This window comes from Streptococcus sp. HMSC073D05, assembly GCF_001812015.1.
Classification (GTDB): Bacteria; Bacillota; Bacilli; order Lactobacillales; family Streptococcaceae; genus Streptococcus; species Streptococcus parasanguinis_D.
In genome coordinates this window covers 300339-347451 of the sequence record NZ_KV807489.1, presented here as the reverse complement: position 1 = coordinate 347451, position 47113 = coordinate 300339, and the positions used below count along the sequence as shown (strand labels likewise).

The 47113-nt window shown below is 42.4% G+C and carries 38 protein-coding genes and 1 pseudogene; 34 read left to right on the top strand and 5 right to left on the bottom strand.

The window, feature by feature from the left end:
- Positions 1 to 152: 152 nt before the first annotated feature.
- Positions 153 to 623, bottom strand: a complete 471-nt coding sequence (locus HMPREF2832_RS05105; RefSeq protein WP_009732532.1) for an arginine repressor — start codon at positions 621 to 623, stop codon at positions 153 to 155.
- Between the two features lie 11 nt (positions 624 to 634).
- Positions 635 to 1663, bottom strand: a complete 1029-nt coding sequence (gene queA / locus HMPREF2832_RS05100; protein WP_061455370.1) for a tRNA preQ1(34) S-adenosylmethionine ribosyltransferase-isomerase QueA — start codon at positions 1661 to 1663, stop codon at positions 635 to 637.
- Positions 1664 to 1970: 307 nt separating this feature from the next.
- Between queA and HMPREF2832_RS05090 the strand changes: the two genes are divergently transcribed.
- The 10 genes from HMPREF2832_RS05090 to alaS all read left to right on the top strand — a co-directional run bounded on the left by HMPREF2832_RS05090 (position 1971) and on the right by alaS (position 14223).
- Complete coding sequence (locus tag HMPREF2832_RS05090; RefSeq protein WP_061455372.1) at positions 1971 to 2678, top strand: glucosamine-6-phosphate deaminase; 708 nt, start codon at positions 1971 to 1973, stop codon at positions 2676 to 2678.
- A gap of 188 nt (positions 2679 to 2866) precedes the next feature.
- A complete protein-coding gene (locus HMPREF2832_RS05085) occupies positions 2867 to 4213 on the top strand; it encodes a DUF1958 domain-containing protein (RefSeq protein WP_070505795.1) in 1347 nt (448 codons plus the stop codon).
- A 70-nt stretch (positions 4214 to 4283) separates the two neighbouring features.
- Positions 4284 to 5456 (top strand): MFS transporter, encoded by a 1173-nt coding sequence (locus HMPREF2832_RS05080; protein ID WP_042766070.1) that lies wholly within the window; start codon positions 4284 to 4286, stop codon positions 5454 to 5456.
- Between the two features lie 167 nt (positions 5457 to 5623).
- On the top strand, positions 5624 to 6205 hold the full coding sequence (locus HMPREF2832_RS05075; protein WP_070505793.1) for an LptM family lipoprotein: 582 nt from the start codon (positions 5624 to 5626) through the stop codon (positions 6203 to 6205).
- Between the two features lie 73 nt (positions 6206 to 6278).
- Entirely contained in the window at positions 6279 to 7229 is a 951-nt protein-coding gene (locus HMPREF2832_RS05070; RefSeq protein WP_070505791.1) for a competence protein CoiA family protein, read from the top strand.
- A 72-nt stretch (positions 7230 to 7301) separates the two neighbouring features.
- A complete protein-coding gene (gene pepF, locus HMPREF2832_RS05065; protein ID WP_070505789.1) occupies positions 7302 to 9104 on the top strand; it encodes an oligoendopeptidase F in 1803 nt (600 codons plus the stop codon).
- Between the two features lies 1 nt (position 9105).
- The gene (locus HMPREF2832_RS05060; RefSeq protein ID WP_003006390.1) at positions 9106 to 9825 is read left to right on the top strand and encodes an O-methyltransferase; all 720 of its coding nucleotides are present in this window, start codon (positions 9106 to 9108) and stop codon (positions 9823 to 9825) included.
- A 72-nt stretch (positions 9826 to 9897) separates the two neighbouring features.
- Complete coding sequence (prsA, locus tag HMPREF2832_RS05055) at positions 9898 to 10842, top strand: peptidylprolyl isomerase PrsA (protein ID WP_070505787.1); 945 nt, start codon at positions 9898 to 9900, stop codon at positions 10840 to 10842.
- Between the two features lie 253 nt (positions 10843 to 11095).
- Complete coding sequence (locus tag HMPREF2832_RS05050; protein ID WP_070505785.1) at positions 11096 to 11581, top strand: LURP-one-related/scramblase family protein; 486 nt, start codon at positions 11096 to 11098, stop codon at positions 11579 to 11581.
- A gap of 23 nt (positions 11582 to 11604) precedes the next feature.
- Positions 11605 to 14223 (top strand): alanine--tRNA ligase, encoded by a 2619-nt coding sequence (alaS, locus tag HMPREF2832_RS05045; protein WP_049496746.1) that lies wholly within the window; start codon positions 11605 to 11607, stop codon positions 14221 to 14223.
- Positions 14224 to 14332: 109 nt separating this feature from the next.
- Here alaS and nrdF read toward each other — a convergent pair whose 3' ends face one another.
- From nrdF to nrdH, 3 genes are all read right to left on the bottom strand, one after another.
- On the bottom strand, positions 14333 to 15292 hold the full coding sequence (gene nrdF, locus HMPREF2832_RS05040) for a class 1b ribonucleoside-diphosphate reductase subunit beta (RefSeq protein WP_037617283.1): 960 nt from the start codon (positions 15290 to 15292) through the stop codon (positions 14333 to 14335).
- A gap of 113 nt (positions 15293 to 15405) precedes the next feature.
- Positions 15406 to 17565 (bottom strand): class 1b ribonucleoside-diphosphate reductase subunit alpha, encoded by a 2160-nt coding sequence (gene nrdE, locus HMPREF2832_RS05035; protein WP_070505783.1) that lies wholly within the window; start codon positions 17563 to 17565, stop codon positions 15406 to 15408.
- 114 nt (positions 17566 to 17679) lie between these two features.
- Positions 17680 to 17898 (bottom strand): glutaredoxin-like protein NrdH, encoded by a 219-nt coding sequence (nrdH, locus tag HMPREF2832_RS05030; protein ID WP_003006408.1) that lies wholly within the window; start codon positions 17896 to 17898, stop codon positions 17680 to 17682.
- A gap of 475 nt (positions 17899 to 18373) precedes the next feature.
- Between nrdH and HMPREF2832_RS05025 the strand changes: the two genes are divergently transcribed.
- From HMPREF2832_RS05025 to HMPREF2832_RS04910, 24 genes and pseudogenes are all read left to right on the top strand, one after another.
- Positions 18374 to 18637: a phosphocarrier protein HPr gene (locus tag HMPREF2832_RS05025; RefSeq protein WP_003006411.1), complete on the top strand. Its 264-nt coding sequence runs from the start codon at positions 18374 to 18376 to the stop codon at positions 18635 to 18637.
- Between the two features lie 3 nt (positions 18638 to 18640).
- Positions 18641 to 20374 (top strand): phosphoenolpyruvate--protein phosphotransferase, encoded by a 1734-nt coding sequence (gene ptsP, locus HMPREF2832_RS05020; RefSeq protein WP_003006414.1) that lies wholly within the window; start codon positions 18641 to 18643, stop codon positions 20372 to 20374.
- 328 nt (positions 20375 to 20702) lie between these two features.
- Complete coding sequence (gene glgB / locus HMPREF2832_RS05015; protein ID WP_049490528.1) at positions 20703 to 22610, top strand: 1,4-alpha-glucan branching protein GlgB; 1908 nt, start codon at positions 20703 to 20705, stop codon at positions 22608 to 22610.
- A 50-nt stretch (positions 22611 to 22660) separates the two neighbouring features.
- A complete protein-coding gene (locus HMPREF2832_RS05010) occupies positions 22661 to 23803 on the top strand; it encodes a glucose-1-phosphate adenylyltransferase (protein ID WP_021152896.1) in 1143 nt (380 codons plus the stop codon).
- Entirely contained in the window at positions 23793 to 24929 is a 1137-nt protein-coding gene (glgD, locus tag HMPREF2832_RS05005) for a glucose-1-phosphate adenylyltransferase subunit GlgD (RefSeq protein ID WP_070505781.1), read from the top strand. Before HMPREF2832_RS05010 ends, glgD begins: the two co-directional genes overlap by 11 nt.
- Positions 24929 to 26356: a glycogen synthase GlgA gene (glgA, locus tag HMPREF2832_RS05000; RefSeq protein ID WP_049490532.1), complete on the top strand. Its 1428-nt coding sequence runs from the start codon at positions 24929 to 24931 to the stop codon at positions 26354 to 26356. The genes glgD and glgA overlap by 1 nt, the downstream gene beginning before the upstream one ends.
- A gap of 231 nt (positions 26357 to 26587) precedes the next feature.
- Positions 26588 to 32542 carry a ZmpA/ZmpB/ZmpC family metallo-endopeptidase gene (locus HMPREF2832_RS04995; RefSeq protein ID WP_070505779.1) on the top strand — a complete coding sequence of 1985 codons (5955 nt, stop codon included), beginning with the start codon at positions 26588 to 26590 and terminating at the stop codon, positions 32540 to 32542.
- Positions 32543 to 32770: 228 nt separating this feature from the next.
- Positions 32771 to 32971, top strand: a complete 201-nt coding sequence (locus HMPREF2832_RS04990; protein ID WP_003006433.1) for a F0F1 ATP synthase subunit C — start codon at positions 32771 to 32773, stop codon at positions 32969 to 32971.
- A gap of 33 nt (positions 32972 to 33004) precedes the next feature.
- Positions 33005 to 33718, top strand: coding sequence for a F0F1 ATP synthase subunit A (gene atpB, locus HMPREF2832_RS04985; RefSeq protein ID WP_024055550.1), 714 nt, complete (start codon positions 33005 to 33007; stop codon positions 33716 to 33718).
- Positions 33719 to 33737: 19 nt separating this feature from the next.
- Positions 33738 to 34232 (top strand): F0F1 ATP synthase subunit B, encoded by a 495-nt coding sequence (gene atpF, locus HMPREF2832_RS04980; protein ID WP_004219970.1) that lies wholly within the window; start codon positions 33738 to 33740, stop codon positions 34230 to 34232.
- Positions 34232 to 34768, top strand: a complete 537-nt coding sequence (locus HMPREF2832_RS04975) for a F0F1 ATP synthase subunit delta (RefSeq protein ID WP_013903319.1) — start codon at positions 34232 to 34234, stop codon at positions 34766 to 34768. The genes atpF and HMPREF2832_RS04975 overlap by 1 nt, the downstream gene beginning before the upstream one ends.
- A 15-nt stretch (positions 34769 to 34783) precedes the next feature.
- Positions 34784 to 36289, top strand: a complete 1506-nt coding sequence (gene atpA / locus HMPREF2832_RS04970) for a F0F1 ATP synthase subunit alpha (protein ID WP_049496722.1) — start codon at positions 34784 to 34786, stop codon at positions 36287 to 36289.
- A gap of 15 nt (positions 36290 to 36304) precedes the next feature.
- Positions 36305 to 37186 (top strand): F0F1 ATP synthase subunit gamma, encoded by an 882-nt coding sequence (locus HMPREF2832_RS04965; RefSeq protein WP_013903320.1) that lies wholly within the window; start codon positions 36305 to 36307, stop codon positions 37184 to 37186.
- Between the two features lie 85 nt (positions 37187 to 37271).
- On the top strand, positions 37272 to 38678 hold the full coding sequence (atpD, locus tag HMPREF2832_RS04960; protein WP_070505777.1) for a F0F1 ATP synthase subunit beta: 1407 nt from the start codon (positions 37272 to 37274) through the stop codon (positions 38676 to 38678).
- A gap of 13 nt (positions 38679 to 38691) precedes the next feature.
- Complete coding sequence (locus tag HMPREF2832_RS04955; protein WP_049496717.1) at positions 38692 to 39111, top strand: F0F1 ATP synthase subunit epsilon; 420 nt, start codon at positions 38692 to 38694, stop codon at positions 39109 to 39111.
- Positions 39112 to 39209: 98 nt separating this feature from the next.
- Positions 39210 to 39440 (top strand): DUF1146 family protein, encoded by a 231-nt coding sequence (locus HMPREF2832_RS04950; RefSeq protein WP_013903322.1) that lies wholly within the window; start codon positions 39210 to 39212, stop codon positions 39438 to 39440.
- A gap of 66 nt (positions 39441 to 39506) precedes the next feature.
- A complete protein-coding gene (murA, locus tag HMPREF2832_RS04945; RefSeq protein WP_014713091.1) occupies positions 39507 to 40790 on the top strand; it encodes a UDP-N-acetylglucosamine 1-carboxyvinyltransferase in 1284 nt (427 codons plus the stop codon).
- On the top strand, positions 40780 to 40968 hold the full coding sequence (locus HMPREF2832_RS04940) for a DNA-directed RNA polymerase subunit beta (RefSeq protein WP_049486327.1): 189 nt from the start codon (positions 40780 to 40782) through the stop codon (positions 40966 to 40968). The genes murA and HMPREF2832_RS04940 overlap by 11 nt, the downstream gene beginning before the upstream one ends.
- An 82-nt stretch (positions 40969 to 41050) precedes the next feature.
- The gene (locus tag HMPREF2832_RS04935; protein WP_049496714.1) at positions 41051 to 41890 is read left to right on the top strand and encodes a DNA/RNA non-specific endonuclease; all 840 of its coding nucleotides are present in this window, start codon (positions 41051 to 41053) and stop codon (positions 41888 to 41890) included.
- Between the two features lie 81 nt (positions 41891 to 41971).
- Positions 41972 to 42691: a M57 family metalloprotease gene (locus HMPREF2832_RS04930; RefSeq protein WP_049496711.1), complete on the top strand. Its 720-nt coding sequence runs from the start codon at positions 41972 to 41974 to the stop codon at positions 42689 to 42691.
- Positions 42692 to 42798: 107 nt separating this feature from the next.
- Positions 42799 to 44706, top strand: coding sequence for an ABC-F family ATP-binding cassette domain-containing protein (locus tag HMPREF2832_RS04925; protein WP_070505775.1), 1908 nt, complete (start codon positions 42799 to 42801; stop codon positions 44704 to 44706).
- Positions 44707 to 45579, top strand: a complete 873-nt coding sequence (locus HMPREF2832_RS04920) for an XRE/MutR family transcriptional regulator (RefSeq protein ID WP_049496702.1) — start codon at positions 44707 to 44709, stop codon at positions 45577 to 45579.
- A 25-nt stretch (positions 45580 to 45604) separates the two neighbouring features.
- Positions 45605 to 46783: an MFS transporter gene (locus HMPREF2832_RS04915; protein ID WP_070505772.1), complete on the top strand. Its 1179-nt coding sequence runs from the start codon at positions 45605 to 45607 to the stop codon at positions 46781 to 46783.
- 110 nt (positions 46784 to 46893) lie between these two features.
- A pseudogene (locus tag HMPREF2832_RS04910) lies at positions 46894 to 47113 on the top strand (MFS transporter); the annotation flags it as partial.

Sequence of the window (47113 nt, the reverse complement as noted above, 5' to 3'; positions counted from 1 at the left end):
CAGGCACTTTTCTCACGGCGGAAAGTTTCAGTGTTTTCTTAATTCATCCAAAAAATTAGAACACATTTTAATTTTTTTGCAGAATCGCTCACCTTATTTTAAGATAGTTTGTCTACATTTTAAAAAGTTTGGAAACTTGGTTTCCAAACTTTTTATTTACTAAAGAAGAAGGGTGGGGTGAATTCTTTTAATTTTTCAAAACAATCCAAAGCTCCTTGGTTGTCTTCGCAGATGACCAAGCAGACATCGTCTCCGCAAATGGTAGCTACGATTTGATCCAGTTCCAGTGCATCTAAGATCGCTCCAAAGGATTGAGCGAGGCCTGGAAGAGTTTTTACAACGACCTGGTTTTGAACGGGCCGCAACATGACTAAGGCATCTTCCATATACATCCGCAGGCGCTTTTCCCAACGGGAAGGAGCGATGGTGTTCATGGCATAGTAGGAACTATCCCCCTCGTTAATTTTTACTAGATTCAAGGATTTGACATCCCGTGAAAGGGTGGACTGGGTAACGAGAACGCCATTAGCTTCTAAAGCTTCTTGAAGTTCTTGTTGGGTATGAATCCTACGCTCAGAAATGATCGAGCGGATCAAGCGGTGGCGACTTTCAATTTTATTCATGAGAGACTCCTTTACTTGATGAACATAGCATCCCCAAAGCTGAAGAAGCGGTAGCGTTCTTGAATCGCATGGTGGTATGCTTCGAGGGTTAATTCACGGCCAGCAAAGGCAGAAACCAACATGACCAGAGTTGATTTTGGAAGGTGGAAGTTGGTTGAAAAGGCATCGACGACTTTCCATTCATAACCTGGTTTGATAAAAATATTGGTCCAGCCTGAATCAGCTTGGATGTCTCCATCAAATTTGTTGCCAATCGTTTCAAGGGTTCGAATAGAAGTCGTTCCGACGGCCACGATGCGTTTTCCTGCAGCTTTTACCTGACGAAGGGTTGCGGCAGCTTCTTCAGAAAGTTGGTAAAATTCAGAGTGCATCTCATGGTCTTCAAGATTGTCCACAGATACTGGACGGAAGGTTCCCAGGCCCACATGAAGGGTCAAATAGACCAGGTGAACCCCTTTTGCTTCAATTTTTTGGAGCAATTCTTGGGTGAAATGAAGACCTGCCGTCGGAGCTGCAGCAGAACCATTTTCTTTGGCGTAAACAGTTTGGTAGCGTTCGCGATCAGCAAGCTTTTCGTGAATATAGGGAGGAAGTGGCATTTCACCAAGGCTTTCCAAGACTTCTAAAAAGATCCCTTGGTAGTGGAAGCGAACGATGCGCCCACCATGCTCCAATTCTTCCTCAACGGTTGCGGTCAAACGACCATCTCCAAAGCTGACTGTGGCACCTACCTTTAAGCGTTTTGCAGGTTTTGCCAAGACTTCCCAACAGTCATTTTGGGTATTTTTAAGGAGAAGGAATTCGACGTGACCACCTGTTTCTGGTTTGACTCCATGAAGACGGGCAGGCAGTACGCGCGTATTGTTCATGACAAGAGCATCTCCTGGCTCCAATTCATCTAAAATTTCATCAAAATGACGGTCTTGGAATTGCCCTGTTTTTCGATCCAGGATCAAGAGTTTAGAGGCATCTCGTTTTTCAAGAGGGGTTTGGGCAATCAGTTCTTCAGGCAAATCAAAGTCAAAGTCGTTGGTATTCATTTGCGCTCCTTTTATAATAAATTTGTGAGTAGATAGATGGCTGTACCGATAGCTAAAAGCATCAGGACAGTTCCCATCAAAAAGATCAGGACCTTGAGAATCTTTCTTTGATGAATCAAGAAAGATAAGAGAAAGACAAGGAGTCCGATCAAAAAAATGATGAATAATAGTGATACAATCATACCTTTCATTATATCACGAATCGACTTGAAAATGAAAAAAATGCCAGAAAAAGATAGCGGTTTCACTTGACAAAAATTGGTCTATACCATATAATAAAAGCATAGAGAAATAGGAGGTCTATCCAATGAACATTATTGAAGTAAAGGACCAAATTGAGGGTGGAAAAGTTGCCTTTGATATATTAAAAGAAACCTTAAAGGAAGGTGCTCAAACCTTAGGTCTTGCGACTGGAAGCAGTCCCCTTGAGTTTTATAAACAAATTCGTGAAAGTGATTTGGACTTATCTAATCTAATCAGTGTGAACTTAGATGAATACGTAGGCTTGACGGGAGATGATCCTCAATCTTATCGATATTTCATGGAGAAAAATCTCTTTGATGCCAAACCATTCAAAGAAAGCTATCTCCCATCTGGTGTAGAAGAATCTGCCGATCAAGAAGTGATCCGTTATAACAAAATACTCGAAGACCATCCAGTGGACCTTCAAATATTGGGAATCGGACGCAATGGGCATATTGGTTTTAATGAGCCAGGAACATCCTTTGATAGTCAGACCCACTTAGTTCAGTTGGATGATTCTACCATTGAGGCTAATTCTCGTTTCTTTGATAAGATCGAAGATGTACCAACCCAAGCCATTTCGATGGGGATTGCCAATATCTTGGCTGCGAAATCAATTGTCTTGTTTGCTTATGGGGAATCGAAAGCCCAAGCAATTAAAGGTACGGTAGAGGGGAAAAGGACAGAAAAAGTGCCAGCTAGTGCCCTTCAAGGACATCCAAATGTGATCATTATTGCGGATAAGGAAGCTTTGAGCTTGTTAAGTCGATAAAAAACAGGACCTATCGCCGATTTATTCGGGCCAGATAGGTTTTTTTCTGCTTCAAAGTATGGTACAATACAAGTAATTATCTGCTGTGATTAGCTCTTTTCATCTACTGGGAGACAAAAGAAAAGGGCATGAGGGCTAGAAGCTTGTTTTAGCCTCCAGCTGATTAGTCTGTTTTAAAGGAAAAGTTTATGATAAAAAAATATTTGATCCATATTTGCCTCCTTCTGAGTCTCTTATGCCAGCCAATTCTAGCTAGTGCGGATGAATTGGTGGATATGGCGCAAAAGATGTATCCAAATGACAATGTCCAAGCCATTAACCGTCCGCATTCTTCGCTCATTATTGACGGCAATACGGGAAATGTTCTCTGGAAAGACAATATCGATGAAGTCAGAGATCCAGCTAGCATGAGTAAACTCATGACGCTCTATCTCTTGTTTGAAGATATGGCAAATGGTAAGATCAGTAAGGATACAGTGATCAAGGCGACCGCTTCAGACCAAGCGATCGGAAAGATCTATGAGATCTCCAACAATAATATTGTTGCTGGAGTAGACTACACCATTCCTGAGTTGATTACCATGACAGTGGTTCCATCCTCAAATGTATCGACCCTCATGTTGGCCAATCTTATGTCCAACAATGATCCAGATGCCTTTATCGAGCGCATGAATGCCAAGGCTAAGGAATTAGGGATGACCAACACGGTCTGGAATAACCCGAGTGGGGCGGCCATCTCCACCTTGCAAGGCTACTATCAGGTAAACAATTATCCAAACGATGCGGCCAACCAGACAACTGCGCGTGATTTAGGGATTTTGGTCTATCATTTTATCAATCAATACCCAGATATTTTAAACTATACCAATCAAGCACAAGTCACGGTCAAAAAAGGGACTCCGTATGAGGAAACCTTTGATACCTACAATTATTCATTGCCAGGAGCCAAGTATGCTTTGAAAGGTGTGGATGGTTTGAAAACTGGTTCAAGCCCTCGTGGAGCTTTCAACTATATCGCGACCATCAAACGGGGCAATCAGCGCTTAATTGCTGTCATTATGGGCGTAGGAGATTGGGCAGACCAAGATGGGGAATATTACCGTCACCCATTTGGCAATGCTTTGATCGAAAAAGCCTATAAAGATTTTGGCTATAAAAAATTGTTGGATGCAGGTGTCCAGAAGATTGACGGCAAGACCTATACACTTGAAAAACCCTTCTATGCAACGGTCAAAAAAGGTGCTAAAGAACCGACCCTTGCGGTAAAAGATGGCTATCTGACAGTAGATAATGACCTCTACACGTTGTCTGAAGGTATCCGAGATGATATGAAGGTGGAAGAAGGATCCAAGCCAGAGCTTGTCAAAGAAACAGCAAGTGGGAAAAAGACAACGGCTAAGCACAGTAAATGGATTTCGCTGGATCACTTCCTGATTTTGATTCCGATTCTCATTCTTGTCATCATTCTCTCGATTGAAAAACAAAGTCGTGAGAGACGCAAAAAAGAGGCTCAAAAGCGCTATAATAAAGAATAAAATAAAACCTAACTGATTGTCAGTTGGGTTTTGTCATTGTCCCATTCCGATATTTTTAGAAAGGATTTATATGAAAAAATTTCGAAATTCTTATGCGGCTTATATGCTACTCTATAGTTTTTATTTTATGTCCACATCTCTCTTTACGACCCTCATTTCCGTCTATTTGATGGGAAAGCACTATAGTGCAACTCAAGTGTCGACCTTGGTATCGGTTGCCTTTTTCTTATCCATGGTAGCCCAACCCTTCTTTGGGTATATCAATGAGCGATTTGGAATCGTAAAAATGACGACTCTCAGTCTGAGTGTTATCATTGGTGGTGTCTTCGGTTTTCTTTGGGCACCTAATCTCTTTTGGCTGACCGTTTTTTATGGGATTGTTCTAGTCTGTTTGAATGGGACAGCTCCCATGATGGAAGTATTTGCAACGCAAAGTCCATACGCTTTTGGGAAGATTCGCGTTTGGGGAACCATTGGCTACTCGGTCGGTGTTCAAATAGCCGGCTGGGTCTATCATCAGTTTAGCCCCCAAGCAGTCTATTATACGGTTTTGATCACCATTGTACTCAGCATTTTCTGTCTAAGTGCCGTTCGGATGAAGACAAGAGAGAAAAAAGAAGAAAAGGTTAAAGAACCAGTCTCTATTCGCCCCCTTCTTCACAATGGACCTTATCTCTTCTTTATCATTTTGATTGGCTTGGCTTCAGGGGTTGGAAATATTGGTCATACCTATATTCCTGAGCTACTCATGGATAGTGGTCTACCAGTGCATATTGCCTCAACAGTTGTGGCTATTTCGGTTGTAGTGGAAGCCCCCTTGATCTTTTTCTCTGATCGATTCATGGATCACTGGCCTTTACGGGTTTTGATCGCTCTTCCAATTGGGATTATTTTCGCTCAATATGCTGTCTATGCTCTTCCAAGTCCTGTCTTCTTAAAAGTGCTTCTAACTCTTTTAGCCAAGCATACAACAGGGATGGTTTTGATTATGGTCTCCTTACGGTTTATTGCCCAACAGGTGAATGGCAAAGACTTGGTTCTTGCCATGGCCATTGTCCAAGGAGCTCGTTATTTAGGAACCATTCTCTTACAACCCCTCGCAGCCCTCTGTATTGAAAGAGGCGGTTACCAAGTCATGAGTTTCTTTTTAGCAGGGGTAGTAGGGATCGTCTTTTTGCTGAGCTTTGCCTTAAAAATGCCCCAAGGGAAAGCTCACGGACTTTTTGGTGGCAAAGTAGACTAATGAAATTGTTACAATTGTATGACTAATCATCGAGGAGTTGGACAGAAACACTGATTTCACAGTGTTTTGTCCAACTTTTTTGCTATTATTAAGAACTAGTGGTTAATTTGACAATCAAAGTATTCGATGGTAGAATGAGGTAAAATAAATATAAAGGAGACCATTTTATGAAAAAAATGATCTTATCGACAGCTGCTCTTTTGACGATTGTTTCCCTAGCTGCTTGTTCAAACAAACAAGACACAAAGAAGGAAACTTCAAATAGTCAATCAACTACTAAAGTGACGAGCAAATCTGCCAACACTTCAAAAAGCAAGGATACTTCAACAGATTCAGAAGAGACTTCATCTTCTAGCCTCTTAACAGACGCTGAAATCAGCAAGGCTAAAACAGTTGGAGACTTTAAAAAGTTGTTTGCAAAATTAATGGATCAATCTGTTTCTATTACTGAAGAAGCAGGTACTTCTGTGACAGGTTCTGCAAAAGAACAATACGATGAAATGATTAGTACCTTAAAGCAAGGATTAGAAAACCAAAAAGATATCTTTAATGAAGGCTTGGAAAGCATCGGTTCAGATAGTACAGTCGTTCCTAAAGAAGACCGTGAAACTTTGATCGAAATCTTGAAAGATGCTCGTGAAGAGTTGGAAAGTACTCGTAAAGAAATGAAAGATATGCAGAAAGAATTGAGTAAATCTCCTGTTGCAGATGACGACAGTGATGATTCAGATTCAGATTCTGAAGAATAAAAAGAAGAAAAGGTTGGAATTTCCAGCCTTTTTCCTATTTTTTTTCGAATGATATAGATGAGGAGGTGGGCCTATGTTTATTGCCATGGATAACAATCAAAAGCGGTGGAACTGTATGGAAGAGATCCCAGCTGTGACAGAAGGTCCCTTCTATTGCTTGGCTTGTCACAGTCCAGTCCGTCTAAAAAATGGCTCGGTTCTACGGGCTCATTTTGCTCATGTAAAATTGCAGCATTGTCCCAACCATCACGAAGCTGAGAGTTTTGAACATCTGGAATTGAAAGCTTGTCTTTATGACTGGGCTTCCAAGGAGTCTAAAACAGAGGTAGAAAGTTATTTAGCAGATTTTCAACAAATTGCTGATCTTTTGGTAGTAGACAAGAATTTAGCTTTGGAAGTGCAGTGCAGCTCCTTATCTTTAGAGCGCTTGAAGGAGAGAAGCGGTGCTTATCGATCCCATGGTTACCAGGTCTATTGGTTGCTTGGTAAAAAGTTGTGGCTCAAGGAAAGACTAACAAAGCTACAGGCTGGCTTTCTTTATTTTAGTCAGAATCGCGGGTTCCATCTTTGGGAATTGGATCTAACAAAGAAAGAGCTACGTTTGCAATACCTCATCCATGAGGATTTACGAGGGCGGTTGCATTATCAAACAGAAATTTTCCCTTTTGGTCAAAGGTCTTTACTGGAAGTCTTGCGGACCCCTTATCTCTCGCAACCAATGCAGCATATGGCAGTCGAGCTCGATCGGACATTTTTAACCTATATACAGCAGCAACTCTTTTATCGTCACCCAAAGTGGCTGAAGCTTCAGGAAGAACTCTATTTGCAGGGACACCATCTGATGGAACTGGGGCTGGCTTTCTTTTATCCTCTTTGTCGTCCGATCCTTTCACAGAATTTGCTTCAAATTGAAGAGGATGTAGAAGATTACTACCAGCAATTTATGAGCTATTATCAGTCGCAAGGGATCCAACCTGTTCAGATCCTTTATCCCCCACGTTTTTATGCTCAACAGAAAAGCTAACTTTCTAAGATAGAAATCCTCCCGAAATGTTCATTTTTATGCTAAAATAGTACCATTGGAGGATTAATTGAAATGGTAAAACAACGTAATGAAATTGATGAAAAATACCAGTGGGATTTGTCGACAATTTTTGCGACAGATCAAGCTTGGGAAGAAGAAGCAGCTAGCTTAGCTGCAGATATTAAAGCAGCAAGCCACTATGCTGGTCACTTGTTGGATTCAGCGCAAACACTTTTGGATACAACCAATGCTTATTTGGAATTGAGCCGTCGTTTGGAAAAGGTCTACGTCTATGCTCATATGAAAAATGACCAAGATACACGTGTGGCTAAATACCAAGAGTACCAATCAAAAGGGATGTCTCTTTATAGCTTGTTAGGCGAAACCTTTGCCTTCTATGAGCCTGAATTCATGGCCATTACGGATGAGCAGTACAAGGCCTTTGTGAGTGAGGTTCCAGCCTTGGAACAATATGGTCATTATTTTGATCGTTTGCTAGAGAAAAAAGAACATGTCTTGTCTCAAAAAGAAGAGGAATTACTTGCAGGAGCTGGTGAGATCTTTGCAGCTGGTGGTGAAACTTTTGAAATCTTGGACAATGCAGATATTGTTTTCCCAACTGTGCATGATGACAAGGGCGAAGAGGTTCAATTAACCCATGGAAACTATATTTCTTTGGTAGAATCAAAAGATCGTGCCGTTCGTAAAGAAGCTTACGAAGGTCTCTATAAGGTTTATGAACAGTATCAACATACCTATGCTAAAACCTTGCAAACCAATGTGAAAGTTCACAACTTTAATGCCAAAGTTCGCAAATTCTCGTCTGCCCGTGAAGCGGCCCTTTCTGAAAACTTTGTACCAGAAAGTGTTTATGATAGCTTGGTAGCAGCTGTGAACAAACACTTGCCACTCTTGCAACGCTATGTGCAATTGCGCTCAAAAATTCTAGGAATCTCAGACTTGAAGATGTACGATATGTATACGCCATTATCCGATACAGACTACAAGTTTACCTATGAAGAATCGTTGGCCAAAGCAGAAGAAGTCTTGGCTGTTTTGGGTGAGGACTACCTTTCTCGTGTGAAACGTGCCTTTAGCGAACGGTGGATTGATGTGCATGTCAACCAAGGGAAACGCTCGGGTGCCTATTCAGGTGGTTCTTATGATACCAATGCCTTCATGTTGTTGAACTGGCAAGATACATTGGATAATCTCTTCACCTTGGTGCATGAAACTGGTCATAGTATGCATTCTAGCTATACCCGTGAAACCCAGCCTTATGTCTATGGGGACTATTCCATCTTCCTTGCTGAAATTGCCTCTACAACCAATGAAAATATCCTAACCGAACGTCTGTTAGAAGAAGTAGAAGACGATGCGACACGCTTTGCTATTTTGAATCACTTCTTGGATGGCTTCCGTGGAACGGTCTTCCGTCAAACCCAGTTTGCCGAATTTGAGCATGCCATTCATAAAGCAGACCAAGAAGGTACGGTATTGACTAGTGAGTTCTTGAACAACCTCTATGCAGAGCTCAATGAAAAATACTATGGTCTCTCAAAAGATGATAACCCTGAGATCCAATATGAATGGGCTCGAATTCCTCACTTCTACTATAACTACTACGTCTTCCAATATTCAACTGGTTTTGCTGCAGCTTCGGCTTTAGCTGAAAAAATCGTTCATGGAACTCAGGAAGATCGTGATAAATATATCGACTACTTGAAGGCTGGAAACTCTGACTATCCACTCAACGTCATCCGTAAAGCAGGTGTGGATATGGAAAAAGAAGACTACTTGGACGCAGCCTTTGCGGTCTTTGAACGTCGGTTGAATGAATTTGAAGCCCTAGTAGAAAAATTAGGACTCGCATAAGATGGTAGAGTCTTATAGTAAAAATGCCAACCACAATATGCGCCGGCCAGTGGTTAAAGACGAGATCGTTGACTTTATGCGCACGCGTCAAAAACCGGTAGCAGGTGCCTTGGAGGAGTTAGAAGCATTCGCCCGCAAGGAAAATATTCCGATTATTCCGCATGAAACGGTAGCTTACTTTAGACTACTCCTGCAAGCCCTACAACCAAAGAAAATCCTGGAAATTGGGACAGCAATTGGATTTTCAGCGCTCTTAATGGCTGAAAATGCTCCCGATGCACAAATTACCACTATTGATCGGAATGAAGAGATGATTGGCTTTGCTAAGGAAAATCTGGCTAAATACGATCAGAGAAAACAAATCACCTTGCTTGAAGGAGATGCAGTAGATGTTTTGCAGGATTTGACAGAGACCTATGACTTTGTCTTTATGGACTCTGCTAAGTCTAAGTACATCGTCTTTTTACCACGAATTCTCGAACTCTTGGAGGTTGGGGGAGTCGTGGTATTGGATGATATTTTCCAAGGAGGAGATGTTGCCAAGGACATCATGGAAGTGCGTCGTGGGCAACGAACCATTTACCGGGGGCTTCAAAATCTCTTTCATGCGACTCTCAATCATCCAGATTTGACCGCTAGTTTGGTGCCACTTGGAGATGGTATTTTGATGATTCGGAAAAATGCAGAGACGGTAACCTTGCCAGATCCTAGCTCTTTTTAGGTAAATTTAAGGTATTCTCTCTAATTTGTGGTAAAATAGAATAAGTTTAAAAAGGAACGGAGAATAATTTTCATGAAGAAAAAACTTGTAGCAGGTGCTGTGACCTTGCTATCAGTCGTAACACTAGCAGCGTGTGCCAATGGCACAAACAAAGATATCGTGACCATGAAAGGGGACACGATTACAGTTTCTGATTTCTATGATGAAATCAAAACCAACCAAGGTGCTCAACAAGTTCTTTTCCAAATGACCATCAATAAAGTCTTTGAAAAAGAATATGGATCAAAGGTTTCTGATAAAGAAGTCGATAAAGAATTGGCTAAACAAAAGAAACAATTAGGCAAACAATTCGATGCATACTTGGCGCAACAAGGCTTGACGGAAGAAACAGCGAAGAAACAAATCCGTAGCAATATGTTGTTGGAATATGCAGTCAACCAAGCTGCTAAGAAAGATATCAAAGAGTCTGACTACAAGTCGGCTTTTGAATCTTACACACCAGAAGTGACAGCACAAATTATCAAGTTGGATTCAGAAGATAAAGCAAAAGAAGTGTTGGAAGCAGCTAAAGCGGAAGGTGCAGACTTTGCCCAAATCGCCAAAGACAATTCAACAGATACTGCTACAAAAGACAAAGGTGGCGAAGTCAAGTTCGATTCAGGAACAGCAGATATTCCATCTCAAGTCAAAGAAGCTGCCTTTAAGTTGGATGAGAACGGCATTTCAGATGTGATCACAGTTTCAGCAGGTCAAAACTATTCTGCTAGCTACTATATTGTCAAATTGAATAAGAAGACAGAAAAAGGTTCTGACTGGAAGAAATACGAAAAACGTTTGAAAGAGATCATTGTTAACGGTCGTAAGCAAGATACCAACTACATCCGTAGCATTATTGCAAAAGCGATGACCAATGCCAATATCAAGGTCAAAGATGATGCCTTCAAATCAACCTTCAACCAATATTTGCAAAATATCGGTGTTCAAACGAGCGATAGCAGTTCATCATCTAAAAAATAGTTGACGGTTCCTTTTGGAACTTGTATAATGAAATAGTTGAGAATAAATCATTGTTACTCGGAATCAGAGAAGTGGCGGGGGTGCGAGCCATGGAAGAGAAATGATTTTGCTACTCGGCTGAGACAATTGCATACAAAATGAAGAATGACAAGTTCATTGAATGAAGGTGGTACCGCGGTTTTTCGCCCTTCGTTTAGTGGCTTGTCTTTTGTTTATGGGCAGTTGTCTGGAGCTTTTTAAAGGAGATCAAAAGATGCGAACCTATCAAGTGAAACAAAAATTTCGATTGGGTGGCGAGCGGTTCGATATCAAAGATGAGTTGGGAAATGTTGAGTACCAGGTTGAGGGATCTTTTCTTAAGATTCCCAAGACTTTTACCATCTATGATAAGAATGGACAAGAAGTGAGCCACATTACTAAAAAAACAATCAGCCTTCTTCCCAAATTTGTGGTTGAGTTGAAGGATGGGGACCGCTTTTTTATCAATAAAAAACTGACGCTCTTTAGAGACAAATACGATATCGAAGATTTGGGGCTTCGGGTGCAGGGAAATATCTGGGACCTGGAATTCAAATTGTTCGATGATCGGGATCAAATCGTCGCTGAGATTAGCAAAGAACTCTTTCATCTAACCTCTACCTATCAAGTATCGGTTTATGAGGATGAATACGCTGATTTAGTCATCTCACTGTGTGTCGCCATCGATTATGTCGAAATGTTAGAAGCTAGCGCAAATTAATCTTAAAAAATTAGGAGACAAATATGAAACAATTATCTAGTGCACAAGTCCGTCAAATGTGGCTTGATTTCTGGGCAAGCAAAGGCCACTCTGTAGAACCATCTGTTAGCTTGGTTCCTGTAAATGACCCAACGCTTTTATGGATCAACTCAGGGGTTGCCACTCTTAAGAAATACTTCGATGGAACCATCAAACCTGAAAATCCACGGATTACCAATGCTCAAAAGGCTATTCGTACCAACGATATCGAAAACGTAGGGAAGACTGCCCGTCACCATACCATGTTTGAAATGTTGGGGAACTTCTCCATCGGGGATTACTTCCGTGACGAAGCCATCACATGGGCTTATGAGCTTTTGACAAGTCCGGAATGGTTTGACTTCCCCAAAGACAAACTTTACATGACCTATTACCCTGACGACAAAGATTCATACAACCGCTGGATCGCTGTTGGTGTGGATCCAAGTCACTTGATCCCAATTGAAGACAACTTCTGGGAAATCGGTGCAGGGCCTTCTGGACCAGATACAGAAATCTTCTTTGACCGTGGAGAAGCCTTTGACCCTGAAAATATCGGTCTTCGTCTGCTTGCAGAAGATATCGAAAACGACCGTTACATCGAAATCTGGAACATTGTCTTGTCACAATTTAACGCTGACCCTGCTGTTCCTCGTAGCGAATACAAGGAATTGCCACACAAGAACATTGATACGGGCGCAGGTTTAGAACGTTTGGTAGCCGTTATCCAAGGGGCGAAGACTAACTTTGAAACAGACCTCTTCATGCCGATCATCCGTGAAGTTGAAAAGATGTCTGGTAAAACCTACGATCCAGATGGCGACAATATGAGCTTCAAGGTGATTGCTGACCACATCCGTTCGCTTTCATTTGCGATTGGAGATGGGGCTCTTCCAGGTAATGAAGGACGCGGTTACGTTCTTCGTCGTCTCCTCCGTCGTGCTTCCATGCATGGTCAAAAATTGGGGATTGAAGGAACCTTCTTGTATAAATTGGTTCCAACTGTTGGGAAGATCATGGAAAGCTACTACCCAGAAGTACTTGAAAAACAAGACTTTATCGAAAAAATTATCAAGAGTGAAGAAGAATCATTTGCTCGTACCTTGAACTCTGGTCAACACTTTGCCCAAACCATCGTTGAAGACTTGAAAGCTAAAGGTCAAACAGTGATTGCTGGTCAAGATGTCTTCAAACTTTATGATACATACGGATTCCCTGTAGAATTGACAGAAGAAATCGCCGAAGAAGCTGGAATGACAGTCGATCGTGAAGGTTTTGAAGCAGCTATGAAGGAACAACAAGAGCGTGCGCGTGCATCAGCTGTCAAAGGCGGATCTATGGGGATGCAAAATGAAACCCTTCAAAACATTACAGTTGAAAGTAGCTTCAACTACAATGCCAGCCAATTGCCTTCTAAGTTGGTGGCTATCGTAGCGGACAATGCTGAAGTAGAGGCTGTATCAGAAGGGACTGCATCATTGATCTTTGCAGAAACTCCATTCTACGCTGAAATGGGTGGACAAGTTGCGGACCATGGTCAAATCTTGGATGCTGCAGGAAACGTCGTAGCGACGGTGACAGATGTTCAAAAAGCACCAAATGGACAGCCACTCCATACTGTTGAAGTTCTTGCTCCTCTTGCCTTGAACCAAGAATACACTTTGGCGATCGATACCAATCGTCGTCATCGTGTCATGAAGAACCACACAGCAACTCACTTGCTCCATGCGGCTCTTCACAATATCCTTGGTAACCACGCAACCCAAGCGGGATCTCTCAATGAAGTAGAATTCCTTCGCTTTGACTTTACTCACTTCCAAGCCGTGACTCCAGAAGAATTGCGCGCTATTGAACAACAAGTCAATGAAAAGATTTGGGAAGCGATCGCAGTCGAAACGATTGAAACAGATATCGATACTGCTAAAGAAATGGGAGCCATGGCCCTCTTTGGTGAAAAATACGGTAAAGAAGTTCGTGTTGTCACTATTGGTGATTACTCTGTTGAGCTCTGTGGTGGTACTCACGTAGGCAATACTTCTGAAATTGGTCTCTTCAAGATTGTCAAAGAAGAAGGAATCGGATCAGGAACTCGTCGTATCTTAGCAGTAACTGGTAAGGAAGCCTTCGAAGCATACCGTGAACAAGAAGACGCACTGAAAGCAGTCGCAGCAACCTTGAAAGCACCTCAACTCAAGGAAGTCCCTCATAAGGTGGAAGGTCTTCAAGAACAACTCCGTCAATTGCAAAAAGAAAATGCAGAATTGAAGGAAAAAGCGGCAGCAGCTGCAGCAGGCGATGTCTTCAAGAATGTTCAAGAAGCAAACGGCCACCGTTACATTGCCAGCCAAGTTTCTGTATCAGATGCAGGTGCCCTTCGTACCTTTGCGGATAACTGGAAACAAAAAGATTACTCTGATGTGCTTGTTCTTGTCGCAGCCATCGGTGACAAGGTCAATGTCCTTGTAGCCAGCAAGACAAAAGAAGTCCATGCAGGTAATGTCATTAAAGAATTGGCTCCAATCGTCGATGGACGTGGTGGTGGTAAACCAGACATGGCCATGGCAGGAGGAAGCAACCAAGCGAAAATCCAAGAATTGTTGGATGCTGTAGCAGGTAAATTGTAATTATCGAAGAGGTTGGATGTTTGTTCAACCTCTTTTTTCAACAAAGAAGCAGAGCCAATTAGAAAAAGAATGCAACAAAAAAACCTTTCCGTTTGGAAAGGTTTTTGTCTTATAGTCCGTAATTGTAATCGTCATCCTGCATGGCTTCTACTTCACCGAGAAGGTAACCATTTCCGACTTGAGAGAAGAAGTCGTGGTTAGAGGTACCGGTTGAGATTCCGTTCATGACGATTGGGTTAACGTCATCTGCTGAGTCTGGGAAAAGCGGATCTTGTCCCAAGTTCATGAGGGCTTTATTGGCGTTGTATCGAAGGAAGGTCTTGACTTCCTCAGTCCAGCCCACACCATCATAGAGGCTCTCTGTGTAACCTTCTTCATTCTCATAGAGAGTGTAGAGCAGATCATACATCCACTCTTTGAGTTTTTCTTGTTCTTCTTCTGATAATTCGTTAAATCCAAGTTGGAACTTGTAGCCGATATAGGTTCCGTGAACTGATTCATCACGAATGATCAACTTGATGATTTCAGCTACGTTGGCCAATTTGTTGTTTCCAAGATAGTAGAGAGGTGTGAAGAAACCAGAGTAGAAGAGGAAGGTTTCAAGGAAGACGCTGGCAACTTTCTTTTCAAGAGGGGTCCCATTGAGGTAGATTTCGTTGATGATTTCTGCCTTCTTTTGAAGGAAAGGATTGGTGTTGGTCCATTCGAAAATCTCTTCGATTTCTGACTTGGTATTCAAAGTAGAAAAGATAGAAGAGTATGACTTAGCATGGACTGATTCCATAAATTGGATGTTGTTAAAGACAGCTTCTTCATGGGGAGTACGAATATCCGCACGAAGAGCCTGAACACCTGTTTCAGATTGCATGGTATCTAGAAGGGTTAATCCCCCAAAGACTTTACCAACTAGGTCTTTTTCTTTATTAGACAACTTTCTCCAGTCATCCAAGTCGTTTGACAAAGGGATACGTGTATCCAACCAGAATTGCTCTGTCAGTTTTTCCCAGGTCGATTTATCGATGACATCTTCGATTGCATTCCAGTTAATGGCTTTGTAGTATGTTTCCATTTGCATCACTTTCTTTTTCTATTCATTCAATCGTTACTATTCTACCATAAATTGATAGAATACCGCACAAAAAGTCGGCGAACCGACTTTTGATAGCTATCTAGGATAGCGGATTAGATGACACAGCTTTCACATTGGTTGGCGCCAACTTCTCCACCATCATCTGTAAAGGTACGGACGTAGTAGATAGACTTGATACCCTTGTTAAAGGCGTAGTTCCGAAGGATAGACAAGTCACGAGTGGTTTGTTTGTTTTCAGTTTTCCATTCGTAAAGACCCTTTGGAATATCGCTACGCATAAAGAGAGTCAGTGAAAGACCTTGGTCTACGTGTTCAGTTGCGGCAGCATAGACATCGATGACTTTTCGCATATCCATGTCGTAGGCAGAAGTGTAGTAAGGAATCGTTTCCGTTGACAATCCTGCTGCAGGGTAGTAGATCTTACCGATTTTTTTCTCTTGGCGTTCTTCAATCCGTTGTGTGATTGGGTGGATAGAAGCAGATACGTCATTGATGTAGCTGATAGATCCATTTGGTGCGACAGCCAAGCGGTTTTGGTGGTAAAGACCATCTGCTTGAACTTTAGCACGCAGTTCTGCCCAATCCTCTGCACTTGGGATAAAGATATCTTTAAAGAGTTCTTTGACGCGATCAGATTTTGGTACAAATTCTCCAGTCATGTACTTATCAAAGTATCTACCGTTGGCATAATCAGATTTTTCAAAATTGTGGAAGGTGACACCACGTTCGCGTGCAATGTTATTTGATTCTACGAGAGTCCAGTAGTTCATGAGCATGAAGTAGATACTTGTGAACTCAACAGACTCAGGGGATCCGTATTCAATCAATTGTTGCGCAAGGTAGCTGTGAAGTCCCATAGCTCCAAGTCCGAACGAATGCGCCAGTTTATTTCCGTGGTCGATAGTTGGAACGGCCACGATATGAGAGCTATCTGTAACGAAGGTCAAAGCACGGACCATGGCACGAATCGAACGTCCAAAATCAGGTGAAGTCATCATGTTAACCACGTTGGTTGAACCAAGGTTACATGAGACGTCAGTTCCCATTTTAATGAATTCTTGAGCATCGTTAATCAAGCTTGGCTCTTGAACCTGGAGGATCTCTGAACACAAGTTACTCATGATGATTTTCCCATCAACAGGGTTTGCCCGGTTAGCAGTATCGATGTTGACTACATATGGATAGCCAGATTCTTGTTGCAATTTAGAAATTTCAGTTTCCAAATCACGTGCTTTAATTTTTGTCTTGCGGATGTTTGGATTAGCAACCAACTCATCGTATTTTTCAGTGATGTCGATGTAATTGAATGGTACTCCGTATTCACGTTCCACAGAGTATGGGCTGAAGAGGTACATTTCTTCATTTTTACGAGCCAACTCATAGAACTTGTCTGGTACGACGACGCCAAGTGAGAGAGTCTTAACCCGAACTTTTTCATCAGCATTTTCTTTCTTAGTAGAAAGAAAGGCGATGATGTCTGGGTGAAAGACATTGAGGTAAACCACCCCAGCCCCTTGGCGTTGTCCCAATTGGTTAGAGTAAGAGAAGCTATCTTCAAAGAGTTTCATAACAGGTACGACCCCAGAAGCGGCTCCTTCATACCCCTTGATCGGTGCTCCAGCTTCACGAAGGTTGCTGAGGGAAATCCCAACCCCACCACCGATACGTGAAAGTTGAAGGGCAGAGTTGATGGAACGTCCGATCGCGTTCATATCATCGGTTACCTGGATCAAGAAACATGAAACCAATTCTCCACGGCGGGCACGTCCAGCGTTTAAGAAAGAAGGAGTCGCTGGTTGGTAGCGTTGGTGGATAATTTCGTTTGCGATGTCTCGCGCGATAGCTTCATTTCCATCTGCAAAATAGAGAGCATTGAAGAAGACACGGTCTTCCATGCTTTCAAGATAGTATTCTCCATCATTTGTTTTCAAAGCGTATTGGTTATAGAATTTGTAGGCCGCCATGAAGGACTTGAATTGGAAGTTTTGGTCTTTGATAAATTGGGCCAATTCCTCTAAAAATTCAGGACGGTATTTCTCGATAAAAGCTCTCTCAATGTAATTGTGCTCGAGAAGGTACTGAATCTTGTCTGTAATCGAGTCAAAGGCTTTAGTATTTGGTACAACATTTTCTTTAAAGAACGCATCCAAAGCTTCTTTATCCTTATGAAGCATGATTTGGCCGTTTACTGGACGGTTGATTTCATTGTTAAGACGAAAATACGTCACATCTTCAAGAGATTTTAATCCCATAATAATCCTTTTCTAGTTCAAAAAAATGAAGAGGAGAAGTCCTCTCTTTACAAGTAAAAAGTCTAGTGTTAGGTTGCTAACGCTAGACCCTATTTAAGCAAAATACTGTGTTTATTATGAAAGTTTCTTCAACTTAGCTGGTTGAAAACCAGAAAATACTTCATCCGGTGTTTGAATAACTGGAGCAGCATTGAAGCCAAGGTTCTTAACATGCTCTACAAATTCTGGCTGTTCATCTAAGTTAATTTCGCGATATTCCACGTGATTGCTATCGAGGAATCGCTTGGTCATTTTGCATTGAACACAATTATTTTTTGAATAAATGGTTACCATTTCTTTTCCGTTCTCCTATCGAAATATAAATCTGTAAACAGTATAAACAAAATCCAGCAACTTGTCAACAAAATAAAACTAAATATTGTGCAAAGAGATGAAATGGAGTTTTCAAAGCACAATATATTGTGGTGAGTGAAAAGTGTGAAAATCGAAGAAATGGGATAGGAATAGGCTTTAAAGCATCTTTAATTAGTTATAATTTTTTGGTGAATCAATATCCTGTGGTTAAAGAGCTTCTTTTCATTGAAAGCGGAGGAAAATGTTACTTATAATATAGTAGAAAATTGAAAAGATATTTCCTCTGTTCTTCAAGTGCTTCTTAAAATGTATCTAAATTGGGATTTTTCGCAGTCTTTTTCTGTAAGTCAGTGATAAAAATCTTGAAAAAAATTTCAAAAGATGATATAATACCAAATTGTAAGGGTTATCAAAAGGTAACTCAAAAACTATTTTTAAAAAGGAGAGTCAAACTATGGCTTCTAAAGATTTCCACATCGTGGCAGAAACAGGTATCCACGCACGTCCAGCAACTTTGTTGGTTCAAACTGCTAGCAAATTTGCTTCAGATATTACTCTTGAATACAAAGGTAAATCAGTTAACTTGAAATCAATCATGGGTGTTATGAGCCTTGGTGTTGGTCAAGGAGCAGACGTTGTAATCTCTGCAGAAGGTGCTGACGCTGATGATGCTATCGCAGCTATCTCAGAAACAATGACTAAAGAAGGATTGGCTTAAAATATGACAAAAATGCTAAAAGGAATTGCAGCATCTGACGGTGTTGCCGTTGCTAAGGCATATTTGCTCATTCAACCAGACTTATCATTTGAGACTGTTTCAGTCGAAGATACAAGTGCAGAAGAAGCTCGTTTGGATGCAGCTCTTGAAGCTTCACAAAACGAGCTTTCTCTTATCCGGGAGAATGCAGTAGCAAGCCTTGGTGAAGAAGCAGCGCAAGTTTTTGATGCGCATATGATGGTTCTTGCTGACCCTGAAATGATTGGTCAGATCAAAGAAACAATTCGTACGAAAAAAATCAATGCAGAAGCAGGCTTGAAAGAAGTCACTGACATGTTCATTGCGATCTTTGAAGGAATGGAAGACAATCCTTACATGCAAGAACGTGCGGCAGATATTCGTGACGTTACCAAACGTGTCCTTGCCAACTTGCTTGGTAAGAAATTGCCAAACCCTGCTTCTATCAATGAAGAAGCAATCGTGGTTGCGCATGACTTGACTCCATCTGATACAGCGCAGTTGAACAAAAAGTATGTAAAAGCTTTTGTTACGAATATCGGTGGACGTACCAGTCACTCAGCTATCATGGCTCGTACACTTGAAATCGCAGCTGTTCTTGGTACAAATAACATCACAGAACTTGTCAAAGATGGTGATGTTTTGGCTGTTTCAGGGATCACTGGTGAAGTGGTGATCAACCCTACTGAAGAACAAATTGCAGAGTTCAAAGCAGCTGGTGAAGCTTATGCTAAACAAAAAGCTGAATGGGCTCTCCTTAAAGATGCGAAAACAGTGACTGCTGATGGAAAACACTTCGAGTTGGCTGCCAACATCGGTACACCTAAAGACGTTGAAGGTGTAAACGATAATGGTGCAGAAGCTGTTGGTCTTTACCGTACAGAATTCTTGTACATGGATTCTCAAGACTTCCCAACGGAAGATGACCAATACGAAGCCTACAAAGCAGTTCTTGAAGGTATGAATGGTAAACCTGTGGTTGTTCGTACAATGGATATCGGTGGGGATAAAGAACTTCCTTACTTCGACCTTCCTAAAGAAATGAACCCATTCTTAGGTTTCCGTGCTTTGCGTATTTCTATCTCTGAAACTGGTAATCAAATGTTCCGTACCCAATTGCGTGCCTTGCTTCGTGCATCTGTTCACGGTAAATTGCGGATCATGTTCCCAATGGTTGCTTTGTTGACGGAGTTCCGTACTGCTAAAGGTATTCTTGAAGAAGAAAAAGCTAAATTGCTTGCTGAAGGTGTTGCTGTGGCAGATGATATCCAAGTAGGTATCATGATTGAAATCCCAGCTGCAGCAATGCTTGCGGACCAATTTGCTAAAGAAGTTGATTTCTTCTCAATCGGTACAAATGACTTGATCCAATACACAATGGCTGCTGACCGTATGAACGAACAAGTTTCATACCTTTACCAACCATATAACCCATCAATCCTTCGTTTGATCAATAACGTGATCAAAGCAGCTCACGCTGAAGGCAAATGGGCAGGTATGTGTGGTGAAATGGCCGGTGACCAAACTGCTGTTCCACTTCTTGTCGGAATGGGCTTGGATGAGTTCTCTATGTCAGCGACATCTGTCCTTCGTACACGTAGCTTGATGAAGAAACTCGACACAGCTAAAATGCAAGAATACGCTAACCGTGCTCTGACTGAATGTTCAACAATGGAAGAAGTTCTTGAACTTTCAAAAGAATACGTGAACGTAGACTAAGAGTCGATCAAGACTAAGACAAATTTGTCTTAGTCTTTTTTTACATTGTACATAAAAATGTTCATTTTATTCGTAATAAACTAGTTAGTAATAAAAATAGTGATTTAAATGTTCGGTTTTTGTTTGATTTTCCTCGTATATATAGTATAATCGTAAGTAAGATAAGGAGGATGACCAAGGAAGGATCGAAAAGGTTCGGGAAAGAAAATGGAAAAACTTTTCCTGATAATTTTACATGATTTTACAGGAATCAACTTGAAAATTAAGTGATTTTATAGTAGAATAATACCAAATAGAAAACGCTTTCAAAAAACAAAGAGGTGAGTATATGGATAGAAGCACAGACTTATGGACATTTGGAAGAGGGGATAATTTCCATCTTCAAGAGTACTTAGGAGCTCACAAGGAAACAAGGGGAGAACAAGAAGGCTTTACCTTCCGTGTTTGGGCTCCCAATGCTCAGGCGGTGGATCTGATTGGTGATTTCACTGATTGGGAAGCTCGTAAAATTCCAATGGTTCGTAATGAAGGAGGCGTCTGGGAAGTCTTCTGTTCCGATGCAAAAGAGGGAGATATATACAAGTATTTGGTGACTCGACAAAATGGTCATCAGGTGCAAAAAATCGATCCTCTAGCATTATGGATGGAAAAGAGACCCAATACAGGATCTATTATTAAGACCATTCCAGAGAAAAACTGGAAAGATGGTCTCTGGAGAGCACGCCGCAAAAAACTTGGTTTTAAGGAACGACCTGTTAATATTTATGAGGTTCACGCAGGATCGTGGAAACGTAATGAGGATCACAGTTCCTATACCTTCAAACAACTAAAAGAAGAATTGATTCCATATTTGGTGGAGATGAACTACACCCACGTGGAATTTATGCCAGTGATGGCCCATCCATTGGGCTTGAGTTGGGGCTATCAGCTCATGGGATATTTTGCACTCGAGCAGACTTATGGTAGCCCAGAAGAGTTTCAAGACTTCGTGGAAGAATGCCACCTCAACAATATCGGAGTGATCGTGGATTGGGTACCAGGACATTTCATTATCAATGATGATGCCTTGGCTTATTATGATGGAACACCAACCTTTGAATACCAGGATGAACATCGTGCTCATAACTACGGATGGGGAGCCTTGAACTTCGATTTAGGGAAGAATCAAGTCCAGTCATTCTTGATTTCTAGTTTGAAGTTTTGGATTGATACCTATCATTTAGATGGGATTCGGGTCGATGCTGTGAGCAATATGCTCTATCTTGACTACGATAGCGGTCCATGGACACCAAATATTGATGGTGGAAACCTCAACTACGAAGGCGTTCATTTCCTTAGACGGTTGAATGCGATTATCAAGAACGAACACCCAGATGTCATGATGATTGCAGAAGAAAGTTCTGCTGGTCAAAAGATCACGGGTCCTGAAGAAGAAGGTGGTCTAGGCTTTGACTATAAATGGAATATGGGTTGGATGAATGATATTCTCCGATTCTATGAGGAAGACCCGGTCTACAGGAAATTTGACTTTAATCTGGTGACCTTTAGTTACATGTATGCATTTTCTGAGAATTTCTTACTACCATTTTCACATGATGAAGTGGTGCACGGTAAGAAGAGTTTGATGCACAAGATGTGGGGAGATCGTTACAATCAATTTGCTGGACTCCGTAATCTCTTAACCTATCAGATCTGCCATCCAGGTAAGAAATTGCTCTTTATGGGTTCAGAATTTGGTCAATTTTTGGAATGGAAGTCAGAGGAGCAACTGGAATGGGGGAATCTAGAGGATGAAATGAATGCTAAGATGCGTCGTTTCACTTCTCAGCTCAATCATTTCTACAAAGAACACAAAGAATTGTGGGAGATTGATGATAGCTTTGATGGCTTAGAGATTATTGATGCAGATAACCGGGATCAGAGCGTCTTGTCTATGGTCCGGAAGAATCGTAAAGGCGAGCTTCTAGTATGTGTCTTCAATATGGCACCAGTAGAACGCAAGGACTTTACGATTGGTGTGCCTGTATCAGCGGTCTATGAAGAAATTTGGAATACAGAATTAGAAGAATGGGGAGGTGTCTGGAAAGAGCACAATCCGACAGTTCAGTCTCAAGAGGGACTGTGGAAGGATTATGAACAAACCTTGACCTTTACCTTGCCGGCTTTAGGAGCTAGCATTTGGAAGGTAAAACGTAAGGTGCGTAAGACAAAATCTAAAACATCAGATAAGAAATGACGATCGGTTGACTCTATGGGAGTCCAAGCTTTAAAAAGAGGAAGTAGTCAATGAAGAATGAAATGCTCGCTTTAATTCTTGCCGGTGGGCAAGGAACACGTCTTGGAAAATTAACCAAAAACATCGCAAAACCTGCGGTTCAATTTGGTGGGCGCTATCGGATTATCGATTTTGCGCTATCAAACTGCGCCAACTCAGGAATTCACAATGTTGGTGTGATTACACAGTACCAGCCACTGGCCCTCAATAGTCATATTGGAAATGGTTCAAGCTGGGGATTGGATGGAATCAATACAGGTGTTTCTATTTTGCAACCTTATTCAGCTAGTGAAGGAAATCGTTGGTTCGAAGGTACTAGTCATGCCATCCTCCAAAACATCGACTATATCGACAGCATCAATCCTGAATATGTCTTGATTCTTTCTGGTGACCATATCTACAAGATGGATTATGATGATATGCTTCAAGCGCACAAGGATAATAATGCGAGCTTGACTGTTGCCGTCCTAGATGTACCTTTGAAGGAAGCGAGTCGTTTTGGAATCATGAATACCGATGCTAATAATCGGATTGTTGAATTTGAAGAAAAACCAGCTGAACCAAAATCTACCAAGGCTTCCATGGGGATTTACATCTTTGACTGGGCTCGTCTGCGCAATATGTTGGTTGCTGCTGAAAAGAGCGATATCGATATGTCAGACTTCGGTAAAAATGTCATTCCAACTTATCTAGAATCAGGCGAAAGTGTTTATGCTTATGAATTCAATGGTTATTGGAAAGACGTTGGTACGATTGAGTCTCTTTGGGAAGCCAATATGGAATATATCGATCCGAATAATGCTTTGGATAGTCGCGATCGTCACTGGAAAATCTATTCACGCAACCTCATTTCTCCACCGAACTTCTTTGGGGAACATGGCCACATCGAAGATTCTCTTGTCGTCGACGGTTGTTCGGTAGACGGTACAGTCAAACACTCCATCTTATCAACAGAAGCTCAAGTTCGTGAAGGAGCAGTTGTCGAAGATGCTGTCGTGATGAGCAATGCCATTATCGGTAAAGGAGCTGTCGTGAAACGCGCGATTATCGGAGAAGGCGCAGTCATTGCAGAAGGTGTCGTGATTGATGGAACAGAGGAAGTACAAGTTGTCGGTTACAATGAAAAAGTGGGGGTAGCAACAGATGAAGATTGATAAATATTCAGCCATTTTAGGAAATACAGTTGGGTATCATGATATGTCCACTTTGACCAGCCATCGTCCGGTAGCATCCCTACCGTTTGATGGGAAATACCGCTTAATCGACTTCCCATTGTCTAGTCTTGCAAATGCTGGTATTCGTAGTGTTTTTGGGATTTTCCAACAAGAAAATATTAGTTCGGTCTTTGACCATATTCGTTCAGGTCGTGAGTGGGGCTTGTCTACTTTATTGAGCCACTATTACCTCGGAATCTATAATACTCCAGTTGAAAATACAACGGTAGGACCAGAATACTACCAACAATTATTAACCTATTTGAAACGGTCTGGTTCTAATCAAACAGTTGCTTTGAACTGTGATGTATTAATGAATATTGACCTCAATCAGATTTTCCACCTTCATAATACCATTGATCGTCCGATTACAGTGGTTTATAAAAAGTTGCATCTGCAAAACATTTCTGAAGTGAATGCTGTCTTGGAAATTGATGAAACAGACCATGTTACAGAGCAAAAACTTTTTGATGGTCAGAATCCTGATGAAGTCTACAATATGTCAACAGATGTCTTTATTGTAGATACTCCTTGGTTGATTGAAAAAATTGAAGAAGAAGCCAAAAAAGAATACCCACAAAAACTGCGCTATATCTTACGTGAATTGGCGGTGGAATACAATGCCTTTGCCTTTGAATATACAGGTTACTTAGCCAATATTCATTCAGTTGAATCATACTACCATGCAAACTTGGATATGTTGGAAAACCAAAAATTCATGAAGCTCTTTTCACCAAACCAAAAGGTGTATACGAAAGTGAAGAATGAAGAACCAACGTATTATTCCAAGACATCACATATTAAAACGTCTCAATTTGCTTCGGGTAGTATTGTAGAAGGAACCGTTGAACGTTCCATTGTTTCACGTCGGGTACGCCTTCATGAAGGTTCAGAGGTCCGCAGTAGTCTTCTCTTCCCTGGTGTTGTGATTCATGAAAATGCAATCGTCGAACATGCCATCCTGGATAAGGGTGTCGAAGTGGCTGCTGGTGTGACGATTCGTGGGACAGAAGAAGCACCTGTCGTGGTTAAAAAAGGAACGATTGTTACAGAGGATATTGTCTAATGAAACTATTATTTGTTGCAGCTGAAGGAGCACCGTTTTCTAAAACAGGTGGTTTGGGAGACGTCATTGGCGCTCTTCCTAAATCCTTAGCTAAAAGTGGTCATGATGTGCGCGTGATCCTCCCATACTATGATATGGTAGAAGCAAAATTTGGGGATCAAATTGAAGACGTCTTGCATTTTGAGACCAAGGTTGGCTGGAGAAGTCAATATGTGGGTGTGAAACGCATTGTACGAGATGGAGTCACCTTTTACTTTATTGATAACCAACACTATTTCTTTAGAGGCCATGTGTATGGTGACTTTGATGATGGCGAACGGTTTGCCTTTTTCCAGCTCGCGGCCTTAGAAACGATGGAACGGGTTGACTTCATTCCAGATGTTCTTCATGCACATGATTACCATACGGCGATGATTCCTTTCTTGCTTAAGGAAAAATACCGTTGGATTCAAGCTTATCATGGGATTAAGACAGTATTGACCATCCATAATTTGGAATTCCAAGGTCAGTTTGACCCAGGAATGTTGTGGGATTTATTCGGAGTGGGATTTGAACGCTATGCAGACGGAACACTTCGGTGGAATGATTGCCTGAATTGGATGAAAGCCGGCATTCTATATGCTGACCGTGTGACAACCGTATCTCCTAGTTATGCACATGAGATTATGACTTCTGAATACGGTTGTGGCTTGGATCAGATCCTTCGGATGGAATCTGGCAAGGTGACCGGTATTGTTAACGGGATTGATGCGGATTTATATAATCCTGAAACGGATCCGCTCCTGACATATCACTTCAGTCTCTCAGATCTTTCAGGTAAAGCAGCTAGTAAACGAGCTCTTCAAGAACGTGTCGGTCTACCCGTTCGCGATGATGTACCTTTGTTTGGGATCGTCTCTCGTTTGACACGCCAAAAAGGTTTTGATGTTGTGGTAGAAGAGTTGCATCAACTCTTGCAAAAGGATATTCAGATTGTCTTGCTCGGTACAGGAGATCCTGGATTTGAAAATGCCTTTGCTTGGTTCGGTCATGCTTTTCCGGATAAACTGTCGGCTAATATCACATTTGATGTCCAATTGGCCCAAGAAATCTATGCAGCGTCAGATGTCTTCTTGATGCCAAGCCGCTTTGAACCATGTGGCCTTTCTCAAATGATGGCCATGCGTTATGGAACCCTTCCTTTGGTGCATGAAGTTGGCGGACTTCGAGATACGGTCCAACCGTATAATGTTGTTGATGGAAGTGGAACAGGCTTTAGCTTCAATAATTTATCTGGCTACTGGTTTAACTGGGCAGTTGATGAGGCTTTAGCTGTTTACTACAATGACAAACAGGCTTGGTATGGCCTGCAAGAACAAGCCATGACTCGTGATTTCTCATGGGATACGGCTAGTCAACGATACAACGATTTGTACCAATCCTTATAAATAGATCTATGATACAAACGCCTTTCGAGGCGTTTTTTTGTTTTGCTTTCTTCCTATAAAGAAAACGGTTTATTTTTTTGAGTTTTAGAGCTTGCTAAAATAGAAGAAAAAAGATAAGATAGGTAAAGGTAAAAAATCCCGGGAAGGTCCTTGTTTTTGGAGATGGTCCCATCCTCTTTAATCAATAAGGGCCTACATGTGGTTCAAATATTACTATATAGGAATTTTAGGATGAAAAAAGCTAAACAAACTTTTGAAAAAATGACCAAATATTCGATTCGGAAATTATCTGTCGGGGTTGGTCCTGTTGCCATTGGAGCCTTTTTATTAGGGGGAACTCTCTTAGGAGCTCGTCCTGTACAAGCAGATCAGGTGACCTTACCTGCTAATGTGCACTTAGGTTATGTGACAGAAGAAGAGCTAACCGCTGAAGAAAAAGCACAGGTGATTCATGCAATTCCTGAAGACTATCAAAATGAAGATACGTTCTTTCTAGTCTATAAGAAGAAGGAGGCAACTCAGCCAGTGCTTCCCCAAACTGGAAGTCAGGAAGTGGCCCTCTTTGGCCTAAGTCTAGCCACAGCTTCCTTTGCTGTCCTCTTACTCTCTAAAAAGCACCGGAAGAAGGTCATGGGCGTCCTTTTGATTGGAGCCATGGGACAAAGTCTTCTACTTCCAGTTGAAGTCGCAGCCCTACAAAATCAAGTCTTGCGCGCTTATAATCAGGATCTTGCGATCGCATCGAGCGAAGATCTTGCAAATGGAGTGATTCAAATTGACGGCTACGACTATGTGGGCTATCTGCGTTACCCGTCAGTCCAAAAGACGAACTTACAAGAGCCGAAGGCTATTCAGAGAATCCAACCATCTGTAGAGAGTTCGATCAAAACAAGTGCAGGGATTGCACAAATGGAACCACAAGCGCGTGTGACGCCAGAAGTCGCTCCAGCCTTTCCTCAAATTGAAAAACCAAGCCTGGAAGTCACTACTGAGCCTGTGCCATTTGAAACCGTCAACCAAGCTGATCCTACATTAGCCAAAGGGCAAACCAAGGTGCTGACAGCTGGCCAAAATGGAGAGCGGACTATCTTGACGGAAGTCAGCGTGGTAGATGGACAAGAAGTTCGCAGAGTAGTTGAAAGCAAAGTCACCAAAGAACCAGTTTCACAAATTCTTGCCGTTGGGACAAAAGAAGATGCCCAACCAATCCCTCAACCAAGTCCTTCTCCAGTTGTAACAGCTAAGGGGACGCAGGAAGAAGGTCACGTCGGTGAAGCTCCTGTTCAACCAGAGAATCCAGTCTATACAGGTGTGGTAGAAGCTAAGGGAACGCAGGAAGAAGGCCATGTAGGGGAAGCCCCTGTTCAACCAGAGACTCCAGCCTATACAGGAGTAGTGGAAGCCAAGGGAACACAGGAAGAAGGTCATGTAGGGGAAGCCCCTGTTCAACCGGAGAACCCAGAATATACCGGTGTAGTAGAAGCTAAGGGAACACAGGAAGAAGGCTATGTCGGCGAATCCCCTGTTCAACCGGAGAACCCAGCCTATACAGGTGTGGTGGAAGCCAAAGGGACACAAGAAGAAGGCCATGTCGGCGAAGCTCCTGTTCAACCGGAGAACCCAGCCTATCAAGTTACAGAAGGGACGGTAACAGAGACAGAAACGGTAATCCTTCCATATGAAACAGAGTATGTAACGGATGCCAATCGTTACACCGATGAAGAAAGCCTTCTTCAGAAAGGCGAGGCTGGAAGCCAGGAGATTCATCGTGTTTATAAGACGGTCAATGGCGAGAAGATTGGCGATCCCGTGAGCACGACAACTGAAACAGTAAAAGCTCCTGTGACAGAAAAAATTAGTCGTGGGACTAAGGCGATTGAAGGCCAAAAAGATGAAGTTGCTTTTGAAGAAATTCCATTTAAGACGGTAACCGAACAAGATGCCACCTTGCTAAAAGGAACCGAAAGGGTTTCTCAAACCGGTAAGAATGGGAAGAAGAAAATCACCAAGGTCTATAAGACCATTAAGGGAGTTAAGACAACGGATGCTCCTACGATTTCTGAGGAAGTAGTTGAACAGGCGCAAGATCAGATCATTCACCAAGGGACTAAAGAACTTGAAAAGCCAACCTTGACCTTGACCAACATTGATCAGGAAGAATTGAAGCGCAGTGTCAAAGCTACTTATCATTTGGATAAACCAGACGGTGTGACCATCAAGTCCATCCAGGCTGTATTGAAGAAGGGTGATCAAGTGGTGAAAACCCTGACCCTTTCAGAGACGGACTTGGCAGCTGCTTTAGCGGACTTGGACTACTACAAGGATTATACGCTCGCAACGACCATGGTCTATGACCGTGGAAATGGGGATGAAGAAGAAGTTCTCAAGGAAGAACCACTGAGAATTGATCTTAAAAAAGTTGAAATCAAAAACATCAAGGAAACCAGTCTGATTAGCGTGGATGACCAAGGTCTTGAGACTGATAGCAGCCTCTTGACTGAAACACCGTCTGATGTGAAGCCTTACTACTTAAAGGTTACCACCCATGATAATAAGGTCACGAAACTAGCCGTTGATAAAATCGAAGAAGTGACGGTAGATGGCACGACCCTCTACAAAGTAACAGCCAAAGCTCCTGATCTCATCCAACGGACTGCGGACAACCAGTTCAGTGAGGACTATGTCCACTATATTGCGAAACCAAAAGCACATGAAGGTGATGTCTACTACAATTTCAACGAACTTGTAAAAGCCATGCAAGCCAATCCGACTGGTACCTTTAAGATTGGTAGCAATATGAATGCGGCTAATGTCCAGCCAGCAGGGAAATCCTATGTGACCAATGCCTTCAAGGGAATTTTGGAAAGTACGGATGGAAATACATTTGCCATCCATAATATCACGCGACCACTGTTTGGGAACATCGAAGGTGGCTCGGTTAAGAATCTCTTGCTTGAAAATGTTGCGATTGACCTACCTGGGACTGATCGAGTAGCTCCAATCGCAGGTGTCATCAAAAATAATGCAACTGTTGAAAATGTTAAAGTAACAGGAAGTGTTGTTGGGAACAATGACGTAGCTGGTATTATCAATAAAATTGATGGCAGTGGGAAAGTAAGTAATGTCGCCTTTATCGGGAAACTGCACGCTGCTGGGAACAAAGGTGGCTATCTAGCGGGTGTTGTTGGTGAGAACTGGAAGGGTGTCGTAGAAAAAGCTTACGTTGATGCTGAAATCACTGGGAACAAAGCCAAAGCTGCAGGTCTCGTTTATTCCTCTCAAAATGGTGGAAATAACCACACAGTAGGTAAAGAAGGGGTTCTCAGAAATTCAGTTGCTAAAGGTTCAATTGAACTCAAAGAAGCGGTTCAATCTGGTGGATTACTGGGGACCAACTGGGCCTTGGGGACTATTGAAGACAACATCACCATGATGAAAGTCAAAACGGGTGAGATGGTCTTCGGACACTCGGATATCGACGCTGATGATTACTTCACCTATTCAAGAACCAAGCGCAATTACAGCGTGGAAGGCGTGAGTGAAGGGAAGAAATCCTTTAACAACTCCCGTAAAATCCCTAGCGTCTCGCTGGCAGAAGCTGAGCAGAAAATCGAAGCAATGGGAATTACAGCTGATACATTCACCAGCAGCAAACCGATTGAAGACACGCTCAATCACCTTGTTAGCAAAGACGATCAATACAAGGCCATCACTGCTTACGATGCGACTCGTGAGCTGGCTTACCGTAATATTGCTAAATTGCAACCATTCTACAATAAAGAGTGGATTGTCGACCAAGGGAATAAATTGGCTGCGACGAGCCCTCTTTTGACCAAGGAAGTCTTGTCTGTGACCGCTATGAAGGGCAATGATTTTGTCACGGAACTAGCAGATGCTGATCACATCCTGATCCATTATGCCGATAAGACCAAAGATGTCTTTAGCATGACACCGAAAGATTCTAAAGTCAAACAAGTCAAAGAGTACAGTGTGGCGGAGCTCGGTGAAGTAGTCTACACGCCAAATATGGTGGACAAGGACCGTAGCGATCTCATCAGTGCCATCGTAGAGAAATTAAGTCCTGTAGAATTGCAATCAGATCCAATCTACACTCACTTAGGTCGAACAGGACCTAACAAAGTCAATGCCATTAAGAACCTTTACCTCGAAGAAAGTTTCCAAGAAGTCAAGGATAATCTGACTCACTTTGTCAAACAACTGGTTGAAAACCAAGACCATCAATTAAACACAGATGAGGCTGCTAAACGTGCCCTTATCAAGAAAGTTGATGACAACAAGGCGGCCGTTCTTTTAGGGCTTTCTTACCTCAATCGCTATTACGGAGTGAAGTTCGATGATGTCAATCTTAAGCAGCTCATGTTGTTCAAGCCAGACTTCTATGGGAAGAATGTTGATGTCTTAGACCGTTTGATTGAAATTGGTTCAAAAGAAGACTACATCAAAGGAACTCGTACCCATGATGCCTTCCGAGAAGTCGTTGCGAAGTCTACTCTTTCTAGCAACCTAAATGACTTCCTGAAGTACAATATGGACCTCTTTACAACTGATACAGACTTGAATGATTGGTTCATCAAAGCAACCAAAGACAATGTCTATATTGTGGAGCCTGAGACGACCAATCCAGCTTTCGCATCTGCTAAGCATAGAGCCTATGAGGGCTTAAACAATGATATTCACGGTAAAATGATCTTGCCACTCTTGAATCTTAAAGATGCGCACATGTTCTTGATTTCAACATACAATACCTTGGCCTATAGTTCCTTCGAGAAATACGGTAAAAACACTGAGGCAGAACGAAATGCCTTCAAGGCGGAAATTGATAAAGTAGCAAAAGCCCAACAGGACTACTTGGATTTCTGGTCGCGATTAGCAGCTGATAATGTTCGCAACCAGCTCCTAAAGAGCAATAATATGGTGCCGACCCCTGTCCTTGATAATCAAAACTATAAAGGCATTAGTACAGACCGTTATGGCCATACGAATAGTGGAAAAGATGTCGCTCCAATTCGTGAATTATATGGACCAACTGATCGTTACCATGCGACAGATTGGCGCATGGGAGCAACCGCTCGTGTCTATGGAAATCCTTATAAAGATGATTCGGTCTTCTTTATGGTGACGGATATGATCAGTGACTTTGGGATTTCTGCTTTTACCCATGAAACGACGCACGTCAATGACCGTATGGTATACTTGGGTGGCTGGAGACACCGTGAAGGAACGGATCTAGAAGCCTATGCTCAAGGCATGCTCCAAACGCCATCCGTATCCAATCCAAATGGGGAATACAAAGCTCTAGGTCTCAACATGGCCTATGAACGTCCAAACGACGGCAACCAATGGTACAATACCAATCCAAATGATTTGAAGTCACGTGACGAAATTGATCGGTATATGAAAGGCTATAATGACACTCTCATGCTTCTGGATTACCTAGAAGGAGAAGCCGTCCTCAATAAAGGCAGTCAAGACTTGAACAATGCATGGTTCAAGAAGGTTGATAAACAATACCGAGGGGCTAATACCAAGAATCAATTTGATAAGGTGCGTCCTTTGAGTGATGAGGAAAAAGCCATCACCTTACATTCAGTAGATGATCTCATCACCAACAACTTCATGACCAATCGTGGTCCTGGAAATGGTGTCTATAATCCATCGGACTTTGGTTCAGCCTATGTGACGGTACCGATGATGACAGGGATCTATGGTGGAAACACCAGTGAAGGGGCTCCTGGAGCCATGTCCTTCAAACACAATACCTTCAGACTCTGGGGTTACTATGGCTATGAAAAAGGCTTCTTAGGCTATGCTTCAAACAAGTATAAACAAGAATCCAAACAAGCAGGTCATGCGACTCTAGGGGATGATTACATCATTCAAAAGATTTCTGATGGGAAATTCAGTACCCTTGAAGACTGGAAGAAAGCCTACTTCAATGAAGTGGTAACCAGTGCCAAAAATGGACTTCAGGCTATTGAAGTGGATGGGACTACTTATAGCTCTTATGAGGACTTAAAACAAGCCTTTGCAACTGCGGTTGAAAAAGATCAGGCCAGTTTGAAGAATGGTTCTGTCAAATTTGACAATACCCTTGCCTTGAAAGAAAAAATCTTTAAGAAATTACTGCAACAAACAGACAGTTTCAAAACGTCTATCTTTAAATAATCGAATTCTCTCATCTGCTGAGCAGGTGAGAGGTTTTTAGAAGAAAAAATGAATAGAGGTGGACAAAGCGTCTAAAAATTAAAAGAAATCAATCGTAGATAGGAAAAATTATCATATTAAAAAAATAACGTAATTTCACTAAAACGCTTACTTTTATAGGAAATATTTGACTATTATATCTTTTAGGAGTAAACTAAGGAGGTAAAATTTATAAAAGGAGAATTCATCATGAATTTAACATTTTTAGGTCTTTGTTTAGCCTGTTTTGGTGTATCACTGGCAGAAGGTTTGATGATGAGTAGCTTATTGAAATCTGCGTCTCGTCAACCAGAAATTATCGGTCAATTGCGTAGCCTCTTGATTCTTGGTGTTGCCTTTGTCGAAGGTACTTTCTTCGTAACCTTGGTTATGGCCTTTATTATCAAATAGACGCTTCTATTTTAGAAAAGGAGGTGTCAAACCTTGGAAGAAAGTATCAATCCAACGATTACTCTTGGACCTGTATCTTTTAATTTGACCCTACTTGCTATGACCCTGATTTCTGTTTTCGCCGTTTTTGGCTTCATTTATTGGGCCAGTCGAAAAATGTCGATCCGACCAAAAGGCAAACAAAATGTGCTGGAATACGCATATGACTTTGTCGTAGGCTTTACAAAAGGAAATATTGGGGAACATTACATAAAGGACTATTCCTTGTTCTTGTTTGTTCTTTTCCTCTTTCTTTTAGTAGCCAATAACATTGGATTGATGGCTAAAATCGAAACGACCAATGGTTACAATTTGTGGACATCACCAACCGCTAACCTGGGTTATGACTTTGCCTTTTCATTTTTGATCACCTTAATCGCCCATGTAGAAGGAATTCGCAGACGTGGTGTGAAGGAATATTTAAAGGCTTTTGTGACACCCGGATTTATGACCCCCATGAATATTTTGGAAGAATTAACGAACTTTGCCTCCTTGGCACTTCGGATCTTCGGAAATATCTTTGCGGGTGAGGTACTAGCAAGCTTGCTTGTGACTTTGTCGCATCAAGCTGTTTATTGGTATCCATTTGCCTTTATTGGAAGCATGGCGTGGACAGCGTTTTCGATTTTCATTTCATGTATCCAAGCCTATGTGTTTACCATGTTGTCATCAATTTATATTGGTAAGAAAATTAATGGTGAAGAGTAAGTAGAGGAGGAGTAGAAGAATGCATGTATCAATGAGTGAAATTATTGGTAACTTTATTCTCATTGCTGGTTCCTTCCTATTATTAATCTTTTTAATAAAGAAATTTGCATGGAACAATATCAATGGAATTTTAGAAGCGCGTGCCAAAAAGATTACAGATGATATTGATGGAGCAGAATCAGCTCGTCAAAAAGCTGAGGAACTAGCAAGTAAACGTGAAGAAGAGTTGGCAGGTAGCCGCAAAGAAGCTGCGTCTATCGTCGAAAATGCAAAGGAAACTGCAGAAAAGAATAAATCTCAGATCCTTTCAGAAGCCACTCAAGAAGCAGTACGTTTGAAAGAAAAAGCGCAACAAGAAATTGCGCATAACAAAGAAGAAGCATTGAACAGTATCAAAGGTGATGTGGCAGATCTCACTGTCAATCTTGCCAGCAAATTGTTGAGCCAACAGCTGGATGCTGAAGGTCAACGCCAACTGATCGATCGCTATCTTGATGAATTAGGAGAAGCCTAATGGACAAAAAGCAACTGATGGTGATTGAGAAATATACCCAGCCTTTTGTTCAATTGGTCTTTGAAAAAGGAGAACAAGACCTAGTCTTTGAAAAATTGACTCAAATCAAGGGTATTTTTGAAGAGACTGGACTTGCTAACTTCTTAGCTCATATCGGTGTAGAGGATGAAGAGAAAGCAAAAAGTCTCAGACTTTTTCAACCCTCGGATTCACAATTACTCGACCATTTGATTGAAGTGGTTATTCTCAATCATCGTGAAGCCTTATTTTATGACATTGTAACGATTTGTTTGGATCAGATTCAACTGTTGAGCAACGCTTTTGTCGTCACTGTTACGACGGTTGCTGGTTTGGATCCTGTTCAAGAGCAAAAGCTAGTACCCATTATCGAAAGAAAATTTGGGATTCAAGTTCGCTCGATCCAACAAAAGATCGATCCAGATTTAATTGGTGGCTTTGTCGTGACAGCCAATCATAAAACGTTGGATACCAGTCTCAAACACCAATTGCAAGTTATAAAATCTAAATTGAAATAGAAAGTGGTGTGAATTTTGGCGATTAACGCACAAGAAATCAGCGCTTTAATTAAGCAACAAATTGAAAATTTCAAGCCAAACTTTGACGTCACTGAGACAGGTGTTGTAACCTACATTGGTGACGGGATTGCCCGTGCTCATGGGCTTGAAAATGCCATGAGTGGTGAGTTGTTGATCTTTGAAAATGGCTCATACGGGATGGCCCAAAACTTAGAAACAACGGATGTCGGTATCATCATCTTGGGTGATTTCACGGATATTCGTGAAGGAGACTCTGTCCGTCGTACAGGTAAAATCATGGAAGTCCCTGCAGGGGATGCCTTGATTGGTCGGGTTGTCAACCCGCTTGGCCAACCAGTAGATGGTTTGGGCGAGATTGTGACAGATAAATTCCGTCCAGTTGAAACACCAGCTCCTGGTGTTATGCAACGGAAATCTGTCTCAGAACCCTTACAAACTGGTTTGAAAGCCATTGATGCCCTTGTTCCAATCGGACGTGGTCAACGGGAATTGATCATCGGAGACCGTCAAACAGGGAAAACTTCGATTGCCATCGATACCATCTTGAACCAAAAGGGTCAAGACATGATCTGTATCTATGTGGCGATTGGTCAAAAAGAATCAACAGTTCGTACGCAAGTAGAAACTCTTCGTAAATACGGAGCTATGGATTATACGATTGTAGTAACCGCTTCGGCTTCTCAACCGTCTCCATTGCTTTATTTGGCACCTTATGCTGGGGTTGCTATGGCAGAAGAGTTCATGTATAACGGTAAACACGTTTTGATCGTCTATGATGATTTGTCAAAACAAGCCGTAGCCTACCGTGAATTGTCCCTTCTTCTCCGTCGTCCACCAGGACGTGAAGCCTTCCCAGGGGATGTCTTCTATCTCCACAGCCGTTTGTTGGAACGTTCTGCGAAAGTTTCAGATGAATTGGGTGGGGGTTCTATTACAGCTCTTCCAATCATTGAAACCCAAGCAGGAGATATTTCTGCTTATATCGCAACCAACGTGATTTCGATCACAGACGGACAAATCTTCTTGCAAGATAGTTTGTTCAATGCTGGTATTCGTCCAGCCATTGATGCAGGTTCTTCTGTATCTCGTGTAGGGGGAGCTGCCCAAATCAAGGCTATGAAGAAAGTTGCGGGTACCCTTCGTATCGACCTCGCTTCCTACCGTGAATTGGAAGCCTTCACGAAATTTGGTAGTGACTTGGATGCTGCGACTCAAGCGAAATTGAACCGTGGTCGCCGAACAGTTGAAGTCTTGAAACAACCTGTTCATGAACCATTGACGGTTGAAAAACAAGTCGTGATCTTGTATGCCTTGACTCATGGTTTCTTAGATAGTGTTCCAGTAGACGACATTCTTCGTTTCCAAGAAGAGTTGTTTGATTACTTCGAAGCACATTATCATCAAATCTTTGAGACGATTCGTTCGACACATGATCTTCCAGCAGAAGAAGAACTGGATGCAGCCCTTACTGAATTTGTCAACCAGTCAAATTTCAAATAGAAATAGGAGTGGAAGATGGCAGTTTCATTAAATGATATTAAAAATAAAATTGCATCCACAAAAAACACCAGTCAAATCACCAATGCCATGCAGATGGTGTCTGCTGCCAAACTTGGTAAATCTGAGCAGGCAGCCAAGGATTTTCAGGTTTATGCTGCTAAGGTTCGTAAGCTCTTAACAGACTTGCTCCATGGACATGAAACAGAAAATACCAAGTCCCATCCGATGTTGGTGAGTCGCCCGGTAAAAAAGACAGCTTATATCGTGATTACATCCGATCGTGGTTTGGTTGGAGGTTACAATGCCTCCATCCTTAAAACCATGATGGAAATGAAGGCAGAATACCATCCAACTGGAGATGACTTTGAAGTGATCTGTATTGGAAGCGTCGGTGCGGATTTCTTCCGTGCCCGTGGGATTCAGCCGGTTTATGAATTGCGTGGTTTGCCTGATCAGCCTAGCTTTAAGGAAGTTCGCAAGATCATTTCGAAAACAGTCCAAATGTATCAGGAAGGCTTGTTTGATGAGTTGTACGTCTGTTACAACCACCACGTCAACAGTTTGACGAGTCAAATGCGGGTGGAACAAATGCTTCCAATTATTGATTTGGACCCAAATGAAGCGGATGAGGACTATGTATTGAATCTAGAATTGGAATCTAGTCGAGATGCCATTTTGGATCAATTGCTTCCTCAATTTGCTGAAAGCATGATCTATGGTGCCATTATTGATGCTAAAACAGCTGAAAATGCTGCTGGGATGATGGCCATGCAAACTGCAACAGACAATGCCAAGAAAGTCATTGATGAATTAACGATTCAATACAACCGTGCTCGTCAAGCAGCGATTACACAAGAAATTACCGAAATCGTTGCGGGTGCTAGCGCCCTTGAATAGTTGTCGGATACAATTTTAAATACAAAAACAGATGCTTGAAAGAGAACTTTTGAGCAGTAGAAATTACTTAGAATAGGAGAATGACATGAGTTTAGGCAAAATTTCTCAGGTCGTAGGTCCCGTCGTAGACGTTGCCTTTTCCGTTGGAGATAAACTTCCTGAGATCAATAATGCGCTTGTAGTCTATAAAAATGACCAACAAAAATCAAAAGTCGTTCTTGAAGTAGCTTTGGAACTTGGTGATGGGGTCGTACGGACCATCGCCATGGAATCAACCGATGGTTTAACCCGTGGAATGGAAGTCTTGGACACAGGTCGTCCAATCTCTGTTCCTGTCGGAAAAGAAACCTTGGGACGTGTCTTCAATGTTCTTGGAGATATCATTGACTTGGATCAACCTTTTGCTGAGGATGCTCCTCGTGACTCCATCCACAAAAAAGCTCCATCCTTTGACGAGCTCTCTACTTCAGAAGAAATTCTTGAAACAGGGATCAAGGTCATTGACCTCTTAGCCCCTTATTTGAAAGGTGGGAAGGTCGGACTCTTCGGTGGTGCCGGAGTTGGGAAGACTGTCTTGATTCAAGAATTAATCCATAATATTGCCCAAGAACACGGTGGTATTTCTGTATTTACCGGTGTTGGGGAACGGACACGTGAAGGGAATGACCTTTACTGGGAAATGAAAGAATCTGGCGTTATTGAAAAAACAGCCATGGTCTTTGGACAAATGAATGAGCCACCTGGAGCACGGATGCGTGTTGCTTTGACTGGTTTGACCATTGCGGAATACTTCCGTGATGTCGAAGGTCAGGACGTTCTCTTGTTTATCGACAATATCTTCCGTTTCACCCAAGCCGGATCTGAAGTATCAGCCCTTTTGGGACGGATGCCTTCAGCCGTTGGTTACCAACCTACTTTGGCAACTGAAATGGGGCAATTGCAAGAACGGATTACGTCAACCAAGAAAGGTTCTGTTACATCCATCCAAGCCATCTATGTGCCAGCCGATGACTATACAGACCCAGCGCCAGCAACCGCCTTTGCCCACTTGGATTCAACAACCAACTTGGAACGTAAATTGGTACAATTGGGGATCTACCCTGCGGTGGACCCATTGGCATCAAGCTCACGTGCCCTTTCTCCAGAAATCGTAGGAGAAGAACACTATGCAGTAGCATCTGAGGTCAAACGTGTCCTTCAGCGTTACCATGAATTGCAAGATATCATTGCTATCTTGGGGATGGATGAATTGTCTGACGAAGAAAAGACCTTGGTTGCTCGTGCTCGCCGGATCCAATTCTTCTTGTCACAAAACTTCAACGTTGCGGAACAATTTACCGGTCAACCTGGTTCATACGTACCTGTTGCAGAAACTGTTCGTGGTTTTAAAGAAATCTTGGACGGAAAATATGACCATCTTCCTGAAGATGCCTTCCGTGGTGTTGGATCGATCGAAGATGTGATTGCCAAAGCTGAAAAAATGGGATTCTAAGAAGAGGTGAAAGATGAGTCAAATGAACGTCCAAATCGTTACACCGGATGGACTGGTTTATGATCATCATGCCGCATTTGTATCTGTCAAGACAATTGATGGTGAATTAGGGATTTTACCTCATCATATCAATACCATTGCGGTTTTGGCTGTAGACCAAGTAAAGGTTCGTCGGATAGACGATGACAAACATATTGATTGGATTGCAGTCAATGGGGGGATTATCGAAGTAGCAGGTAATGTCATTACCATTGTTGCCGATTCTGCCGAACGTGCTCGAGATATCGACATTAGTCGTGCAGAACGTGCCAAACTCCGAGCTGAAAAAGCGATTGAAGAAGCCAAAGATCAGCATTCGGTTGATATGGAACGTCGTGCTAAAATTGCTCTTCAACGCGCCATTAACCGGATTAATGTCGGAAATCGTTTATAACATATTAAAAAATAAGGTAGAGGTCTTGTCCTCGCCTTATTTTTGTTGAGTGAGAATCAAAAGAAGAAAGTGAGAATCAAATATGGTATAATAGCTGTATGATCCAAATGATTTTTAACTTTTCAAGCCATTTATTGTTTATCTTTTTTGCCTATTACCTATTGTTGAACCTAGTTCAATGGGAAAAGTTTTTAAAAGTAAGTACTGAAAATGCTGTTAAAATCCGTTTTTTGATCTTGATGCTCAGCATTGGAATCGGCTATCTAGCCAGCTCATTTTTTATCAGCGTGTATGAGATGAGTCGGCAGATTTTTATTGGCCAATTCTAGCCACATTTTATCAAAAATATGGTATGATAGAAGTCGTGACTTTAAGAAATTGGAGAACAATCCCGTATGGAAAAAATAATCGTTAATGGTGGAAATAATCGACTAGTTGGAACTGTCAAAATCGAAGGAGCAAAAAACGCTGTCCTTCCGCTTCTTGCTGCAACAGTCCTTGCAAGTGAGGGCGTGACAACCTTAAAAAACGTCCCTGTTTTATCAGATGTCTTCACAATGAACAATGTCGTTCGTGGTTTGAATGCACAAGTGACCTTCAATGAAGAAGAAAATACGGTTGTCGTAGATGCGCAAGAAAAATTATCAGAGGAAGCGCCTTATAAGTATGTGAGCAAGATGCGGGCCTCTATCGTTGTCTTGGGTCCTGTCTTGGCACGCAATGGCCATGCTAAAGTTTCCATGCCTGGAGGCTGTACGATCGGTAGTCGTCCAATAGACCTCCATCTCAAAGGTCTGGAAGCCATGGGGGCTGAAATTACACAAACGGCCGGCTATATTGAAGCGAAAGCAGATCGTCTCAAGGGAGCACATATCTATATGGACTTCCCATCAGTAGGGGCGACACAAAATATTATGATGGCTGCAACCTTGGCTGATGGAGTCACCGTGATTGAAAATGCTGCGCGGGAACCTGAGATTGTTGACCTAGCTCTTTTGCTCAACAAAATGGGAGCTAATGTCAAGGGGGCAGGAACTGAGACCTTAACCATCGTCGGTGTGGAGAGCTTGCACGGGGCAGACCACAATGTTGTACAAGACCGCATCGAAGCTGGAACCTTTATGATTGGGGCAGCCATGACCGGTGGAGATGTCTTGATCGAAGATGCCATTTGGGAACACAATCGTCCTCTGCTGTCTAAGATGCAGGAGATGGGCGTGACGGTAACCGAAGAAGAAAATGGAATTCGGATTCAATCGGATATCAGTAAGCTCCGTCCAGTGACCGTTAAAACTCTTCCCTACCCAGGATTCCCAACTGATATGCAGGCTCAATTTACAGCCTTGATGGCCATGGCTAAGGGTGAGTCCACCATGATTGAAACCGTCTTTGAGAATCGTTTCCAACATTTGGAAGAAATGCGTCGAATGGGCGTTCACTCAGATATTATGCGGGATACAGCTCGTATCGTAGGAGGTGAAAGCTTCCAAGGTGCAGAGGTCATGTCGACCGATTTGCGCGCGAGTGCAACGCTTGTCTTGATGGGCTTAGTGGCAGAAGGAGAAACAAAGGTCAGCAAATTAAGTCACTTAGACCGTGGTTATTATCAATTCCATGAGAAATTGGTGGCACTTGGTGCAGACGTGAAACGTGTAGAGGAAGCAGACGATGAAAACTAATCTTCGCTATGTTGGAAAACAGCTAGGAATTGTCCTCCTGTTGGCTGTGATTGGCATCATCATTTTTGCAATTGGTTTGGTCATTGGCTATGGAGTGATTGGCGATGGAAAAAATCCATGGTCCATTCTCTCTCCGGATACCTGGTCAGAAATCATTGGAAAGCTAACCGGCAAATAAGATTTAAATAACATTGAGTAAAAAGGAGAGCAGCGAATTGAGTCAGTGACCCATCTAGCGCTGCTCTTTTTTGGAGAGAGGTATGACAAAACAAACAGTAAGCAAACGAACCAAACAAACCTTAGCAGGTTTTGTGGTGGCAACAGCCCTAGCAATCGGGGGCTATTATTTTAATCAACCGACAATAAAAGAAGCGACGGATCAGGTTGTTTCCGTGGTGACCAGTAGCCAAGAGGAAACACCCAGTAAAGAGTTAGCTAGCTCTGTACTAACGAAATCTGCTCGTTCACAATTAGGAAATGACATAGAATGGAACGGAGCTGGAGCCTTTGTCGTTAAGGGCAATCGAACAGATTTGGATGCCAGTGTGGCTAGTCAACCCTATGCGGATAACAAGACAAAAGAAGTCAATGGAAAGACCGTACCGACAGTTGCCAATGCCATCATGACTAAGGCGACTCGTCAGTACAGAGATCGCGATGCAACAGGAAGTGGCCTAACCGATTGGAAACCTGCAGGTTGGCATCAGGTTCATAATCTGTCAGGCGAGTACGACCATGCTGTGGATAGAGGTCATCTATTGGGTTACGCCTTGATCGGCAATCTCAAAGGCTTTGACGCCTCTACTAGCAATCCCAAAAATATCGCCGTGCAAACGGCTTGGTCCAATCAAGCCAATGATCCTCATTCCACTGGTCAAAACTACTATGAGACCCTGGTTCGAAAAGCCCTAGATAAGAACAAGCGGGTCCGCTATCGGGTCACTTTGATCTACAATCAGCCGGAAGATCTGATTCCTTTAGGTTCTCAGATCGAAGCCAAATCGAGTGACGGGACTCTTGAGTTCAATGTCTTTGTTCCTAATGTTCAAAGTGGAATGAGCCTGGATTACCAGACAGGAAAAGTAACCATCCATCAATAAGCAAAAAAGCAGGTTTATTTAAGTTATTTTTAAGAATGGAGTGTTACAATTGCATACCTTCTTTAAGAGAAAGGAGAATGTATGAGAACTATTTTTCGGTTTTTCAGAGGAATCCTTCGCATGGCTTGGAGTCTCTTTTGGGGATTTTTCTGGACCATTGCGATCAGTTTTCTCATCCTTGTGGGGATCATCTATTTCACAGATTCTCCTAGTTCTGGTATGGATGGGGTTGGGCGAGCTGCCCAAAAGGTTGTCTATCAAGTTGGAAATTTATTTGGTGATCAGGGCTTTGCATCGCGCTTTGGGATGGCGCCTAGCTCACAGACGACGCAGACGGATAATCATGAGCATAGTGGTGCTCGCTGGGAAAAAGCAGAGGCCACGGTTTATCTAGATCCCAATATCAGTCAAACTTTTATAAAAGCCTATCAGGATGCCATTGAGGCTTGGAACCAAACAGGTACCTTTACTTTCAAGCTGGTCACAAATGAAAAAGAGGCCAATGTGGTCTTGACCGAAATGGACAACGCATCCGTTTCTGCAGCAGGAGAGACTGCCTCTCAAACTAACCTCTTAACCAATCGGTTCACCCACATCACAGTTCGCCTCAATCGCCATTATCTGTTAAATTATATCTATAACTATAGTTATGATCGGATTGTCAATACAGCTGAGCATGAGCTAGGCCATGCGATTGGGTTGGACCACACAGATGGAGAATCGGTCATGCAACCAGCTGGCTCTTTCTACAGTATTCAGGATTCAGATGTAGAAGCAGTCCGGCAATTATACAAGGAATAATGAGTTTTAAAATACTTGCTAAAAGTTCTGGGCCTCAAGGGGCTCGGGATTTTTTTGATGCTTCGTCTTCCCTTGTTTAATCCGTAAAAAGATAGTAAAATAGGGACATGATTATTTTACAAGCTAACAAAATTGAACGCTCTTTTGCAGGGGAGGTTCTTTTTGATAATATCAGCCTGCAAGTGGATGAACGGGACCGGATTGCCCTGGTCGGAAAGAACGGAGCTGGCAAGTCCACGCTCTTGAAAATCTTGGTCGGAGAAGAAGAGCCGACTTCTGGGGAAATCAATAAAAAGCGGGACCTTTCCCTCTCCTATCTAGCTCAGGATAGCCGCTTTGAGTCGTCCAATACCATCTACGATGAGATGCTTCATGTCTTTGACGATCTCCGTAAGACGGAGAAAAGTTTGCGGCAGATGGAGCTTGAGATGGGGGAAAAAACTGGGGCTGACTTGGACAAACTTATGCAGGATTATGACCGTCTATCTGAAGAATTCCGTCAAGCTGGTGGCTTCACCTATGAGGCAGATATCCGTGCTATTCTAAACGGCTTCAAGTTTGATGAGTCCATGTGGCAGATGAAGATTGAAGAGTTATCTGGTGGGCAAAATACCCGTCTAGCCCTGGCCAAGATGCTCTTGGAAAAGCCAAATCTCTTGGTACTGGACGAGCCGACCAACCACTTGGATATTGAGACCATTGCCTGGTTGGAAAACTATCTGGTCAATTATAGTGGGGCCCTTCTCATTGTCAGTCACGACCGCTATTTCCTAGATAAGGTCGCAACCATTACTTTGGACTTGACCAAGCATTCTTTAGATCGCTATGTCGGCAATTACTCCAGTTTTGTGGAGCAAAAAGAACAAAAATTGCTGACCGAAGCCAAGAACTACGAGAAGCAACAAAAAGAAATTGCAGCGCTCGAAGACTTTGTTAATCGCAATTTGGTGCGGGCCTCAACCACCAAGCGGGCCCAGTCTCGTCGCAAGCAGTTGGAAAAAATGGAGCGCCTAGACAAGCCCGAAGCTGGGACCAAGTCTGCCCATATGACCTTCCATTCTGATAAGATCTCTGGCAATGTCGTTTTGACAGTAGAAGAGGCGGCCGTTGGCTATGATGATCAAATCCTGTCCGAGCCGATCAATCTGGATATCCGTAAGATGAATGCGGTCGCTATTGTCGGACCAAATGGGATCGGGAAATCTACTCTTATCAAGTCTATTGTCGGGCAGATTCCTTTCATCAAGGGGGAAGCCCGTTTTGGGGCCAATGTCGAGGTGGGCTACTATGACCAGACCCAAAGTAAACTAACCCCTCACAATAGTGTCTTGGATGAGCTCTGGAATGACTTTAAACTGACACCAGAAGTAGAAATTCGCAATCGACTAGGAGCCTTCCTTTTCTCAGGGGACGATGTCAAGAAAACCGTCGGCATGCTGTCGGGAGGAGAGCGGGCGCGCCTACTCTTGGCCAAGCTGTCCATGGAAAACAACAATTTCTTGATTCTCGATGAACCGACCAACCACTTGGACATCGATAGCAAGGAAGTACTGGAAAATGCCTTGATTGATTTTGATGGGACCCTGCTCTTTGTCAGCCACGACCGCTACTTTATCAATCGGGTAGCGACCCAAGTCTTAGAACTCTCAGAAGAGGGCTCGACCCTTTATCTGGGAGACTATGATTATTATTTGGAGAAAAAAGCAGAGTTAGAGGCCCTTGCTGCAGCGCAAGCAGAAGCTGAGCCCGCTTCTTCAACGGAAGAAGTCACTAGCAATGACTATCACTTGCAAAAACAAAATCAAAAGGAACTCCGTAAAATCACCCGTCGCATTGAGCAATTGGAAGCAGAGATGGAAGAGCTAGATCAGAAAATCCAAGACATCACCGAAACCATGCATAGCACCAATGATGCAGCCGACTTAGTTCAACTCCAGAGTGACCTGGACCAACTGACTGTCCAGCAGGAAGCGGTCATGGAAGAGTGGGCAGAACTGTCAGAGCAGGTGGAATAGATGGAAGATTTAGGCAAAGTTTTTCGTGAATTTCGAATCAGTAAAAATTATTCGTTAAAAGAAGCTGCAGGAGAAGCCTGCTCGACCTCCCAGTTATCCCGCTTTGAATTGGGGGAGTCGGATCTGGCTACGTCGCGCTTCTTTGAAATTTTGGACAATATCCATGTGACGATTGAGAATTTTATGGATAAGGCTAGGAATTTTCAACACCATGAGCATGTCGCCTTGATGGCTCAGATTATTCCGCTTTACTATGCAAATGATATTGCTGGTTTTCAAAGGCTTCAAGGAGAACAACTGGAAAAGGCTACAAGTTCGACCAATCCCCTCTATTTTGAATTGAACTGGATTTTGTTACAAGGGCTGATTTGCCAGAGAGATGCCAGCTACACGATGAAGCAACGTGATCTGGAAAAGGTGGCGGATTATCTCTTTCAAACGGAAGAATGGACCATGTATGAGTTGATCCTTTTTGGCAATCTTTATAGCTTTTATGATGTGGATTATGTCACTCGGCTTGGTAGAGAAGTGATGGAGCGGGAAGATTTCTACAAGGAAATTGGTCGCCATCGAAAACTGGTCTTGATTCTAGCTCTGAATTGTTACCAGCATTGTTTAGAACACCGTTCTTTTGAAAGTGCTAGTTATTTTGAAGCCTCTGTGGAAAAGATTATCGGCAAGAGCATCAAACTCTACGAGCGCAATGTCTTTCATTACCTCAAGGGATTTGCCCTCTATCAGAAGGGGCTAGAGAAAGAAGGGAATCAGCAAATGCAAGAGGCTATGCATATTTTTGATGTGCTAGGTCTCCCAGAGCAGGTAGCTTACTATCAAGAACACTTTGATAAATTTGTAATAGATGAATGTTCCTAAATAGGAGAGAGATAAAGGAGATTTTATGAACCGACATGCGGTCCAATTAATTAGTCGTGGAGCGATTACCAAAATTGGAAATATGCTCTATGATTATGGGAATAGTGTCTGGCTGGCCTCAATGGGAACTATAGGAAAGACGGTATTAGGAATCTATCAGATTTCTGAGTTAGTGACAGGGATCCTCGTGAATCCTTTTGGAGGGGTGATTTCAGACCGTTTTTCTCGTCGCAAGATTTTGATGACGACCGACTTGGTGTGTGGTCTCCTGTGTTTGGCGATTTCTTTTATCAGAAATGATCGTTGGATGATTGGGGCTCTGATTGTTACCAATATTGTTCAGGCCATTGCCTTTGGTTTTTCTCGACCTGCCAATAAAGCCATTATTACAGAAGTTGTAGAGAAAGAAGAGATTGTAACCTATAATGCGCACTTGGAGCTGGTCTTACAAGTTGTTAGTGTCAGTTCTCCCGTGTTTTCTTTCCTAGTTCTACAATTTGCCAGTCTCTATGCGACCCTCTTACTAGATGCCCTGACCTTTTTCATTGCCTTTGTCCTAGTGGCATTCCTTCCGAAAGAAGCAGCAAAGGTTCAAGAAAAGAAACAGTTTACGGGGAAAGATATTTTTTCTGATATCAAGGAGGGGTTAGACTATATCTGGCATCAGAAAGAGATTTTCTTTCTCTTGTTGGTGGCTTCCGGCGTTAATTTCTTTTTTGCGGCTTTTGAGTTTTTACTTCCATTTTCCAATCGACTCTACGGGGGCAAGGGGGCTTATGCGACCATCTTAACATTGGGAGCTATTGGATCTATTCTAGGAGCACTTGTTGCCAATAAAATTACATCAAGTATGAAAATTCTCCTGTTTTTACTTATCATGGCAGGTGTAGGAGTGTTCATAATGGGCTTGCCTCTTCCGACTTATCTTTCCTTTTCGGGAAATCTGGTCTGTGAATTTTTTGTGACCATTTTCGACATCCACGTTTTTACTCAAGTGCAAACCAAGGTGGAAGATGATTATCTAGGTAGAGCCTTGAGTACGATTTATACTTTGGCTGTTCTCTTTATGCCCATCGCCAAAGGTTTGATGACTTGGTTGCCAAGTGTCCGAGTAGAATCCTTTCTCCTGATTGGAGCTGGAGTTATTCTCTTTTCACTCTTGGCTCAGCTACTAGCTAAGCAGCTTCAATCAAAAGAACAGTAGATATCCTTTTATAAAATTGTAACTTATTGTTTTTCCCAAATAAGGGACAAAATAAAAACCTCTTTCATGAACTGATACAATAGTTTCAGAAAATGAAGGAGGTTTTTTTGATGAATCGATATGCAGTCCAATTAATTGCTCGTGGGGCGATCAATAGAATGGGAAATATGCTCTATGATTATGGGAACAGTGTCTGGCTGGCCTCGATGGGGACGGTGGGAAAGACGGTATTGGGGATCTATCAGATTTCTGAACTCGTCACCTCCATTCTAGTCAATCCATTTGGTGGCGTGATCTCAGACCGTTTTTCTCGTCGCAAGATTTTGATGA

What these genes read in the sequence shown, in the direction of transcription:
- atpF (WP_004219970.1), top strand. Translation starts at nt 33,738, where the DNA reads ATGCATGTATCAATGAGTGAAATTATTGGTAACTTTATTCTCATTGCT.
- HMPREF2832_RS05050 (WP_070505785.1), top strand. Translation starts at nt 11,096, where the DNA reads ATGCGAACCTATCAAGTGAAACAAAAATTTCGATTGGGTGGCGAGCGG.
- HMPREF2832_RS05060 (WP_003006390.1), top strand. Translation starts at nt 9,106, where the DNA reads ATGGTAGAGTCTTATAGTAAAAATGCCAACCACAATATGCGCCGGCCA.
- HMPREF2832_RS05070 (WP_070505791.1), top strand. Translation starts at nt 6,279, where the DNA reads ATGTTTATTGCCATGGATAACAATCAAAAGCGGTGGAACTGTATGGAA.
- nrdE (WP_070505783.1), bottom strand. Translation starts at nt 17,565, where the DNA reads ATGGGATTAAAATCTCTTGAAGATGTGACGTATTTTCGTCTTAACAAT.
- HMPREF2832_RS05090 (WP_061455372.1), top strand. Translation starts at nt 1,971, where the DNA reads ATGAACATTATTGAAGTAAAGGACCAAATTGAGGGTGGAAAAGTTGCC.
- HMPREF2832_RS05010 (WP_021152896.1), top strand. Translation starts at nt 22,661, where the DNA reads ATGAAGAATGAAATGCTCGCTTTAATTCTTGCCGGTGGGCAAGGAACA.
- HMPREF2832_RS04975 (WP_013903319.1), top strand. Translation starts at nt 34,232, where the DNA reads ATGGACAAAAAGCAACTGATGGTGATTGAGAAATATACCCAGCCTTTT.
- nrdF (WP_037617283.1), bottom strand. Translation starts at nt 15,292, where the DNA reads ATGGAAACATACTACAAAGCCATTAACTGGAATGCAATCGAAGATGTC.
- HMPREF2832_RS04940 (WP_049486327.1), top strand. Translation starts at nt 40,780, where the DNA reads ATGAAAACTAATCTTCGCTATGTTGGAAAACAGCTAGGAATTGTCCTC.
- HMPREF2832_RS04965 (WP_013903320.1), top strand. Translation starts at nt 36,305, where the DNA reads ATGGCAGTTTCATTAAATGATATTAAAAATAAAATTGCATCCACAAAA.
- nrdH (WP_003006408.1), bottom strand. Translation starts at nt 17,898, where the DNA reads ATGGTAACCATTTATTCAAAAAATAATTGTGTTCAATGCAAAATGACC.
- murA (WP_014713091.1), top strand. Translation starts at nt 39,507, where the DNA reads ATGGAAAAAATAATCGTTAATGGTGGAAATAATCGACTAGTTGGAACT.
- HMPREF2832_RS04930 (WP_049496711.1), top strand. Translation starts at nt 41,972, where the DNA reads ATGAGAACTATTTTTCGGTTTTTCAGAGGAATCCTTCGCATGGCTTGG.
- pepF (WP_070505789.1), top strand. Translation starts at nt 7,302, where the DNA reads ATGGTAAAACAACGTAATGAAATTGATGAAAAATACCAGTGGGATTTG.
- atpD (WP_070505777.1), top strand. Translation starts at nt 37,272, where the DNA reads ATGAGTTTAGGCAAAATTTCTCAGGTCGTAGGTCCCGTCGTAGACGTT.
- glgA (WP_049490532.1), top strand. Translation starts at nt 24,929, where the DNA reads ATGAAACTATTATTTGTTGCAGCTGAAGGAGCACCGTTTTCTAAAACA.
- ptsP (WP_003006414.1), top strand. Translation starts at nt 18,641, where the DNA reads ATGACAAAAATGCTAAAAGGAATTGCAGCATCTGACGGTGTTGCCGTT.
- glgD (WP_070505781.1), top strand. Translation starts at nt 23,793, where the DNA reads ATGAAGATTGATAAATATTCAGCCATTTTAGGAAATACAGTTGGGTAT.
- HMPREF2832_RS05105 (WP_009732532.1), bottom strand. Translation starts at nt 623, where the DNA reads ATGAATAAAATTGAAAGTCGCCACCGCTTGATCCGCTCGATCATTTCT.
- prsA (WP_070505787.1), top strand. Translation starts at nt 9,898, where the DNA reads ATGAAGAAAAAACTTGTAGCAGGTGCTGTGACCTTGCTATCAGTCGTA.
- HMPREF2832_RS05080 (WP_042766070.1), top strand. Translation starts at nt 4,284, where the DNA reads ATGAAAAAATTTCGAAATTCTTATGCGGCTTATATGCTACTCTATAGT.
- HMPREF2832_RS04935 (WP_049496714.1), top strand. Translation starts at nt 41,051, where the DNA reads ATGACAAAACAAACAGTAAGCAAACGAACCAAACAAACCTTAGCAGGT.
- HMPREF2832_RS04925 (WP_070505775.1), top strand. Translation starts at nt 42,799, where the DNA reads ATGATTATTTTACAAGCTAACAAAATTGAACGCTCTTTTGCAGGGGAG.
- HMPREF2832_RS04950 (WP_013903322.1), top strand. Translation starts at nt 39,210, where the DNA reads ATGATCCAAATGATTTTTAACTTTTCAAGCCATTTATTGTTTATCTTT.
- HMPREF2832_RS04990 (WP_003006433.1), top strand. Translation starts at nt 32,771, where the DNA reads ATGAATTTAACATTTTTAGGTCTTTGTTTAGCCTGTTTTGGTGTATCA.
- HMPREF2832_RS04915 (WP_070505772.1), top strand. Translation starts at nt 45,605, where the DNA reads ATGAACCGACATGCGGTCCAATTAATTAGTCGTGGAGCGATTACCAAA.
- HMPREF2832_RS04995 (WP_070505779.1), top strand. Translation starts at nt 26,588, where the DNA reads ATGAAAAAAGCTAAACAAACTTTTGAAAAAATGACCAAATATTCGATT.
- glgB (WP_049490528.1), top strand. Translation starts at nt 20,703, where the DNA reads ATGGATAGAAGCACAGACTTATGGACATTTGGAAGAGGGGATAATTTC.
- HMPREF2832_RS04920 (WP_049496702.1), top strand. Translation starts at nt 44,707, where the DNA reads ATGGAAGATTTAGGCAAAGTTTTTCGTGAATTTCGAATCAGTAAAAAT.
- HMPREF2832_RS04955 (WP_049496717.1), top strand. Translation starts at nt 38,692, where the DNA reads ATGAGTCAAATGAACGTCCAAATCGTTACACCGGATGGACTGGTTTAT.
- HMPREF2832_RS05085 (WP_070505795.1), top strand. Translation starts at nt 2,867, where the DNA reads ATGATAAAAAAATATTTGATCCATATTTGCCTCCTTCTGAGTCTCTTA.
- HMPREF2832_RS05025 (WP_003006411.1), top strand. Translation starts at nt 18,374, where the DNA reads ATGGCTTCTAAAGATTTCCACATCGTGGCAGAAACAGGTATCCACGCA.
- alaS (WP_049496746.1), top strand. Translation starts at nt 11,605, where the DNA reads ATGAAACAATTATCTAGTGCACAAGTCCGTCAAATGTGGCTTGATTTC.
- queA (WP_061455370.1), bottom strand. Translation starts at nt 1,663, where the DNA reads ATGAATACCAACGACTTTGACTTTGATTTGCCTGAAGAACTGATTGCC.
- HMPREF2832_RS05075 (WP_070505793.1), top strand. Translation starts at nt 5,624, where the DNA reads ATGAAAAAAATGATCTTATCGACAGCTGCTCTTTTGACGATTGTTTCC.